Raw genomic sequence first — 57,101 nt, 5'->3', positions numbered from 1 at the left:
GCCATGGCCGACACCACCGTAACCGGCGAAGCCGCAGAGCCCGAGCCGGCCGGCTCGGGCAACCCGGACGAGGCCCGGCCCCCGGTCACCCGACGGTCAGTCATTGGCTGGACCGGCGCGGGTGTCGTGCTCGGCGCGGCGGCGGCGGGCGGGGCGGTCGCCGCTCTCAGGACCGGGAGCGACGTGCAGTCGGCGGCGTCGGCGGGGGCGGCCGTCGAGTTCCACGGCACGCACCAGGCGGGCATTGTGACGCCCGTCCAGGACCGGCTGCACTTCGCGGCGTTCGACATCACGACCGACGACCGCGACGAGTTGGTCCAGCTGCTCAAGGACTGGACGGACGCGGCGGCGATGATGGCCAAGGGACAGCCGGTCGGCGACGGAGCAGTCGGCGGCCTCGCCGAGGCGCCGCCGGATGACACCGGAGAGGCGCTGGGCCTGCAGCCGTCCCGGCTGACGCTGACCGTGGGCTTCGGCGCCGGGCTGTTCGAGAAGGACGGCAAGGACCGCTTCGGCCTGAAGAAGCACCGGCCCGAGGCGCTGGTCGGCCTGCCGAAGTTCGCCGGCGACGCCCTGGACACCCGGCGCAGTGGCGGCGACCTGTGCGTGCAGGCCTGCGCGGACGACCCGCAGGTCGCCGTCCACGCGATCCGCAACCTCGCCCGCATCGGCTTCGGCAAGGTCGCCATCCGCTGGTCGCAGCTCGGCTTCGGCAAGACCTCCTCGACCACCCCCGACGAGCAGACCCCGCGCAATCTGATGGGCTTCAAGGACGGCACGCACAATGCCGCCGGCTCCGACAGGGCCGCGCAGACCAAGCACGTCTGGGTCTCCGAGTCGGACGGCCCGGCCTGGCTGGCCGGAGGCTCGTATCTGGTCGCCCGCCGGATCCGGATGCACATCGAGACCTGGGACCGCACCTCGCTCGGCGAGCAGGAGGACGTCTTCGGCCGTACGAAGGGCGAGGGCGCCCCGATCGGCAAGAGGAACGAGCGCGACGCCCCCAACTTCAAGGCCATGAAGCCCGACGCGCACGTCCGGCTCGCTCACCCCGACAACAGTGGCGTGACGATCCTGCGCCGCGGCTACTCCTTCACGGACGGCACGGACGGTCTGGGCCGCCTGGAGGCGGGGCTGTTCTTCCTCGCGTACCAGCGTGACGTGCGCTCGGGCTTCATCCCGCTGCAGAAGCAGCTGGCGCAGCACGACGCGCTCAACGAGTACATCCAGCACGTGGGTTCGGCGGTCTTCGTCGTACCGCCGGGCGTCCGGAAGGGCGGCGACTGGTGGGGCCGGACCTTGTTCGAATCCTCTGAAGGGAAGTGACCGACCGTGTTCGGCAACTATCTGATCGGGCTCCGTGAGGGTCTGGAAGCCAGCCTGATCGTCTGCATCCTCATCGCCTACCTGGTCAAGACACAGCGCAAGGACAAGCTGCCGCCGGTCTGGCTCGGCGTCGGCCTCGCCGTCGCCCTCAGCCTCGGCTTCGGCGCGGCGCTGCAGTTCGGCTCCCAGGAGCTGACTTTCGAGGCGCAGGAGGCGCTCGGCGGATCGTTGTCGGTCATCGCGGTCGGCCTGGTGACCTGGATGGTCTTCTGGATGCGGCGTACCGCGCGGCATCTCAAGGCCGAGCTGCACGGCAAGCTGGACGCCGCGATCGCCATGGGCACCACCGCGCTGGTGATCACCGCCTTCCTCGCCGTGGGGCGCGAAGGCCTGGAGACCTCCCTGTTCATCTGGACCGCCGTCCAGGCGACGAACGACGGCGTACGTCCCCTGGTGGGCGCCACGCTGGGGCTGCTGACCGCGGTCGTGCTCGGCTGGCTCTTCTACCGGGGCGCGCTGCGCATCAACCTGGCGAAGTTCTTCACCTGGACCGGCGCCATGCTGGTGGTCGTCGCGGCGGGCGTCCTCGCGTACGGATTCCACGATCTGCAGGAGGCCGGCTGGCTGACCGGGCTGGGGTCGAGGGCCTTCGACATCAGCGAGCAGATCCCGGTCGACAGCTGGTACGGGACGCTGCTCAAGGGCGTGTTCAACTTCCAGCCGGACCCGACCTGGCTGCAGGTCACGGTCTGGGCGCTGTATCTCGTCCCGACGATGTTCCTCTTCCTGGCCCCCGGTAGGGTTGCCGCGCCGAGTGCCGCCGCAGTCCCGAAGGAGCCCACGTCCGATGACCCGCAGGCCGCGCTTCCTGCCAGCTCTCGCCCTGCTGACACTGATGGCGTCGGCCATGACCGGGTGCGTAACGGTGCACGGGGAGCAGGCACTCGTACCGTCGGTGAGGAAGGCTGAGGCCGCCAAGGTTCTGGCCGACTTCACCAGCACGAACAACAAGGCCAACAAGAACTTCGACCCGAAGCTCATGGCCACCATCGAGACCGGCCCGCTCGGCGCCTCGGACGTGGCCGGTCTCCAGGCGAAGCACGCCAACAACCCCGGCGGCAACCCCTCGTACGTCCCCATCGAGCTCACCGACCCGAGCTTCCTGATCCCGCGTCAGCGTGGCTGGCCCAAGTGGTTCGTCGCCGACGCGGTCAGCAACAAGACCAAGAACGGCCGCTGGCTGCTGGTCTTCCAGCGCAACAGCTCCGCCGAGCCCTGGAAGGCCTCCCACCTCGGCGTCTACGGCGACTCCACCAAGCTCGCGTTCGCCCGCGACAGGCAGGGCTACGTCGAGCCGGTCTCCTCTTCCGGGTCCGGGCTGCTGGTCCAGCCGGGCGACCTGAGCACGGCGTACACGGACTACCTCCAGAAGGGTTCGGCGGGCTCCGCCGTCTTCGCGGCCGGCCCCGCCACCTCGCAGCTGCGGACCTGGCGTGCCGCCAACTCCCGTACGGCGACGCTCGCCACGCAGTACGCCGACCAGCCCGCCAAGGCCGGTGAGTACCCGCCGATCGCGCTCCGTACGAAGGACGGCGGCGCGCTCGTCTTCTTCGCCTCGCACCACACCGCGAAGGACACCTCGCTCCGGGCCGGGGTCGTCCCGCCGACCAACGCCGATACGCGGGCCCTGATGACCGGCACCGCGAAGACCTCCGTGACGTATCTGCGGCTCGCCGAGCAGGCCGCGACGGTGCCGCCGAATGCGGCCGGCGGCAAGGTGGTCGTCCTGAGCCGTGTGGTCGGCCTCATCTCCGCCAAGGGCGAGTGACGGGGGCTGTTTTCGCCCGTCAGAGCCAGCCCGCCGTTTCCGGTTCGTGCTCGATCTGGGCGCAGGCGTCCGTGAGGACCTCGAGCAGGGGCAGCGGGTCGGGCAGGTCGCAGTCGGGGCCTCGGCCGGGGAGCCATGCGACGGTCTCGCCGGAAGGAAGGTGGGACGGCGGGACGAGGACGTAGCTGCCGCGGCAGTGCCAGCGCAGGCCGGGGTGTTCGTCGAGGGTCTCGGGGTGGCAGTCGAGCTCGCAGGGCCACCACTCGTCCTCGTCCTCCACGGCGCCACGGGTGGCGGTGAAGAAGAGGAGCCGGTCGGCACCGTAGGAGGCCACGGGCCCGAGCGCCGCGCCCTCCGCGGCGAGGCGGTCGAGGGCAATACGGCCGGCCTCGGCGGGGACGTCGAGGACGTCATGCGTACTGCCGGTGGCCGCGATGAAGTTGGCGAGGGGCTGGGTACGCATCCACTGGTCGAGCTTCTCGGGGTCAGTGGTGGCCTGGGTGTGCCAGGCGAAGGACACCGGGTGCATGCCGGGCGTGGGGCAGCCGATGCGGTCACACGAGCATCGGAAGCCGGAGACCCCGGAGGGGTGTGCGGCGGGAGCGAGCGGCAGGCCGGCGGCGGCTGCGGCGCGCAGCAGCTCCTCGCGGCGCAGGTCGTCCCGGCTGCGGACGGCTGACCTCCGGACCGACCCCCGGGCCCCCGCCCCGTCGTCGCTGTCGCGGTCTGCCGAACGGCGGCGCAGCCAGTCGGACATCCTGCTCTTGCCTGCCATCGAGCCCCTTCCCTCGCCCGTGGTTACCCATGCTCCACAGTACGTAACGCCGCGAAGGGCGTAAGCGGAATTCACGGATGATGGACCCCATCCTGCTCCTTGTCAGGATCCTGTGCGCACCCGGGGTGCCCTCCGTTCAGCCGCGCTGCGACTGCGGATCACCACCCGTACACCTAGCGTCACAAACGTGATGAAGCGCGCACTCCTCGTTTTCTCCGTCGTGGCCCTGCTCACCACGCCGGCCGCGGCGGCACCTCACCGGATCACGTACATCGCCTACCGGGGCGGCGCCCTGGAAGTGCCGGAGAACACCATGGAGGGCCTGGTGCGGCTCGGCTGCGACGGGGTCGTGACGGATGCGCCAGGGGCTGCGGGTGGAGGAGTAAATTGGTTTTCCGACAGATTGTCGGTAACTCGTTGACTGAGGGACTGAGCGGGAATGATTGCCTCATGACGCCTTTTTCCACCGCGATCCGCACGGCCAGCCACGAGCAGCACATGCAGGCCGAGAACTCGACCTTCATGAGCGACCTCCTCGGCGGCCGCCTCGGCGTCGACGCCTACGCCCGCTACACCGAGCAGCTCTGGTTCGTCTACCGCGCCCTGGAGGACCCCTCCCACTCCGCCCGACTCGCCGCCGATCCCGTCTCCGGCCCCTTCCTCCGCCCCGAACTCCTCCGCGTCCCCGCCCTCGAACGCGACCTCGACCACCTCCTCGGACCCACCTGGCGCCCCCACGCCACCCCCCTGCCCGGCACCCGCGACTACGCCGCCCGCATCACCCAAACCGCCCACACCTGGCCCGCCGGCTACCTCGCCCACCACTACACCCGCTACCTCGGCGACCTCTCCGGCGGCCAAATCATCCGCGGCATCGCCGAAAAAACGTGGGGTTTCCCCCGCAAAGGCGACGGCGTCCGCTTCTACGTCTTCGACGGCATCCGCAACCCGGCCGCCTTCAAACGCGACTACCGGGCCTCGCTGGACGCGGTGCCGCTGGACGACCTCGAAAAGCAGCGCGTCGTGGAGGAATGCCGGGGCGCATTCGCGCTCAACACCGCCCTCTTCGCCGGCCTCGGCCGGGAATTCCCGCTCAGCGCCTGACCGCCTTCGGCCCAACCCCGGCCGTGAGGGGCGGCAGAGAAAGGCCGCTCAGCGCGTGGCGGACCAGCCGTCGGGGTCGTAGGGGGTGCGGGTGAAGATGAAGGTGCCGAGGTCGAGGTGGGTGAGGGTGCCGGAGGGGTCGTGGACGGGGCGGAGGGATTCGCCGGCGTAGTAGGCGTCGAGGCCGGTCCAGGTGCCGTCGGGTTGGGCGCGGAGGCGGGAACCGCGGCCGCGGCCGGAGGCGGGGATGAGCTCGAGGTCGCGGTTGGCGCGGAGGTGGAGGGTGAAGGGGGCGGTGCCCCAGAACCAGGTGCCGGTGAGGGCGAGGAGGGCGGGGTCGTCGTCGGAGCGGGGCTGCCAGGACGGGGGGAAGGCGGGCTCGCGGTCGGCCACGATGCGTACGAGATCGGCGGCGATGGTGCCGGCCGGGGTGCCGGAGGTGGCGTTGGCGAGGGCGATGCCGGCGAGGCGGTCGTCGGGGCTGAGCCAGAGGCCGGCCACGAAGCCGGGCATGGAACCGGTGTGGCCGGCGAGGCTGCGGCCGTCCGTACGCATGAGTTGCAGGCCGAGGCCGTACTCGCCCTCGGGGTCGCGGGCTCACGCATTTCGGCGAGCGTGTCGGGGCTGAGGACATCGGGGTCGCCGAACCCGCCGAGGAAGGCCGCCCAGCGGCACAGATCGGCGGCCGTGGACCACAACTGCCCGGCCGGGGCCATGATTCCGGTGTCGACCACGACCTCGGGCCGCATGACGTCCGCGTACGGGTGCACGGCGAAGCCGCCCGCGTGCGGGGCCTGCGGGAGCAGCGTCGTACGGAGCATGCCGAGCGGCTCCAGGACCTCGCGGCGCAGCACCTCGTACCAGGGCGCGTTGTGATGCCGCTCGGCGATCGCGCCGAGGAGGGCGTAGCCGGGGTTGGAGTAGTGGTGCCGCCGCCCGGCGGGGTGCACGCGGCCTCCCAGCACGTCGGCGAGCTCCGGCCGCAGTGAGCCCGGCGTGCGCTCCCACCAGGGGCCGGGGGTCTCAGAAGCCAGGCCCGAGGTGTGGGCGAGGAGCTGGGCGATGGTCAGGCCGTCCGCCGCCGTCGGCCCGAGGTGCTTGTCGACGGGGTCGGCCAGATCCAGCTGCCCAACGTCGCGCAGCCGCATCACCAGCACGGCCGCGAAGGTCTTGGTGATCGACCCGATCCGGTACTGCGTGTCGGCGTCCGGCGCGTGTCCGTCCACGCAGGAGCGGGACCCGTTCCACACCGGCTTTCCGTCACGTACGACCGCGCCCGCGAGCGACGGCGTACGGCCTTCGGCCTGGCCGACCGCGATCCGGTGCAGCAGCGCGCGGCGGGTCTCCGGGAGCAGCTCCCGGAACTCTTCGAAGTCTTCGTCAGGCGTTGGCATGGCGTCACCTTATGTGCGGGTGACGGGTCCACCATGTGATTTATGAGCCAGCGCACGCCCCGGCGGTATCTGATGTGCCCGCCGACGTACTTCCGGGTGACGTACTCGATCAACCCGTGGATGGATCCCGCCAAGCCGGTCGACCCGGCGCTCGCCCTGCTCCAGTGGGAAGACCTGCGCGACCGCTACCGCGCCCTCGGGCACACCGTGGAGATCCTCCAGCCCCTCCCCGGCCTCCCCGACATGGTCTTCGCCGCCAACGGCGCCACCGTCGTCGACGGCCGCGTCCTCGGCGCCCGCTTCGCCAACGCCGAGCGCACGGCCGAGGCCCCGGCCCACCGCGAGTGGTTCCTCGGCCGGGGCTTCGCCGAGGTCCACGACCCCGTGCACATCAACGAGGGCGAGGGCGACTTCGTCGTCACCGCTTCCTGGCTGCTGGCCGGCCGGGGCTTCCGCAGCAGCCCGCTGTCGCATGCCGAGGCCCAGGAGTTCTTCGGGCGCCCCGTCATCGGGCTGGAGCTGGTCGACCCGCGCTTCTACCACCTCGACACGGCGCTGGCCGTGCTGTCCGGCGACGACATCATGTACTACCCCGAAGCCTTCTCCCCCGGCAGCCGGGCCGTCCTCGCCCACCTCTTCCCCACCGCGCTCACCGCCACGGCGGACGACGCCGCTGCGCTCGGCCTCAACGCGGTGAGTGACGGCCTGCACGTCCTGCTGCCCGCAGGTGCCGGCGGGCTCTTCCGGCCGCTGCACGACCGGGGCTACGAGCCGGTCGGCGTCGACATGTCCGAGCTTCACAAGGCCGGCGGCAGCGTCAAATGCTGCACGCTCGAGCTCCGCGACTAGCGGTTGCTTCCCCCACCCCGCCCTTTCCCGAAACCGGGGCGCCGCCCCGGCCCCCGCCGGGGGCTGCGCCCCCAGACCCCTCGCCCCCAGACCCCTCGCCCCCGGGCGCTTCGCGCCGGGTGCGCTTCCAACCCGGCGCGATCCGCACCCGGCGACGACGCCTCAGGCCACGGGCCAGGTCCGTCGGGGTGCGCACCGTTGCGGGCGCGGGTGGGCTGGGCCCAGCCTCCCCCACAGCTTCGCGTGGGGGGGACCTCCACCTCGCTTCGCTCGCCGCAGCGGGACGACTGCCCCCAACCCACCAGGAGGGCGCGGGGCCCGGGGCGGTAGCCCCGCAAGAGCTCGGCCGTGGTACGAAGGGGCGCATGCCCCTACGTAGCGCGTATGACGCAGTCATCGTTGGCGGAGGCCACAATGGCCTGGTCGCTGCCGCTTATCTTGCCCGGGCGGGCAGGTCGGTCCTGGTGTTGGAGAGGCTGGAACATACCGGCGGGGCGGCGGTGTCGACGCGGGCGTTCGCGGGGGTGGATGCGCGGTTGTCGCGGTATTCGTATTTGGTGAGCCTGCTGCCGCGGCAGATCGTGGAGGAGCTGGGCCTGAAGTTCGCGACGCGGCGGCGCCGGATCTCGTCGTACACCCCGAAGGGGGAGGGCGGGCTGCTGGTGGATTCGGGGTCGGCGTCGCGTACGCGGGAGAGCTTTGAGCGGGTGACGGGGTCGGACCGGGACTTCGAGTCGTGGCAGCGCTTCTACGGGATGACGCACCGGGTCGCGCAGCGCATCTTCCCGACGCTGACCGGGCCGCTGCCTTCCCGGGCCGAGCTGGAGCGGATCGTGGACGACTTGGAGGCGTGGTCGGCGCTGTTCGAGCGGCCGCTGGGGGAGACGGTGGAGGCGGAGTTCGCGGACGACCTGGTGCGGGGGGTGGTGCTGACGGACGCGCTGATCGGGACGTTCACGTACGCCCATGACCCGTCACTGCTGCAGAACCGCTGTTTTCTCTATCACGTGATCGGCGGCGGCACCGGCGACTGGGATGTGCCGGTCGGCGGCATGGGCGCGCTCACGGACGCGCTGGCGGACGCGGCCCGGGCGGCGGGGGCGGAGATCGTCACGGGGGCGGAGGTGACGGGGATCGAGACGGACGGCGAGCAGGCCGAAGTGACGTACGCCGGCGGCCGGGTGGGGGCGAAGCACGTGCTGGTGAACGCGTCGCCGCACACGCTGGCGGGGCTGCTGGGCGAGCCGGCGCCGCCGAAGCCGGAGGGGGCGCAGCTCAAGGTCAACATGCTGTTGCGCAGGCTGCCGCGGCTGCGGGACAGGGCTGTGGACCCGAGGGAGGCCTTCGCGGGGACGTTCCATATCGCTGAGTCGTACGGGCAGTTGCAGACCGCGTACGAGGAGGCGGCGGCCGGGGCGGTGCCCACCGCACCGCCGTCGGAGATCTACTGCCACAGCCTGACGGACCCGTCGATCCTCTCCCCCGAGCTGGCCGCGCAGGGCACGCACACGCTCACCCTCTTCGGCCTGCATGCCCCGGCGCGGCTGTCCTCGGCCAAGGACGCCCTGCTCAAGGCGACGCTGGCCCAGCTGGACGCCGTCCTCGCCGAACCGCTCACGGACTGCCTGGCGCTGGACGCCGACGGCCGCCCGTGCATCGAGGCGAAGACCCCCGCCGACCTGGAACGGGAGGTCGGGCTGCCCGGCGGTCACATCTTCCACCGGGACCTCTCCTTCCCGTACGCGGGGGAGAACACCGGCCGGTGGGGAGTCGAAACGTCCCGCCCGAACGTCCTGCTCTGTGGCGCGGGCGCCGTCCGCGGTGGCGGGGTCAGTGGCATTCCCGGGCACAATGCTGCGATGGCCGTGCTCGAACGGGAGGGTGACGCATGACGGACAGCGCGACGGCAGGACGACGGCAGTGGATGCCGGTGGTGCGCCGCCGGCGAGCCGCTGGCGCGTCCGGCGCCACGGACGGGCCGCCCCCGCCCCGCAAGTGCACCGATGACGTGGTCGTGGACTGCGCCGTGTACGAGGACGGCATACGGCAGGCGACGCTGCCGCTGCGCGAGGCCAAGAAGGCCGCCCGCGAACGGCCCGGAAGCTTCGCCTGGATCGGCCTCTACCAGCCTGACGCCGAGCATCTGGCCGAGGTCGCCGAGGCCTTCGAGCTGCACCCGCTCGCCGTCGAGGACGCCGTGCACGCCCACCAGCGGCCGAAGCTGGAGCAGTACGGCGAGACGCTCTTCCTCGTCCTGAAGACCATCGTCTTCGTCGAGCACGAGCAGCTGACGGCGACCAGCGAGGTCGTCGACACCGGCGAGATCATGATGTTCATCGGCAAGGACTTCATCGTGGTCGTCCGGCACGGCAGCGCGCCCGGCCTCGGCCGCGTACGGCGCTCCCTGGAGGGCCGGCCGGAGGTGCTCGCGCAGGGCCCGGCCGCTGTCATGCACGCCATAGCCGACCAGGTCGTCGACGACTACCTCGATGTCGCCGACGCCGTCGAGCTGGACGTCGAGCAGCTGGAGGCCGACGTCTTCTCGGCCGGACACGGCGACGACGCGGAGCGCATCTACCAGCTCAAACGCGAGCTCATCGAGTTCAAGCGGGCCGTCCAGCCCATGGCCCGCCCCCTGCAACGCCTCGCCGAGGAGCCCTTCCCCTGCATCGGCCCCGAGGCCGGCCGCTACCTCCGTGACGTCCACGACCACCTCACCCAGGTCCGCGAACGCCTCGCCGGCTACAGCGAACTCGTCGACGGCCTCCTCGCGGCCAACCTCAGTCAGCTCGCCGTCCAGCAGAACGTCGACATGCGCCGCATCAGCGCCGGCGCCGCCATCCTGGCCATCCCGACGATGATCGCCGGCTTCTACGGCATGAACTTCCAGCACATGCCCGAGCTGGGCTGGCTCTACGGCTACCCGCTGATGATGGTCGTCACGGCGACGCTGTCCTACACCGCGTACCGGGCCTTCCGCCGGGTCGGCTGGCTGTAGGGCCAACGGCCGGTCCTGTGCTCGTTGGGTACCGAGCGCTTGGGCGCACCGGATCGGCCATTCGGCCGACCCGCCGGACAGCTTGCATCGCATAGCCTCGCCGCGTGGAGAACGCGCACAACCCGCCGACCGCGGACCCCGCGGATACCAACCCCCTCCCCCGGCCCGTACAGAGGCTCCTCGCCTCCGCGCTGTACGCGGTGCTCACCCTGGTGTGGCTGCTCGACCTGGAGTCCACCGAGGGGTTGCGCACCGCGCAGTACGACTGGCTGCCTCCCCTGGTGGCCCAGCCGGTGGCCGCCGTGCTGCTGTTCGTGCCCGACCGGTGGCTGTCCCTTGAGCGGCGCGCCTGGGCGGCGGCGTGTGGTTCGCTGGCGGTGACGGGCGGGATGCTGCTCGCCTGGCGGGACGGCGGCGGCCACTGGGGCCTGCTGGAGACGGTGTGCCTGCTGATCATGCTGGCGCGGACCTGCCGGTGGGTCAGGCGTCCGTTCGTCGCCGTCGCGCTCGGGGCCGCGGTGTGGACTGCCGCGTGACGAAGGTGCCGCGGGCCGGCTCGGCGTTGGAACGCCGGCTCCACGCTGCGATGGCCGAGGCCTACGGCCTTGGCGATCCTGACGCCTCTGATGCGCGCCGGCTCGCCGGGATAAGCAACCACTGGGCGCCGTTCCGCAGTTGGGTCGCGCTACTGCTCCGTACCCGCCGCGAGGAGAACGCCGGGCCGGCAGCCCGCGGTCGCTCGGTGCGGTAGTGCCCGCGGCGGTCAAGGCCGCCGGCGCTGCAACCGCCACAGCGAAGCGGTCAAAGGTCGGTTCAGCCTGATCCCCGCGCTGGATCGCCACCGCCTCCAGCTAAGTCAAGAGCGTTCCAGTCACCGATTGGCATCGGTTCCTCTGGATCGGCCATTGCCAGAGGCAGGCGGGAAAATTGACGCAGATGTTAGGCGACGGTGTCGTTGAAGTTTCAGAAAGAAGCGCGGTAGTCTCCGGGCAGTTGGCTCAGTGATCGACACAATGCGGTCGGTCGGTCTGTCTTGATCCGCTTCGTTCCGGAATCAGTCTCAAACGGATACCAAGTGCCTGGTCAAGAATGTCGGCGGTGTCCCCCTTCGGCCGGTTCACAGCTTCCGGTCGGCCCGTTCGGCTGCCGGGGCGTCCTGATGCCGAGGAGAAGCAACACAGGAGGGCTTGGTGTCCGTGGACGAGGTGAACGGGCCCGCGCGGCTGGACCCGGCGCAGCGCGACCGGCGCGGCTGGCGGGGCATAACCGACCGATGGCCGTTCCGGCTCAAGCTCAACGTGCTGGTCGGCGTGCCGCTGGTGGTGATCTGCCTGCTGATGGCCGATGTGATCAGCGGCCTGGTGGGGCAGGCCCAGGACGCCGCCGCGGACGCCCAGTTGGTCCGCGACAGCCGGCCGGTCGCCGAGCTCGTCGACCGGCTGCAGAGCGAGCATCAGCAGGCGCTGCTGCTGTCAGTGCGGTACGAGGCCGGCACCTCCGGCGAGCGCCCCTCGCTCACGGCCTACCAGAAGGCCCAGGCCGCAGTGGACACCCAAGTCGTCACGGTCCGTGAGAGCTTCGGCACCAGCCTGTCCACCAACGAGGCGCTGGCCCTCAAGCAGGTCGGCGGCCTGAGCAGCCTGCGGGCCACCGTCGAGCGGAGCTACCTGCCCACCGCCAAGATCGACCAGGCGTACCTCCCGCCCGTGGACGGCCTGATCAATGGCCTCGGCCTCGTCCACAACATGCACGACACCATCACCGCCATCCAGCTGGACTCGCTGCTGCAGGCAGCAACCTCCTACCGATCCTTCGAGACCGCGGTGTTCTCCGCGCAGACCGGCGACGCCAACGCGCTGACCGAGTTCATCAACGCGGTCGGCGACAACAAGCTCTTCACCTACCAGGCCGCCCGCTTCGGCCGGTTCTCCACCGAAGCGCAGAGCACCGAACTCGCCAGGGTCCAGCAGACCCCTGTGTGGAACACCATCCTGTCGCAGTACGCGGGGCTGCAGGTCGACCCCAGCGCTCTGCGGGTCCAGGGGCCGGAACAGATTCAGAAGGCGTTCACCAAGGCCCTGCGGTCGTACCCGGACTACCAGACACAGGCGCAGAACCGGCTGGTAATCACCGGCTCACTGATCGGCCAGATCGCCGACCACGTCGACCAGGCGTCCAGCAACGCATGGTGGCGGGCCGCCTGGCTGCTCGTCAGCGTGCTGCTGGCGTTCGCCCTCTGGCTGGCCTTCTCGGTGGTCATCCGCCGCTCGGTGGTCCGCCCGGTGCAGGCCCTCACCGCCGCCGCCACCCAGGTGGCCGAGGTCGCCGGCGAGGAACTCGCCAGGGTGGCCGACGACGACACCGACGACGCGAGCCCGCCCCGACTGCGCAAGGTGCCGGTCACGGCGCGCGACGAGATCGGTGACCTGGCGGACGCCTTCAACCGGGTTCAGACCGCCGCCGCCGCGCTGCTCGAACGCCAGGTGCTCAGCCGCCGCAACGTGGCCGAGATGTTCGGCAACGTCGGCCGCCGGGTGAGCAATCTGACCGCCCGCCAGCTCACCCTGATCGACGCCGTCGAGCGCGGCGAGACCAACCCCGACCTGCTCAACCGCCTCTACCGCATCGACCACCTCGCGGTACGCCTGCAGCGCAACGCGGACAGCCTGATGCTGCTGGCCGGCGTCCGCGAAACAGGCCTGGACGCCGGGCCCACCGCGCTCACCAACGTCGTACGGGCCGCGCTCGGGCAGATCGAGGGCTACCAGCGGGTCTCCCTGGACGGCGACAGGGATGTCACGGTGGCTCCCGACATCATCGCTGACCTGACCTTGATGATCGCCGAGCTCCTGGAGAATGCGGTGGCGTTCTCCCCGGCCCACAGCCCCGTCGAGGTGGTGGTGAGCAGCGGGGCCGAGGGCGCCCTGATCGAAATCAGCGACCACGGGCTGGGCATGAGCGAGGAACGGCTCGCCGAGGAGAACTCCCGGCTGATCCGCCGCGAACGCCTCGATCTGGCGCCCACCAAGGTGCTCGGCCTGTTCGTCGTCGGCAGCCTGGCCCGCCGCTGGGGTGTCCGCGTCACCCTGAGCCGTACACCGGGCGGCGGTGTCACCAGCCGGGTGGCGATCCCCTCGGCGCTGCTGCTCCTGATGAGCCCCTTCGCGGAGGACATCGGCCCGGCACACGACACCGACCGCCCCGGCGCTCGGGACGCCGACGCCAGGGCCGCGCTGCCGCAGCTGTCCTCGGCGGACCGCCGTCCGCAGGCGCCCGCGCTCCTCGCGGCGGCGCTCCCGCAACCTCGCGCCGCGCTGCCGCCCGCCGACGCCGACGACCACCGGCGTCCTGAAACGGCTCCGCTGCCGCAGCGCGTCCCCCAGCGGCAACATCCCTCGGCTGACCCCGCGGCCGGTGCCTCCCAGCCCACGGCCCGGCAACCCGCGGCCGCCGAACCTGCCGCCCAGCACTCCGCCGGTGAACCGGAGGACGGCGGGTCACGTCCGCTGCACCGCCGGGTGCGTGGAGCCACGCTCCACGCGACGCTGGGCGAGACCCGGGGACGCGGGGCACGCGAGGCGCCTCGCATCGTCGATGCGGAGGCGGTCCGCTCGGAACTCGACGAGTTCGAAGCTGCTGTGGCACGCGCGCACCGCGACAGCGCCGACGCCACGGCCCCCAGCACCGCCCAGCAGCAAGCAGGGCTTCCGGAAGGAGCGGAGCAGTGACAACGCCGACAAGTGACACCTCGACCGAGCAGGCCACGCCCGGCGATCTGCGGGCCGCCGCAGCCGACTTCACCTGGCTGCTGAGCCGTTTCGCCACCGAGACCGCGGGGGTGGTGGACGCTATCGCCGTATCCTCCGACGGACTGTTGATCGCGGTCTCGCAGCTACGTGACAGCTCGGACTCCGACCGGCTCGCCGCCATCGTCTCCGGCATGACCAGCCTGGCGGCCGGCGTCGCGGGCAACTACGGTCTCGGTGGCCTCAACAAGGTGATCATCGATCTGGAGGAGGGACATGTCCTGGTCTCCGCGATCGGCAGCGGCGCCGTGCTCGGTGTGGTCACCTCCAAGGAGGCCAAGCTGGGGAACATCGCGTACGAGATGACCGTCTTCGCCAACCGGGCAGGCGCCGCGCTGAGCCCGCAGCTCGTCCTCGAACTGAAGAACAACGTCGGTTCCAGATCCGCCGGGTGACCGGTACCGGGGAGGGATCCGGGGTTAGGGGAAGGAGGGCCCATGACGGCCGGCGACACGCAAGCCGACGGGGACGCCGTCTCGGGCCTGGCCGCAGACCCGGTCGGGCGCGCCCCCGCCGTGCGGCCGTTCCTGGTCACCGCGGGCCGGGTGGCGAGCACCAGGGCCGGCACGCCGATGCCCCTGGAGACCCAGGTCGTATCGACCGCGGCGGGCATCGTGGGCATGGAGCGCCTGGCCTTCGAGCGGCGCGACATTGTCGCGCTGTGCCGGCAGCCGCAGTCGCTCGCGGAGGTCGCGGCCCGGCTGCGGCTGCATCTGAACGTGGTTCGCGTCCTGGCCGAGGACCTGGAGTCCACCGGCGACCTGTCGGTGTACGTACCCAGGTCCGAGGCCGCCAACGACCTCTCCATACTGCGCAGGGTTATCGATGGTCTGCGGACCATCCCCGACTTCCGGGAGACAACTCCGTGACACCAACCGAGACCGCTGCCCGCGGCCGCGCCCAGCAGACCGCCGACCGGCCGCCGCTGCCGGTCAAGCTGGTCATCGCGGGCGGCTTCGGGGTGGGCAAGACCACGACCGTCGGCTCCATCTCCGAGATCGCCCCGCTGACCACCGAAGCGGCCATCACCGAGGTCGCGGCGGGCGTGGACGACCTCAGCCACACGCCGCGCAAGACGACCACCACGGTCGCCATGGACTTCGGCTGCATCACCATCGACCCGACCCTGAAGCTCTACCTGTTCGGCACCCCCGGCCAGGAGCGGTTCGGCTTCATGTGGGACGACTTGGTCGAGGGGGCGCTCGGCGGGCTCGTCATCGTCGACACCCGGCGGCTGGACGACTGCTACGCCGCGGTCGACTACTTCGAGCACAAGCAGATCCCGTTTGTCGTCGCGGTCAACGCCTTCGACGGCAAGGTCGAGCACGACCTGGACCAGGTCCGCTGGGCGCTCGACGTCGCCGACCAGGTCCCCCTGGTCACCTTCGACGCCCGCCGGCGCGGCTCGGTACGTGACGCGCTGCTGGCCGTCCTGGAACTGGCGCTGGAGCGTGCCGAGGGCTGACGACTGCCGCAGACCGAGAACCGAGGACCGAGAACCGAGGAAAACACTTTCGGAAAGCCACCAAACCCAAACGCCCACTTGGGGGCCTTAGCGGTCCGGCTGTTCCCAGGCGTCGCCCCAGTCCGCGTCGCGCGCGGCGCGGTACGCGTCGCCGTGCCGCTTGGTGACCGTCTTGCGGCGCAGGCCATCCTCCACGGTGCACAGGTCGAGCAGGACCTGCCCCTTGCGGATCTGGGGGTGCCGGACGACCCGCGCGGGGGCGGGAGTCGCGGGGAAGCGGGCGGCGGCGACGTAGCTGAACTTCTCGTCCTCGTAGGGGAGGGAGCCGCCCTTGACCTGGCGGTGGAGCGAGGAGCGGGTGACGCGGACGGCGAAGTGGCACCAGTCGGGTGCCTGGACCGGGCAGGCCGCGTTGTGCGGGCAGGGGGCGAGGACGGTGTAGCCGGCGGCGATGAGCTGGTCCCGGGCGGCGAGGACGCGGGCGTAGCCGTCGGGGGTGCCGGGCTCGACGACGAGGACGGCACCCTTGGCGGCGCGGGCGGCTTCGGCGATCACGGCCGCGCGGTCGGGGTCGGCCAGCTCTCCGATGACGTACGAGACCGTGATGAGGTCGGCCTCCGGGAGGCGTGCTGCGGAGGCGCCGCCGAGCGGGGCCCTGCGCCACTGGGCTTCCCGTACGGAAGCCCATTCGGCGCCGGCGGCCAGCTCGCGGCCGAGGTCGAGTGCCGCCTGCGACCAGTCCAGGACGGTGCTGGTGTGCGCGGCTTCGGCGTCCGCCCAGGCGTCGGCGACCGCCCAGGTCGCGGCGCCGGTGCCGCCGCCGACGTCCAGGTGGGTCGCGGGGGTCCACTCCCCCGCCCGGGCGCGGAATTCGCCGAGCGCGGCCCGTACGGCGGCGTGGGTGGCGGGCATCCGGTAGGCCGCGTAGGCAGCGACGTCGGAGCGGTCGCGGAGGATGGGCGTCTTGCCGGCCGTACGCCCCCGGTAGGTGGCGATCAGCCGGTCGACGGCCTGGGCGGCGCGGCCCGGCGGCATTCCGTCGAGGAGGTCCGCGAGGGCGGCTTGCAGAGTGGACACAAGCGTCAAGGGTAAGGGGCGGGCGCCAATGGCACCCGCCCCTTACCGATCAGCCCCGGAGGGCGAAGCTCAGCTCACGGCCGGCTGCTCGTCGGCGACGGGCGGGACAGGCGGGACCGCCGCGTCAGCGGCGTCGACCGGGTCGGCGTGGTCGAAGTGGCCCAGGGCCTCGTACTGAGCCGAGGCCTCGCGTGACGAAGGTGTAGAAGACGCCGGCGGAGGTCACCCGGCGGCTCATCGCGATGTATCCAACGGAGAAGATCGTCAGCGCAAGGGTGGCCAGCAGGAACGCGGCGGGCGCGCTGTATCCCGAACCCATCACGGCGACGGGGACGTTGAAGAGCATCGCCGTCATGGGCGCCGCGCCCGTGACGATGCAGAAGATGACGCCCGGCAGCCCCAGCGCGCCGGAGGCGAGTCGGTGGGACGCCTCGGTCGTCTCCGGTGCCGCAGGGGCTACGCCTTCTTGTACTGCCATCGAGTGGCCCCTCTCCGCGTTTCGCTGCATGTTGTCTGTTGCGTCCTGCGAACCGCATGGTGACAGCCCAAATGCATCGTTCTGCTGGTCAGCGCGTTAACTCCGCGTCAACTACGGGCAGGAAAGGAACGTCTGTGTTAACTCTCCGTCGCCGCGTGGACCGGCGGCCCGGGCCCTCCTACCGTCGGCCCTGGGACAGAAACGAACGGAGCACCACACAGATGAGCGGTTACACCGCCACGCTCGGCGGTCGCCAGTACCGCTTCGCAGGCCTCGGGCCGCTGCTGGCCGCCGCGAGCCCGGAGCGTTCCGGCGACCGGCTGGCCGGGCTCGCCGCCGAGTCGGCGCAACAGCGGGTCGCCGCGCGACTGGCGCTGGCAGAAGTGCCGTTGGAGCGCTTCCTGGCCGAGCCGGTGATTCCGTACGAGGACGATGACGTGACCCGGCTCATCCTCGACAGCCACGACGCCGCCGCCTTCGCGCCGGTGGCGGGGCTGACGGTCGGCGAGTTCCGCGACTGGCTGTTGTCGGAGGCCGCCGACGCGATCGCGCTGGCCGCCGTCGCGCCCGGCATCACGCCGGAGATGGCGGCCGCCGTCTCCAAACTCATGGGCAACGCCGACCTCGTCGCCGTCGCCCGCAAGGTGCGGGTCGTGACCGCCTTCCGCTCGACAATCGGCCTGCCCGGCCGGATCTCGACCCGCCTCCAGCCCAACCACCCCACCGACGACCCGGCGGGCGTGGCGGCGGCACTGCTCGACGGTCTGCTGCTGGGCTCCGGCGACGCCGTCATCGGCATCAACCCGGCGACCGACAGCCCGAAGGCCGTACGCGATCTGCTGGAGTTGCTGGACGGGGTGATCGAGCGGTACGCCATCCCGACCCAGTCCTGCGTCCTGTCCCACGTCACCACCAGCATCGGCCTCATGGAGCGCGGCGCGCCCGTCGACCTGGTCTTCCAGTCCATCGCCGGCACCCAGGCCGCCAACGCCTCCTTCGGCGTCACGCTGGGCCTGCTGGACGAGGCTTACGAAGCGGTGAGCGCCCTCGGGCGGGGCACGGTGGGCCAGAACGCGCTGTACTTCGAGACCGGGCAGGGCAGCGCGCTGTCCGCCGACGCGCATCACGGGGTGGACCAGCAGACGGTGGAGGCACGGGCCTACGCGGTGGCCCGGCGCTACGATCCGCTGCTGGTCAACACGGTGGTCGGCTTTATCGGCCCGGAGTATCTCTACGACGGCCGGCAGATCCTGCGGGCGGCCCTGGAGGACCACTTCTGCGGCAAGCTGCTCGGGCTGCCGATGGGCCTGGACATCTGCTACACCAACCACGCGGACGCGGATGACGACGACATCGCGACGATGCTGACCATGCTGGGCGTGGCGGGGGCATCGTTCGTGATCTGCACGCCGGGCGGCGACGACATCATGCTCAACTACCAGTCGGCCTCGTACCACGACGCGTTGTATCTGCGGGAGGTGCTGGGGCTGCGCCCCGCGCCGGAGTTCGAGGCCTGGCTGGACCGGATCGGGCTGCTCGACGAGCGCGGCGGCATACGCGACGTCACCGGCACCGCCCACCCGCTGAAGGAGCTGGCCGCATGACCGACCTCGTCGCCCAGGCCACGGACGCCACGATGTGGGCCGCCCTTCGCCGCCACACCCAGGCCCGTATCGGGCTCGGGCGGGCGGGTTCTGGGCTGCCCACCCAGCACCGGCTCGCGCTCCAGGCCGCGCACGCCGCCGCCCGGGACGCCGTCCACTCCCCCTTCGACGCCGATGCGGTGGCCGGCGCGCTGACCGGGGTGCCGACGCTGCGGGTGCGCAGCGCCGCCCCCGACCGGCTCACCTACCTCCAACGGCCCGACCTGGGCCGGCGGCTGGACCCCGCCGACCGCGCCCGGCTGCCGCGCGGCGACTGGGACCTGGTCTTCGTCATCGCCGACGGCCTCTCCAGCCGCGCCGTCCACGACCACGCCGCCCCCGTCCTCCGCGCCACCGCCGCCCTCCTCCCCGGCCCCGGCTGGCGCACCGCCCCCGTCGTCCTCGCCGAACAGGCCCGCGTCGCCCTCGGCGACGACATCGCCCACGCCCTCGGCGCCACCATGGTCGTCGTCCTCATCGGCGAACGCCCCGGCATGTCAGCCGCCGACTCCCTCGGCGCGTACCTCACCTACCGCCCCCGCCCGGGTGCCACCACCGACGCCGACCGCAACTGCCTCTCCAACATCCGGCCCCCGCTGGGTCTTTCCCACTCCGACGCCGCGACGAAGCTCGCCGCCCTCATGCGCCGGGCCCGAGAGCTGGAGCTCACGGGCGTGGCGTTGAAGGACGAGTCCGACGAAGCGGCGCCTCTGGCCCCGTAGAACCAACCGGGTTGGGGTAGGCCGTCCGCCTGAGGCGGGACGGGCTGGCCGACCCGGCCGCGCCGGCGACGGGGCTCACCCCGGCGGTGGGTGGCCGGGGGTGCGTCGACTGCCGACGGCCCATGGCCGGGTTGTGCCAGCCCGTTCCTCCCCCAGACTTCGTCCGGGGGTACCCCCAGCGCCTTGCGATGCACCGCACCAGGGGGTCCCCCCGGCCGAAGGCTGGGGGAGCCGCGGCACCCGACCCTGATCCGCCGGACAGGCCCTAATGCGAGCGGCCCTGCTGCCCTACGCGTCGCGGTGAACGGAACCCCTCCTCGCGTCCCCGGCGCCGCTCACAGCGGCGCCGGGGACGTGGCGCCGGAGATCAGCAGGTGAGGGGAACCGCTGCCGTCGGCGGGCACGCTCCACAGGTCGCTGCTGCCGACCTTGCCGTCGGAGGGTCGGGCGTAGGCAATGGTGTGGTCATCGAGCCAGGTGGCCTGGTCGTCGACGCTGTGCTGTTCGGCGAGCGGTGTCGCGTGGAGGGTGCTCAGGTCGAGGACGTACTCGTGCCAGAGGGCCGCGCCGGGCAGGGTCCGCTTCTTGAAGGCGATGCGCTTGCCGTCCGGGGACAGCGAGGGACATTCGACGTTCTGGACCAGGGTGGTGACGGTACGCCGGGAAAGGGATCCCCGGACGAGGTAGGTGCGGTTGGAGGTGCTGAGGGTGGCGTAGAAGGTGTCGTCGTCGGCCGCGAAGGTGACACCCCAGAAGTTGATGTCCGAGGCGTGGTAGGGCTTGCCGTCCAGGAGTACGGAGTACGTCTCCAGGCTCGGCGTGAGTCGCATGGTGCGCGTGTCCAGGATCGAGGTCCGGGTGGAGAAGAAGGCGGAGCTGTAGGACTCGCCGGACACGAAGACTGTCCAGGTGACGAAGTTGCCGCTGGGCGAGACCCGGGCCCGGCTGGGGGTGCCCGCGAGCGGGAAGCTGCGCAGGGTGTGCAGGTTGGCGTCCAGGAGCAGGGCCCGGTTGCTCTGCTTGAGCACGCCGGGGACGGACTGGAGGCAGATGCCGGTGCCCGCGGCGGCGTAGAAGCGCTGGCACTTCAGGCTCGAGGCGGTCCGCCCGGCCGCGGGGTCGGCGGCCGGGACCGAGGCGAGTGCGGCGCGGTGCGGGCCTGAGGCCGCGTTGAGGAAGGCCAGGCGCCCTGTCTGCTTCAGCGTCACCTTGCCCGCGCTGACCGAGGGTCCGCCCGCCTGGGGCTGGTTCTCCCGGGCCGCGCGGGAGGCCGCGTGCAGAACCACTCCGGTTCCCAGGCCCGCGAGGAGCAGCACCGCCGTGACGAGTATGAGCAGACGGCGTAGCGGCGTCATCGGGATCCTTGCGGGCGTCGGAGCGGAAGTGCGGGTGCGGGTGGGTGTGGAGGTCATCGGTGTCCGCCCGTCGGCCGCAGCACGACGCCGGCGACGGCCGCGCAGCAGAGCAGGCCGACTGCGGAGCCGGCCAGCGCCCGGCCGTCCCCCCAGACGGTCCAGGCCGCGCCGAAGGCCAGCGAGCAGCAGAAGCGGGCCAGCGCCTGGCCGGTGCCGACGATGGCGAGGCCGCTGGCGCGCAGTTCCTCGGGCACGATGTCGGCGACCGCGGCCGGCAGGACGCCGTCGGTGGCCGCGTAGAACGTGCCGTGCAGGGCCAGTACGAGGTAGGGCAGGGCAGGCGTGGCCGGGGCCCACAGCAGCAGGGCGTAGCCGATGAGCAGCCCCCCATGTCCGGCGAGGAATACGCCACGTCGCCCGACCCGGTCGGCCAGGGCGCCGACGGGCACGGCCAGCAGCAGGAACACGGCGGCGGTGCCCAGCGGCAGCAGCGGGAACCACTGCTCGCCAATGCCGCCGCGTCGTTGCAGCAGCAAATAGACGAAGGCGTCGCTGACTGTGGTCAGGCCGAGCAGTGCGGCGCAGCCGGCGAGCGCCCGCAGGCGCGGCAAGCGCAGCAGCGCCAGCGCTTCGCGAACGCGGACGGGTCGCCGGTCCGCGGCCTCACCACCGTCAGCGTCGCCTTCTGCGCCGCCCTCGGCAGCCTGTGTACCGCGCGGCTTCCCCGGCACGAACAGCACCAGCACCAGCACGCCGAGTGCGGCGACGCAGGCGCTCACCCCGAAGACGGCGTCGTAGCCGTCGACCGTCGCGCGCAGGATCAGGAAGGCCGCGAGAGGTCCGAGCATCGCGCCGGTGGTGTCCATCGCCCGGTGTACGCCGAAGGCCCGGCCCTGGTTCTCCCGTGGTGTGGACAGGGAGATCATCGCGTCGCGCGGGGCGGTGCGCAGGCCCTTGCCGGTACGCTCCAGGGCGAGCACCGTCCCCAGCGACCCGAGGCCGCTGGCGAGCAGCAGCAGCGGTTTGCACAGTGCGGACAGGCCATAGCCGAATCCGGCTATCAGCTTGTGGTTCCGCACCCGGTCGGAGAGGTGACCGCCGGCCAGCTGTACCAGTGCGCTGACGCCGTTGTACACGCCGTCGAGGGTGCCGAAGCCCAGTGGACTGAAGCCGAGCCTCGTGACGAGGTAGAGCGGCAGCACGGCGGTGACCATCTCCGAGGAGATGTCGGTGATCAGACTGACCGCGCCCAGCGCGAACACGATCGGGGCGACCTTCGGTATCAGGCCGCGGGTGCGGACCGACGCGGTGTTCACCCCGCCGGGGGTGGATGAGCGGTCGGCGAGATACATGACCAGGAACTCCAGGTGCAGTGCGGTGCGGCAGTGCGGTGCCGGTGATGCCTTGTTCCGCGATCTTGTTCCGTAATCAGTCCTGCCGGCTGCTCTCGTCCCGCAGCCACGTGCCGAAGTCCTGCGCCCGGATGGCTTTCCTGGCCCCCCGCCGGGCGATGACCGCCGCCGCGACGAAGACGACGACGCCCGCGAACAGCCTCGGCTGCTTACGCAACATCGCGCGGAGGTCCGCCTTGCTCGTTCGAGCCGAGGCCACCGCCGGCCCTGCCTCCGGCCGCTGGTGGCCCTCCAGTTGGGCGGTGGAGACGGCTGCCCGGATCCGTCGCCTGATCAGGTCGGACCATGTACGTGGCGGCTGGATGACGACGGCCGCCGTGCCGACCACGAGCCGCTCGTCCGGTGCGAAGGCCAGGGATGCGGCCAGGTCGTCCGCCATCAGCGGCGGCAGTGCGGCGATTCGGGCGTGCCCCGCCTCCGACACCGCGATGACGCCTCTGCCGAACAGCCCGTCACGTACTGCCGGCAGCCGCTGCCACACCTGGTAGTAGACACGCACCCGCCACGCGCAGGCGGCCAGCGGGAGCTCCCTTTCGGGGGCTGTGGCGAGGATGGCCGGGGAATCCTTCGGGGACGCAGTCAACAAGGGATCGGTCAGTGCCCGCACGTCCGCGCCCGCGATCACGACATCGGCGTCCACGTACAGGCGCGGGAAGCCGCGCGCGTGCTCATCGCCCGCCCGCAGCGCCGCATGCTTCGAGGGTATGGGGGTCTCGACCACCCTGACCCGGGCGCCGCGAGCGCCCGCGACCTGCGCGGTTTCATCCGTACAGCCGTTGCACACGACCACGATGTCGATCTCGTCATCGGAGGAGTCGGCCAGAAGCGAGTCGAGGAGCCGGCCGATGACTCGTGCCTCGTTGTGGGCCGGGATCACGATGCTCGTCACTGGGGCAGTATGCCGTCATACGTAACGTGGCGCTGCGCGTTTCGCCCAACCGTTCCCGTTACTGAGGCCCGTGGTCTAGATTGAGCGTCGGCGGGCCGGTTTGGGCAGAGCGAGTGCCTCTGAACTGACCGCTAGGGCAGTGTGTTTTGCCATGAGTAGAAAAATCTGCCGTGACCAACGACAGGTGAGCTCAGGTGGTTGGGAACCGCCAAGGCTCTGAGGCTCCACTCTTTTCAAGTGCCGCTGTGCGGACGACGCATCGGTGCTGATTCAACACGGACTACGTCTTGCGGCCGTATGTCCGAACTCGTTCGGTCTCAGGGGTAACCGAGCATGTGGTGGGGGGGGCATGACCATTGAGCACGTCACGCATGAGCTACGGGTTGTGGAACACAGGAGTCCGGAAGCTCGCCGAAGACGTTGGGAGCGGAAGTACCGAATAGTCCTGCTGGTGGCGGACGGCCTTGCGGCTGCGGTCGCCGCCTTAGTGATCCACGGGACTTATGGCCGCTGGGCCGTGGCCCTGGTGCTGCCCCCGACGTGGATCGTCGCCATGTGCGTCCACCGGTCCTACGACCGCAGCGCCCTGGGCCTCGGGACCGAGGAGTATCGGCGCGTATTACGCGGTGCCGTCGCGTTGCCGGCACTGGCCGCAGGCGCCTACTGGTTGTTCGCTTACGACTCGGGGCTCATGCACGACATCATGATGGCGACGGCTCCGGCCGCCGTGATCGCCCTGCTGGGCAGATATGTGCTCCGCCGCCGGCTGCACAGACGCTGGGCACGGGGCCACGACCGGAGCACCACGCTCCTGGTCGGACCGTCGCGTGGCGTGGCGGAGCTGGTCACCGTGCTGCGGCGCAGCGGAGTGCAGGAACTGCAGGTCGCCGGGGTGTGCCTGACCGACCCCGAGAACGCGTCGGCGATCCGGAAGCTGGAGCTCCCCGTCTGTGGCGGCGTCGGCGACATGTCCGAGGTCATCCGGGCCACGGGCAGCAGCACCGTGGTGGTACTGCCGGCGCCCGACTTCGACGCCACCGTCCTGCGCCGGATGTCCTGGACCGCGGCCGTGCAGGGCGCCGATTTCCTGCTGGCCCCCATGCTGGCCGACGTGGCCGCCTCCCGGCTGGCGGCCCGGCCCACCAACGGGGTGCCGCTGCTGTACATACAGGCGCCGACCCTGTCCCGGATCGCCCGGCTGCCCAAGGAGCTGCTGGACCGGACGCTGGCCGCGGCGCTCCTGCTGGTCCTCGCGCCGATCATGCTGCTGATCGTGCTGATCGTCCGCCTGGACAGCTCCGGACCCGCGCTGTTCAGACAGCGGCGGGTGGGCCGGTACGGCGATCACTTCACCATGCTGAAGTTCCGCACGATGCGGCACGACGCGGAGGAGCGCCGGGCGGACCTCGCGCACCTCAACCAGAACAGTGACGGCCTGCTGTTCAAGGTGAAGCAGGACCCACGGATCACCCGGGTGGGTATGGCTCTGCGCCAGTACTCACTCGACGAACTGCCGCAGCTGATCAACGTGGTCACCGGCCATATGTCGCTGGTCGGCCCCCGCCCCCCGCTGCCCGAGGAGGTGGACGAGTACACGCCGGAGGTCAAGCGCCGGCTCCTCGTGAAGCCCGGCCTCACCGGCCTGTGGCAGGTGAGCGGCCGCTCGGACCTGCCGTGGGACGAGGCGGTCCGGCTCGACCTCGGATACGTGGACAACTGGTCGGTGAGCCTTGACCTGTTGATCCTGCTGCGCACCGGTTCGGCCGTGGTCCGGGGCACGGGGGCCTACTGATGACCAAAGGGGAGAGAAACACTGTGACGAAGACCAGCGCGCCCGGGCGGCGACCGGCGGAACCGTTGGGAGTCGCGGTCGTCGGCGCCGGCTACTGGGGCCCCAACCTCGTCCGCAACTTCCAGTCCAGTCCGCAGTTCCGGCTGCGGTGGCTGTGCGACCTCGACGTGGACCGGGCCCAGCGGGTGCTCGGCGGTTACTCGACGGTCCAGGCGACCTCGGACTACGCGGCGGTCCTCGCCGACCCGTCGGTGGACGCCGTCGCCGTGGCCACACCCGCCGGGACCCACCTCGACATCGCGCTGGCGGCGCTTCGCGCGGGCAAGCACGTACTCGTGGAGAAGCCGCTGGCGGCGACGTACGCAGACGGGGTGCGCCTGGTGGCCGAGGCGGAGGAACGCGGGCTCACCCTGATGTGCGATCACACCTACTGCTACACGCCCGCGGTAGGCCGCATCCGGGAGATGGTCCGCTCCGGGGAACTCGGTGAGATCCACTTCATCGACTCCGTCCGGATCAACCTTGGGCTGGTCCAGAAGGACATCGACGTCATGTGGGATCTGGCCCCGCACGACCTGTCGATCCTGGACTTCATTCTCCCCGACCACGTCGAGCCGGTCGCCGTCGCCGCGCACGGAGCCGACCCGATCGGCGCGGGGCAGGCCTGCGTGGCCTATCTGACGCTGCAGCTCAACACGGGGGCCATCGCCCACGTGCACGTCAACTGGCTGTCGCCGACCAAGGTTCGCACCACCATGGTGGGCGGCGCCAAACGCACCCTGATCTGGGACGACCTCAACCCGGCGCAGCGCGTGGCGGTCTTCGACCGCGGGGTGGACCTGGCGGCGCCACAGGAGATCGGCGTGGACGAGCGCCGGGACATGCTCATCTCGTACCGCTCCGGGGACATGGTCGCGCCCGCGATCGGGGAGAAGGAAGCACTGCGCAGCATGGTCGACGAGTTCGCCGAGGCGGTCAGGGAGCGCCGGGCGCCGCTGACCGACGGACGGGCGGGCCTGCGGGTGCTGGACATTCTTGAGGCGGCGTCCCGGAGTCTGGAATTCCGCGGCGCCGTCGTCGGCCTGCGTGCGGGCCGTTGACGGTTCCGATGAACGCGATGAACGCGATGAACGCGATGACACCATGACCGATTCAGTGAGGGAACTTCAGTTGAGCAGCGTACGAGGCAAGAAGATCCTGGTCACCGGAGGGGCCGGCACCATCGGCTCCAACCTCGTGGACCTCCTGGCGGAGGGCGGCGCCCGCGAGATCGTGGTGCTCGACAACTTCGTGCGCGGGCGGACGGCCAACCTCGCCAAGGCGCTGCGCAGCGGTGTCGTGGAGATCGTCGAGGGCGACATCCGGGACGCGGCCACCGTGCGGAAGGTCACCGAGGGTGCCGACCTGGTGTTCCACCTCGCCGCTATCCGTATCACCCAGTGCGCGGAGGAGCCCCGGCTGGCGAACGAGGTCATGGTCGACGGCACCTTCAACGTGCTGGAGGCGGCGGCCCAGGCCGGCGCGGGAAAGGTGATCGCCTCGTCCTCGGCATCCGTCTACGGCCTGGCCGAGACCTTCCCGACGACCGAGCGCCACCACGCTTACAACAACGACACGTTCTACGGCGCGGCGAAGGCCTTCAACGAGGGAATGCTGCGCAGCTTCCACGCCATGTACGGCCTGGACTATGTGGCGTTGCGCTACTTCAACGTGTACGGCCCCCGGATGGACATCCACGGCCTGTATACCGAAGTGCTCATCCGCTGGATGGAGCGGATCGAGGCGGGCGAGCCGCCGCTGATCCTCGGCGACGGCACGCAGACCATGGACTTCGTCGACGTCAGGGACATCGCCAGGGCCAATCTGCTGGCCGCCGAATCCGACCTCACCGACGAGGTGTTCAACGTCGCGAGCGGTACGGAGACGAGCCTGCGCGAACTCGCCCTCGGCCTGCTCGACGCGATGGGGGCGACGGACCTGGAGCCGGTGCACGGGCCCGCCCGCGCGGTGAACGGGGTGACCCGGCGCCTCGCGGACACGACGCAGGCCGCCGAACGCCTCGGATTCACGGCGGAGATCGACCTGCGGACGGGGCTGCGGGACCTGGTGGACTGGTGGCGCGCGGAGCGCAGCAGCGACGCCGCCGGCACGGCCGTCGAGGCCGGGCGATGAGCGCTCAGGTGGAGACCCCGGCTCGTATCCCGGTGATGATTCCGTGGCTCGGCGAGGAGGAGGCTCAGGCGGCGGCCGACGCGGTGCTGTCCGGGTGGGTCGCCCAGGGTCCTCGGGTCGCCGAGTTCGAGCGCGTCTTCGCCGAGCGGGTGGGCGCCGAGCACGGCATCGCGGTCAGTTCCTGCACCACGGCGCTGCACCTGGCCCTCGTCGCGCTCGATCTGGGGCCCGGCGACGAGGTCGTCGTCCCTTCGCTGTCGTTCATCGCCACCGCCAACGCCGTGCGCTACGTCGGGGCCGAGCCGGTATTCGCAGACGTCGAACCCGCCACCGGCAACCTGACGACGCTCACCGTCGACGCGGTCCGTACGGCCCGTACGAAGGCGGTCATCGTGGTCCACCAGGGCGGCGTGCCCGCGGACGTGGACGCTCTGCGCGCCGCCTGCGCGGACTGGGATATCGCACTGGTCGAGGACGCGGCCTGTGCGATCGGCTCGACCGTGGGCGGCAAGTCCGTCGGTCACGGCGCGCTGCTCGCGGCGTGGTCCTTCCACCCCCGCAAGGTGATCACCACGGGCGAGGGCGGCATGGTGACCACCGACAACGCGCAGTGGGCGCAGCGGCTCCGCCGGCTGCGCGAGCACGGGATGAACGCGTCAGCGGCGCAGCGGCATGCGAGCAGCAAGCCGATCCTGGAGAGCTACCTCGAAGTCGGCTACAACTACCGGATGACGGACGTCCAGGCCGCGATCGGCCTGGTCCAGCTCGGGAAACTCGACGAGATGGTGGTCCGCCGCCGCGCCCTGGCAGCCCGCTACGACGATCTGCTGCGGGACGTCCCCGGTCTCAGCCCGGTCCGCGACCCCGCGTACGGGCAGGGCAACTTCCAGTCGTACTGGGTGCTGCCGGCCGAGGACTTCCCGGTGAGCCGGGACGATCTGCTCGCCGCGCTCGCCGAGGCCGGGATCTCCGCCCGGCGCGGGATCATGGCCTCGCACCTCGAACCCGCCTACGCGGGGCACCCGTTCGCGCCGCTGCCGGTCACCGAGCGGATCAGCCGGGACTCGCTGATCCTGCCGCTGTTCCACACAATGACGTACGACCAGCAGGACCGCGTGGTGGCGGTGGTGCGCGACCAGGCGCGGCGATGACCGGGCTGCTGATCGTCGGCGCGGGCGGGTTCGCGCGGGAGACCGCGCAGGCTGTCCGGGATGCCGGGGCGTGGAGCCTGCTCGGGCATCTGGACGACAACGCCGGGCTGCACGGCACCGAGGTGGACGGTGTGCCCGTGCTGGGCGGCTGCGACCTGGTGCACGACATTCCCCGGGCGCAGGTCGTGATCTGCGTCGGCAACCCCCGGGACTACGCGGCCCGGGCCCGCCTGGTCCGCAGGCTCGACCTGCCTCAGGACCGCTACGCCACAGTGATCCACCCGACGGCGGCGGTGTCGGCGACCTCGGAGGTGGGCCCCGGCTCGGTCCTGCTCGCGCACTGCGACCTGACGGCCGCCGTGCGGGTGGGCGCGCATGTCGCGGTGATGCCGCAGGTCGTCCTGACCCATGACGACGTGGTCGAGGACTTCGCCACGATCGCCTCCGGTGCCCGGCTCGGCGGAGGCGCGCGGCTGGAGCAGGGCGCCTATATGGGTTCGGGGGCCCTGCTGCGGGAGGGCACGGCGGTCGGCGCGTGGTCGCTGATCGGGATGGGGAGCACCGTACTCGGCGATGTGCCACCGGGCGAGATCTGGGCCGGCAGTCCGGCCCGGCGGCTGCGTGAGGCAGCCGCCCCGGCTCTCGACGAACTCGGGACGGAAAGAATGGGGAGACCGGTCAGATGAACATTCCGCTTGTGGACCTGAAGGCGGCCCACGAGGAAGTCGCCGATGAGGTGCGGGCCGGATTCGAGCGCGTCCTGGCCGCCACCGCGTTCATCGGCGGCGACGAGGTCCGCCTGTTCGAGCGCGAGTACGCGGACTTCGGCGGCGTCGCGCACTGCGTGGGTGTCGCCAACGGCACCGACGCCCTCGAACTGGCCCTGCGTGCCGGCGGGGTCGGGGCCGGCGACGAGGTGGTGCTGCCCGCCAACACCTTCATCGCGACGGCGGGCGCGGTGGCCAGGACCGGCGCCAGGCCGGTGCTGGTGGACTGCCTGCCCGACAACTTTCTGATGGACCATCAGGCTGCTGCGGACGCGGTCGGCCCGGCCACCCGCGCGGTGGTGCCGGTGCATTTGTACGGGCAGTGCGCCGCCGTGGCGGAGCTGGCCGCGGGGCTTCCGGAACGCGTACGGGTCGTCGAGGACGCGGCGCAGAGCCAGGGCGCGACCCGCGACGGCCGGTCGCCGGGCAGCGGCGGAATCGCCGCCACCAGCTTCTATCCGGGCAAGAACCTGGGCGCCTACGGTGACGCGGGCGCGGTGCTGACGGACAACGAGGAGCTGGCCGCCCGCGTGCGCGCGACGGCGAACCACGGCGGCGTCGCCAAGTACCGCCACGACGTACCCGGATTCAACAGCCGCCTGGACGGGCTGCAGGCCGTCGTCCTGCGGGCGAAGCTGGCCCGGCTCGCCGACGGCAACGCGGCACGCCGGGCGGCGGCGGCACGCTACGACGCGCTGCTCGCGGACCTGGCGGCGGCCGGCCGGGTCGTGCTGCCGTCGACGGCCGCCGGCAACGTGCACGTGTGGCACCTGTACGTCGTCCGGATCGCCGGGGCGGACCGCGACGACGTCGTGGGCAAGCTCAACGCGGAGGGCATCGGGGCAGGGGTGCACTATCCGGCCCCGGTCCACCTCACGCCGGCGTACCGCCACCTCGGCCACCGCCGCGGCGATTTCCCGAACGCCGAGGAAGCCGCGGACCGGATCCTGTCGCTTCCGCTCTACCCGCAGATCACCGCCGACCAACAGCAGCGGGTCGTGGACGCGCTCGCCGACGCCCTCCTCTGAGACGTTCGGCCGCGACCGTGTGATCGGACATCGCTTCTTGCAATACCCCGACTTCACCGAGCCGGGTCTCTGTATCACAGCACCGCTGAGAGGTACACATGCGCAGATGGAGCAGACGGATCCGAGGCGGCCGCCTCGCCCTGGTAGTAGCGTTGGTATGGGCGGTGCTCCCGCAGGCCGTGGTCGCCCAAGCGGCGTCCGATCCCTGTGGATCGGGTAAGAACCCCATCGTCTGTGAGAACTCCAAGCCGGGCACGCCGATGTCCGACTGGTTCTCGCCAAATGCCTACGGTGACATCCAGGGATTCTCCACGAAGGAGAGCGTCCAGGCGGGCGAAACCGTCCAGTTCAAGGTCCAGTCCCGGGTCTCGTACAACGTCCAGATCTACCGTCTCGGCTACTACGGCGGTGACGGGGCGCGCCTGATGTCCACCGCGGCCCAGGCGGCGGTGACCTATCCCGCCAACTACACCTCGACTCCGAAGAGCTGCACGTCCGGCAGCGGCACCGGCCTGGTCGACTGCGGCAACTGGCCGGTGACCGTGAGCTGGACGGTGCCCAGCGACGCCGTGTCCGGCCTGTACATCGCGAACCTGGCCCAGACGGACGGCGACGGCCTGATGCCGTACCCGTTCGTCGTCCGGAACGAGTCCAGCACCTCCGACATCGTCGTGCAGACCAGCGACCAGACCTGGCAGGCCTACAACAACTACGGCGGCCAGGACCTCTACGGAGGAACCGGGCCCGCGCCGGACGGACGCGCCTACCAGGTCAGCTACAACCGGCCGCTGGACATCGGCGGTGACAACGGCATCTACGGATCCGAGTTCCAGATGCTGTCCTGGCTGGAACGCAACGGATACGACGTCAGTTATCTGTCCGGCGTGGACGTCTCGACCAAGGGATCCCTGCTGCTGAACCACAAGGTGTACATGTCGTCGGGCCATGACGAGTACTGGACCCAGGACCAGTACTCCAATGTCCTGGCGGCCCGTAAAGCCGGTGTTCGCCAGGCCTTCTTCAGCGGCAACGAGGTCTTCTGGAAGACCCGGCTCGCCCCGAGCATCGACGGCACCAGTACGGCGAACCGAACGCTGGTCTGCTACAAGATGACCAAGATGGCGCAGTCCAACGGCATCGCCGACCCCAGCGGCACCTGGACCGGGACCTGGATGGACCCGACGAGCACCGACTACGGAACGGCCTACCAGCCACCGAACGTCCTCACCGGTTCGATGTTCCAGGTCAACGGCTATCGCAGCGACGCGATCACCGTGCCCGGCTCGTACGGCAAGCTGAGGCTGTGGCGCAACACGTCGGTCGCGAGCCTGACCTCGAGCCAGACGGCCACCTTCCCGACCGGGACGCTCGGCTACGAGTGGGACAGCGACCTGGAGAACAGCACCAGGCCGGCCGGTCAGATCGACCTGTCGTCCACCACGGTGGACGTCACCGACGGCAAGTACCGCCTGGACGCGGGCAACACGTACGGCAACGGCACCGCGACGCACAACCTCGTCGAGTTCCGCGACCAGACCTCGGGCGCCCTGGTGTTCGGGGCCGGAACCGTGCAGTGGTCGTGGGGTCTGACCAACGTGCCGACGTACAACCCGGCCGACGAGGTGGTCACCGAGGACGCCCGCATGCAGCAGGCCACGGCGAACATCCTCGCCGACATGGGCGTCCAGCCGCAGACCCTGCAGAGCGGCCTCGTCCAGGCGACGGCCTCCACGGACACCACGGGTCCGACCGTCACCGTGACGAGCCCGGCCGCCAACGTCACCGTCCCGGCGCTCAAGCCGGTCACCATCACCGGCACCGCCGCCGACTCCGGAGCCGGCGTGGTGGCCCGCGTGGAGGTGTCCACGGACGGCGGAACGACCTGGCACGCCGCCACCGGCCTGACGTCCTGGAGCTACAGCTGGACGCCGACGACCCCGGGCTCGGCGTCCGTCAAGGTCCGCGCGGTGGACGACAGCGTCAACATCGGAGCTGTCACCACCGTTCCGCTAACGGTCGGCCCGCAGGCCTGCCCCTGCACCATATGGCCTGCCTCGGCCGTGCCGGGGACCGTCAACGGCGGCGACGGCAGCGCGCTGGAACTCGGTGTGAAGATCCGCACCACGGTGGCCGGATCGATCACCGGCGTCCGCTTCTACAAGTCCCCCGCCAACACCGGAACCCACACCGGCAGCCTGTGGAGCGCCTCCGGCACCCGCCTGGCCACCGGCACCTTCACCAACGAGACGGCGTCCGGCTGGCAGCAGCTGAACTTCGCCACACCTGTGTCGGTCAAGGCCAACACCACGTACGTCGCCTCCTACTTCGCCCCGAACGGCGGTTACTCCTACGACGGCGGCTACTTCTCCAGCAGCGCCGCCGGTCTGGCCCCGCTCACGGCGCTGCAGTCCGGCACCGACGGCGGCAACGGCGTGTACCACTACGGCTCGTCGAGTGGCTTCCCGTCCTCGCCGTCGTCGGGCAGCAACTACTGGGTGGACGCGGTGCTGGACACATCGTCGGCCAGTACGACCCCGCCCACGGTCACCTCGACCTCGCCGAAGTCGGCGGCGACGGGCGTGTCGATCACCTCACCGGTGTCGGCCGTCTTCAGCCAGGCCGTCGACGCCGACACGCTCGTGTTCACCGTCAAGGACCCGGACGGGAACACCGTTCCGGGGACCAAGGTGCTGAGTGCGTCGAACAGCGCGACCTTCACGCCGTCCACGGAACTGGCGCTGAACACCACGTACACCGCTTCCGTCCAGGCCTCCGATCTGTGGGGCAACGAGATGGCCAACCCGACCACGTGGACCTTCACCACCAGTTCCACGCCCCCCGCGGTCACCTGCCCCTGCACGCTGTGGAACGCCAACACCGTGCCGGCCACGACGGACATGACCGGCGACGCCAACTCCCTTGAACTGGGCACCCGGTTCCAGTCCTCGGCGAGCGGCTACGTCACCGGCGTCACCTTCTACAAGGGCACGGGCAACACCGGCACCCACACCGGCAGCCTGTGGTCCGCCGACGGCACGCTCCTCGCCACCGGCACCTTCACCGGCGAGACGGCGTCCGGATGGCAGCAGCTGTCCTTCATCACCCCGGTGGCCATCACCGCCGACACCCCGTACGTCGTCTCCTACCACGCGCCGAACGGGAACTACGCGGTCGACGGGGGCTACTTCACGGCGGCGCACCAGTCCTATCCGCTGACCGCGCCCGCCGACACCACCGCGGGCCACAACGGGCTCTACCGGTACGGCACTGATTCGGCCTTCCCCAACGGCTCCTACGGATCCGCGAACTACTGGGTCGGCCCGATCTTCACCGCTGACGATCCGACGGCGTCCCTGACGAGCACCACCGCCTCGGAGGTGACCGCGTCCGCCGTGACGCACACCGCCGACGCGGCGCATCCCCTCGTCACGACGCTGCCCAGTAAGACCAAGCTGTCGTCCGTGAAGGCAACCGTCACCGTCCTGTCGGGCACCAAGGCCGCCAGGAAGGCCCACGTCACCGCCGTCCTCTCCTACAACCGGGCCACCCACGAGGTGTCCGTCCACCTGTCCGCCCCGCTGCCGGACGGCACGCGGTTCAAGGTCACGATCACGGCCCGGGACGACCGTCACCACGCGCTGAAGTCCCGCAACTGGACCCTGACGAGCAAGACCGTCCGCAAGACCAACAAGAGCGACTAGGGCCTGTCCGGCGGATCTCCGTGGGAGAAGGAGCGGGGTCTGGCGCCTGCGATCGCAAGGCGGTGGGGACACTCTCCCCCAGACTCCGTCCGGTGGGGGTGCCCCCGGCGAAGCCAGGGGGAGGACCCCCACCCGCCGCCAGGCTGGGGGAGGCACGCGACGCCGCGGAGATCCGCCGGACAGGCCCTAGCAGTCCGGCCGTACATCTCAACCCGTACCCACCGGTGGTGGCCTCCCCGAGGCCACCACCGGGGATTGGCTTCTCACCGATGAGCACCGTCAGTGTTGTGATTCCCTGCTACAAGTACGGCCATTTCCTCGCCGACTGCGTGCGCAGTGTCCTGGACGAGCAGGACGGTGTGGACGTCCGGGTACTGATCATCGACGACGCCTCGCCGGACGACTCGGCGGAGACCGCGCTCAAGCTGGCGGCCGCCGACCCCCGGATCGAGGTCCGCGTCCACGAACGCAACAAGGGGCACATCGCCACGTACAACGAGGGCCTGCTGGAGTGGGCCGACGGCGACTACGTCGCGCTGCTCTCCGCGGACGACCGGCTGGTCCCGGGGGCGCTGGTGCGCGCCGCCGCGCTCCTCGACGCCCACCCGGAGGCGGGGTTCGCTTACGGCCGTCCGCTGCGCTTCCAGCACGGCGGGCCTCTGCCGCAGGCCCGTACCCGCAGCACCGGCTCAGTCGTGTATCCCGGACAGTGGTGGCTCGAACGGCGCTTCCGCGAGGCCACCGGGTGCATCACCTCGCCCGAGGTCGTCGTACGGACCAGCCTGCAGCGCGCAGTGGGTGGTTACGACCCGGCGCTCCCCCACGCCGGCGACATCGAGATGTGGATGCGGCTGGCGGCCCACGCCGACGTCGGCTATGTGCGCGGCGCGGACCAGGCGTTCTACCGCGTGCACGGCAACAACATGTCCACGACGGACTTCGGCGGTCAGCTCGACGACCTGCGGCAACGCCTCGTGGCCTTCGACTCGGTGCTCGACAAGTGCGCCGACCGGCTCCCGCAGGCCGACCGGCTGGCCGGCGCGGTGCACACCCGGCTCGCCCGCTTCGCGCTGCGCCGGGCCTACCGGGCGTACGACCGGGGGCGCACCGGCGTCGTTCCGGTCGACGAGTGCGTGGCGTTCGCCGAGGAGTGCCTGCCGGGCTACGCGGCCCTTCCCGAGTACCGCGCGCTGCGTCTGCGGCAGCGGATCGGCCCGAAGGCGATGCCGTATCTTCAGCCGCTGGTGCTGTCGGCCGTGGCCGAGCGCGGGCGGGAGTGGCTGTGGTGGGAGTCCTGGAAGCGCCGCGGCATCTGATGGCCGGTCCTATACATCCCATACGCCCTATACGTCATTTGCGTTCAGCCGGGCACGGTAACCGCACCGCCGTGGCGGCGATGGGGCCCCGGGAAGCCCATCCGTCGGCGCAGCGCGTACCGGTCGAACCACAGCGCGGACAGGATTCCGGCGGCCCCGCCCAGCAGGGCCGCACCGGCCAGCCCGCGGCTCTTGGTGCCCTGCACCTCCGCCGCGCTCGGCGCCACCAGGACGGACGCGATGATCTGCGACCCGGAAGGGACCTTCAGGTTCTGTTGCAGGTCCCCGACGTGCTTGGTGTAGACCTCGATGATCCGCCGGACATCCGTTTCGGCCGCGACGGGGTCGGACCGCTGCGACTGCACCTGCAACGAGGGGATCAGGTAGTGAGGTGTCGCGCTGGTGCCACTGTTGCGCGGGATCAGTTGGTAGGTCCCGTGGACTCCGGCAGCGCTCAACTCCCTGCCCCCGGCGGGCGATTCCAACTGCTGGATGACCGAGTAGGAGACCAGGGCGAGCGGCGGCTGCAGATTCGTGAGCTGGTTCGGCTGGTTCTGCGTCACCGGCGGCTTGAGCACGACCACCGCCGAGCCGAGGTACTGGGGGGCGGGGCGCAGCACGTGGTACGACCCTGCGGCCGTCACCAGCAGCGCGACCACCACGACGTACCAGCGACGGAGCAGCGCATCGGCGACCTCGCCAGGCGACACAGGACTTCCTTCCGTCAGCACCGTTACTGGCGATACTGGCAGGGTGCGGGGCAGGCCGCCACCGGATCACGGCAGGTCCTAAGCTTGCCCTCAGTTCGGACAGGCTCTGGGTCCCGCGCACCGGGCCGGGGGGAGGGTTTGTGAGCCTTGGCGAGATCTGGGCGATTCTGCGCAGGCGTTGGTACTTCATGGTGCCCTTCACCCTGCTCAGTCTGCTCGCCGGCGGTTATCTGTACGCGACGGTGCCCGATTCCTACCAGTCGCAGAGCTCGGTGGCGCTGCTCGACTCCACGGCCGTCGCCCGGCTGGCCCCCACGTTCGGCAATCCCATATCGAACGCGGGCGGTTCGCTGGTCGTCACGGCCGATGTGCTGATCAGGACCCTCGAATCGGGCGACGCCGCCAAAGAGTTGCGCGGCCGTGGTGTCACCGACCGGTACACGGCCGGCTTCGCGTCGAACAGCGACAGCCCGCTGCTCTCCCTCAGCGTCACCGGAACCGACCGGGCGAAGGTGCTCCGGGAGACCAACACCCTGACCGCCTTCGCCGGCGAGCAGCTCAAGGCCCTGCAGGCCGCCTCCAAGGTCCCGTCTGTGTACTTCGTCCAGACCGCGCCCGTCGTCCTGCCGCAGACTCCGGTGTCGAAGTCGAAGAGCCGCTACCAGGACATCGCAGCGGTCGTCATCCTCGGCGTCGTCAGCGCGTTCCTGCTGTCGATCCTGATGGAAGGCGTCGCGGTGGTCCGCCGCCGGGGCCGCGCCGGGACGAGCGTCGTCCTCCGGCCCCGCGACAGCCTGCCTGCCCCGCCGGAGCGCAGGGGCCTGCTGAGCCGGCGGGTCGACGCCACCGCTGTCCTCACCGTCTACCTGGTGCTGGCCTTCTTCATTCCCTCGAACCTCGCCCTGCCTGCCCTGGGCGGCGTCGGCACCCCGGCCAACGTCTTCGCCCTGCTCGGACTCCTGTGGTATCTCGCGACCTGGCTCGGCGGCCGCATCCTTCCGGCGCCGGGGACCAGGCTCGCCCGGGTGGCGATGTGCGTGCTGGGCGCGGCCGTACTGCTGGCGTACATCGCTGACGCGTCCCGCGAGAGCTCGCACGAGGAGGTCCTCGGGGCCGACCGGGGACTCATCGGGTTCATGGTGTGGGTGTCGCTGGTGGTCCTGACCTCGGCCGGCATCCAGGACCGGGGCCGCCTCGACGTGCTGATGCGCCGGGTCGTCGTGATGGGGACGGTCGTGGCCGCGATCGGCTACTACGACTTCTTCTCGGCCACCAACATCGCCGACTCCATCCACATCCCCGGTCTCCAGACCAGCGTTGCCCAGGTCACAGCCATGGACCGCGGCTCGTTCACCCGGCCGCGGTCCACCACCGCCCAGCCGCTGGAGTTCGGCGGGATGCTGGCGATCCTGGTGCCGTTCGCCATCCAGCAGGCCTTCGATCCGGTACGCCGGCACCTCCACGTCCTGCGCCGCTGGGGACCCGTCGCGATCATGGCCGGGGCGCTTCCGCTGACGGTGTCGAGGACGTCCATCATCGGCATCCTGCTGATCGCCCTGGTGATGGTGCCCCGCTGGAAGCCGCAACGGCGCTGGACCGCGCTCGGCGTGATGACAGGTTCCGTGGGCGGCTTCAAGGTGATCATTCCCGGGCTGATCGGCACGATCACCACGCTGTTCGCGACCTTCCTGTCCAACTCGGACAGCAGCACCCAGGCCCGTACGGTCAAGTACAGCGCGATCACCCCCTACCTCAGGGAACACCCGCTGTTCGGGCGCGGATTCGGCACCTTCACGCCCGACCTGTACTTCTTCACCGACAACCAGTACATGCTGACCCTGGCCGAGATGGGCGCCCTGGGGATGATCGCGCTCCTCGCCCTGTTCATCACCGGCATCCACCACGGCGGTGCCGTCCGGCGGCTGGCCCGCACCGAGTCCGACCGTGAGCTGGGGCAGGCGTTCTTCGCCTCGTCGCTGGTCGCTCTGGTCATCAGCGCCACCTTCGACTCGCTCAGCTTCCCGATGTTCGCCGGAATGTTCTTCCTGACGCTCGGGGCCGGGGGCAGCTACCTGGGCTTCATCCGGCGTGAGGCCGCCGACGCCCCTGCCACCGCCATCCCTGCCACCTCAATGGCCGAGTCGGCCGCCCCCCCTAAAGCCGAATCCCAACTCGTGGAGTCCTGATGTCCCAGCAAAGCGCGGGCACCGGCCCCATCGCCGTCCTCGTCGTCACCTGGAACAGTGCCGCCGTGCTCCCGGAGTTCCTCGAATCGCTGCCCGAGGGCATGGCCGGGCTCGACTGGCGGCTCGTCGTCGCCGACAACGACTCGGCCGACGACACCGTCGGCGTGGTCAAGGCCCTCGCCCCCGACGCCACGCTCGTCCAGACCGGCCGCAACGCCGGATACGCCGCCGGGGTCAACGCGGCCCTGGGCGCCGCCGCCGAGTGGGACGGCGGCTACCGGGCGGTCCTGGTGTGCAACCCCGACATCCGCATGCGGCCGGGCTGCGCCAGGACCCTTGTGGAGGCGCTCGGCGCCCCGCTGCCCGACGGTGCCCGGGTCGGGATCAGCGTTCCGCTGCTGTACGAGGTGGACCGGCGCACCCTGGTCCACTCGCTGCGCCGCGAGCCGAGCGTGACCAGGGCATTCGGCGAAGCGGTCCTGGGCAACCGCCGGGCCGGCCGCTTCCCGCGCTGGAGCGAACTGGTCACCGACCCTGGCGCATACACCCGTGCCACGCGTGCGGACTGGGCCACCGGGGCGCTGATGGCGCTGTCAAGGGAGTGCATCGAGGTCTGCGGCGCCTGGGACGAGTCCTTCTTCCTCTACTCGGAGGAGACCGAGTACTGCCTGCGGGCCGGCGACCGCGGCCACGCCACCTGCCTGGAGCCCGCCGCGAGCGCCGTCCACATCGGCGGTGACTCGAGGGTCTCACCGGGTCTGTGGACGCTGCTGACGCTCAACCGGGTCCGCCTGCATCACCGCAGGCACGGCGCATGGGCCACCACTGCCTTCTGGGCGGCGGTTCTGCTGCGGGAGACCTCCCGGGCGGCCCTCGGCAAGGCGCCCAGCAGGGCGGCCGCGGCGGCCCTGCTCAGCCCGTGGCGGCTGCGCCGGAGGCCGGGCCCTGTTCCGCGCGCACAGCTATGAGCGACTTCGTGACACCGAGCACCCGCTCGCTGAGGAGCGCCGATCCCGGGAACAGGTAGCGCATCTCGGCGCGGGTCAGCAACTCGATGTTGATCACCGCGTTCATCCCCTCCTCCGGGCTGCCGGGACGGCTGTGGACGAGCGGCCAGCGTCGTACGAGGCGGGCGCGGGCGGCCAGCGGCAAGAACTGGAAGCCGGGCGCGACAAAGTGCGGCTCCACCGGAAAGTAGCGGTAGGGCGTCTGTATCCAGTGCAGCGGTGCGAGTGACTCGACGGCCGCGACGAACCGCCGGCGTTGGTTGTGGCCACCCACGTGCTCGATGGTCGAGTTGGAGAAGACCAGGTCGTAGCTGCCGAGAGCGGCGGCGACCGCCGGATCGGTCACATCGGCGACCTCTGCGGTGATCCAGTCGGGCAGCTCGGCGGGGTGCTCCTCCAGGTTGATCAGGTGGACGTGCTTGGCGCGCAGCGGTGCCCGCAGCCACATATCCGCGGTTCCGCCCAGGTCCACGACGCTCATCTGCTCGATGCCGGGAAAGCAGCGCCGGAAGCGCTCCCAGCGGGCGACGCGGAGTCGTTCGCCGAGCGAGCCGGGCGCGTCGACGAATCTGTTGCGGAGGGCGCGGGAGTTGGGCATCGGGTCAACCACCTGGAGTTCGGTACGGATGAGTACGGCGGATGTAACGATAAGTGGGGGCGGCCCGCTTTCGCATGGTTGTTACCACTCTGTGTAGAAGCTCGCCGGGTTCACCAGATATCGGACGGTGGCATGCGGCACATGCAGCACCCGGTGCCTGCGGCCGTACCGGTGGATGAGCTCCCAGTCCTCGCGGGGAAGCACCTCCGGTGTCCGGCGCAGACGGCTGAAGTACAGGGAGCGATTGCGCCGGGCAACGAAGGCGTTGGTGTCCAGGAACGACTCGCGCGCGGCCCGGCGCCGGTCGTAGGGCACCGAGAGGACGTCCCGTTCGCTTCCGTCGGGCAGGACGCGGCGCAGCGCCGTGTACACGCCGTCGGGGGCCCCTTGCGACTCGAGCACGGCCAGCGCCCGGGCGAGGTGATCCGGCTCCCACAGATTGTCGTCGTCCAGGAACGCCACGTACCGGGACCGGGTGAGCCGGATGCCGACGTTGCGGACGACCCCGGCGGTACCGGTGTTGTGCGCCAAGGAGACGGCGAACAGCCGTGGGTCGTCAGGCAGCTCGGGGAGTCCGGCGCCGTCGTCGACGACCATGACGACCTGGTCCCGGACGCTCTGTGCAAGGGCCGAGCGCACGGCGGCGCGCAGCGCCTCGGGGCGCCGGTGCGTGGCGATCACCGTGGCGACCAGGGCGGAGGGGACCGAGGGCAGGATGGCCCGGAGCCGTCGTGTCTCGGTGTCCTCCAGGCGGCGCAGCTTTCGGGCGGAGGGGGCCAGCAGGACCTTGTTCCTGAGCTCGAAGAGCACCAGCCACCCGAACGCCCACTTCAGCAGGGCCCAGGGGATCCGGGCGATACGACGCATCATGTCCCCTCCTGGGAGAGCGCCCCGCCCATCAGGAGGCCTCGGGGGCGATCGACGTACCGTCCGACATCCGGTTGTCCGTCCACACGTTGCCGGCGCCGGTGGCGTTCCAGGCGGCTACCACTCCGTATCCACCCGAAGCCGGGTGGTACTGCCGTGAGAAGACATTGCCGGTGACCTGGATGCCGGTGGCTCCTTCGCCACCGCCGTACAGCGCGTAGGCGCCGCCGGCCAGCCAGTTGTGGTCCACGGTGGCGTTCTTGACGACTCCGGTGTCCGCGAACAGGCCGATGCTCGCCGAGGCCCCCTGGCTGACGCCCGTCGGGTTGAGCAGCGTGTTGTGACGGATGATCAGGTGTCCGCTGTTGCCGCCGTTGCTGATCACGGCGTTGGTGTGCTGCCACTCGCCGCCCAGATTCCGGAATGGCCTGATGTCGTGGACGTAGTTGTCATGCAGATTGCCCTGTCCCATGGACAGCGCGTCGCCGTACACCGAGACGTCGCACCAGCCGACCTCGACGGAGCTGCTCCCCATGTTCGACACCGCGTAGTCCACGCCGCCGTTGTCGGGCCCCTTGCCCGGCACGGCGGTGATGACGGTGTGGAGGATCCGCAGGCCGTGGAAGCCGGAGCGCAGGTTGATGCCCCACCAGTTGGCCGAGGTGATCCTGCTGTCGATGACGGTGACGTCGTTCGCGTAGACGTCGAGGGAGCCGGTGATGTCCCAGCCGCGGATGACCTGCCCGTCGGTGCGGATGCTCATGGCCCCGACGTCGTGGCGCGTCATGGGGATGCGCGGGCCCGTGGTACTGGCGTCGGGGAAGCCGCAGTCACTCGGGGAGGCGCAGGCGCCGGCCGCCCGCTGCTTCGTGGAGGCGCCGCTGGGACCGGCCGTCGCGGCGGGCCCCGTCGTGCCGGACGAAGAGGTGGCGGGACTTCCAGTTGTGGCCTGACCGGTCGTGGTCCCGCCGGCCGACGGGCCCGCGGCGGTCGGGGACGCCGTGCTGGGACCGCAGGTCAGTGCGGTGTCCGGGCACTTCGATGCCCGGTCATCGTCCCCGCCGCCCGCGGAGCAGGACGTGACGAGCGCCAGTAGGGCCGCCAGCAGCGCCCCCGCGAGTGCGGTCCGGCCGCGGTCGCGCGACGTCGGGCTCATGTCGTGTCCCCCTGGGTGTGCCGGGCCGGTGCGGACGTCCGGCGCCGGCCGCGGCGGACCTCCGTCCCGAGCAGTCTGTTGCGGCTGGGCAGTACGCACACGGTGTAGCCGGCCATGGCGGTCGCGCCGATGGCGAGGAGCGCGGGCCCGCTCTCGCCGAGGTGCCGCTCCAGGCCGAGGATGATCGCGGCCATCACGGCTCCGCCGAGGGCGGGCCACCCGCAGGCCCCGGCGATCCAGCCGACGCCGATCCCTCCCCGGCTCAGGGCGAAGAGGAAGGCGGGCACGACGATGCCGACGGCGACCAGGACATGGCCCTGCGAGACGCCGACGATGCCGTTGGCGCGGGCGGCGACGATCAGAACGGGCACGAGCGCGACCAGCCACAGGCCCTGCACCAGGAAAAGCGACCGGCGTTGTCCGGTGGCGACCAGGCAGTCGTAGGCCAGCTCGCAGCCGATCCGCACCAGGCCGAGGGCCATCAGCCAGGGCAGCGCCTTGGCGGCGGGCAGCCACTGGCTCCCGTAGACGAGCCCGACGACCGGGCCGGCGAGACCCGCCAGCAGGACGCACAGGGGCACGGTGCCGGTGATCAGGACGCCCAGGGCGCGGCTGAACCCCTGGGCGAGCGCCTGCGGCGAGCCGGCCAGGCGGGAGAAGCCGGCGAAGGAGACCCGGCGTGCGGCCTCGGAGATGACCCGCACGGGCCAGCCGGACATGTTGAACGCCAGCACGTAGAAGCCCAGCGACACCTGGCCCAGGGTCGAGCCCACGACCATGGTGTCCACGTTGACCACCGCGAGCGCCAGCAGGCTCGCGCCCGCCAGCGGAAGCCCGAACTTCAGCAGTGCCCGGGCCTGTTCCCGGTCCCAGCCGAACTTCAGGGTTCCCGGAGCGGCCACGGCGCAGCCGATCAGGGCGGCGACATTGCCCGCCACCGCTCCCCAGGCGAAGCTCATCGCGCCCCAGCCCGCGAAGGCCAGCACCACGGTCACCGACGTACTGAGTACGAAGTTGAGCGCGTCGATGACCATCCGTTTGCCTTGGGCGAACTCCCGGGTGAGGAAGCCGGCGGGCACCTGGGCCACCCCGTCGAGCACCACGCACAGGCACATCACGCGCAGCACGCCCGAGGCATCCGGCGACCCCAGCAGCCCGGCCACCGTCGGTGCCGCCGCGAAGATCCCCGCATACAGCAGGCCACTGGACAGGGCACCGAGGGACAGTACGGTCGGCGCGAACCGCCGTGGGTCGCCGTCCCAGCGCACGATGGCCAGCCCGACGCCCAGTTCGTTCGCGGACAGCAGGACCAGCAGCACGGTCTGGGCGATCCCGTAGACGCCCCACTCCGCCGGCCCCAGGGCGAAACGCGCCAGCAGGATGCCGGTCGCGAAGTTGCCGAGGCGCATGACGACGGTGTTGATCAGGCTCCAGCGGGCCGCCGAACGGACCTTCCGGCCCAGCGATGCCGGGGCGGCGTCGGTTGCCGGGGCGGGGGTGTCGCTCGTCTCACCGGTCTCGCTGCCCGGTGCGCGGGCGGTATCCATGAGACGACTCCTCGTCGAGCGGCTCGGCGGACGCGACGGTCACCACGGACCGCTGCGCCTCGGGCTCTGCCGCGGCGGGCTCGGTCTCGGTGGACCGCGACCATCGGGGCGGCGGCCGGAGAGCGAGCGTCTGTTCCCCGACCGATTCCTCGGTCTTCCGCCTGGGGGCGGTCGTTGGTGCCCCCGCCGCGGCGGGCTGGGCCGGGCGGTCGAGCTGCGGAAGCTTCCCCGTCCTCTTGCGCGCCTCCACGTAGAAGGTGGCGACCATGCTGAGGACGAACCCCAGCAGCCCGGCCATGATCAGGTACTCGATCCGGGTCTTGGTCTGCGCGACCGGGTTCTGCGGGGGCACGATGGTCGTCATGCGGATCATGGCCTTCGAGGCGACCGATTGCTTCGCCTGGAACTCCTTCAGCCGCCCGGCGGCGTAGGTGGTCAGGAGTCGGTCCGACGCCAGGACGGCGGCCTTGTCGGTGCCGGTGACGGTGAGCCACATGAGGGGCCCCTGGGCGTTGTCGGCCAATTTGGCCTCGTAAGTCCCGGTTGCGCCCTGGGCCTTGAGTTCTCGGATGGAGGCGTCGGAGTTGAGGTTGCGGGCGAGGCTGTCGGCCATTCCGGTAAGCGAGGTCTGAGTGCTCAGGAAGGGGTTGCCGTCGTAGGCGACCGTGGCCTTCTGGGAGTTGAGGAGGACCACCGTACTCTGCGACTGGTAGGTGACCGGGACCATCAGGGCGACGGCGACCGTCAGACCCGCGGTCAGCAGCAGTCCGGGCAGCAGGACGTACCAGCGCCTGCGCATGACCCGGAAGATCTCAGCGAGATCCATGATGGTTCCCCCTCGCGACCCGATGCGTGAGTGGCGCGCTGCTGGTGCCGCGGCGCTGCCGTTCGTCGAGCATATGTTGCAACCGGATCATACGAACGAAGTTTGGTCGGTGGGTCTCGGCCGGCTGTCCGCGGTGCCTCCCTCCAGGAGCACGTCGGCGATACGGTCGCTCGCGTGGCCGTCCCACAGTTCGGGCCGGCGCGGTGGGGGCGGGCTGTCCAGCACCCGGGTCACCGTTGACACGATGCGTACCGGATCCCGGCCGGCCAGTACATTGGTCCCCTGCTCGACGGTGATGGGGCGCTCCGTGTTGTCCCGCAGCGTCACACACGGCACGCCGAGCGCGGTGGTCTCCTCCTGCACGCCGCCCGAGTCGGTCAGCACGAGGCGGGCGGAATCCTGCAGGGCGATGAAGTCGAGGTATCCGGCGGGCGGTACGAGCCGGATTCCGCCGGGCACCCCGATGTCGGCCAGCCGCCCGGCTGCCCGGGGGTGCACGGGCAGCAGGAGCGGACAGCGGTCGGCGATCTCGCCCAGGGCCTTCAACAGTGCGGTGAGGACCTCGGGATCGTCCACGTTGGCCGGCCGGTGCAGCGTGACCAGACCGTACTCGCCCCGGCTGAGCCCGTACCGGTCCAGGACGTCCGACTGCCTCGCCCGTTCCAGGTTGGCCAGCAGCGTGTCGATCATGACGTTGCCGACGAGGTGGACCTGGTCGTCCCGGTACCCTTCCACGCGCAGGTTCTCGACCGCGTCGGGCGAGGGGGCCAGCAGGTAGTCGCTGACCCGGTCGGTGGCGACGCGGTTGACCTCCTCCGGCATGCTCCAGTCGCGGCTGCGCAGGCCGGCCTCGACGTGGGCCAGCAACGGTCCGGCCTTCGCGGTGACCAGCGCGCAGGCCAGGGTGGAGTTGATGTCACCGACCACGACGACCACGTCCGGCGACACCTCGTCGAGCAGTGGCTCGAACGCGGTCATCACGCGTCCGGTCTGCTCGGCGTGGGTGCCGGAGCCGACCCCAAGGAAGCGGTCGGGTGGACGGATGCCGAGGTCCTGGAAGAACACGTCGTTCATGGCCGGGTCGTAATGCTGCCCGGTGTGGACGAGGACCACCTCGGCGCCCCGGCGCTCCAGCGCGTCCATCACCGGCTTGATCTTCATGTAGTTGGGTCGCGCCCCGGCGACGCAGACGACTCGCAGCACGGTTCAGAGCACCTCGATCGTGGGTCCGGACAGTCGCCGACGGCAGTCGAGGACGAAGGGGGCGTGCTCCGCAACGAGTTCGTAGTCGAAGGAGTCGTGGTCGGTGAGCAGGACGACCACATCGGCGGCCGCCAGCTCCTCCGGCGTGGGTTCGACCCGCACCAGCCGCGCGTCCACCGGCAGGCTCTCGACGACATGCGGGTCCGCCGCCCTGACCTGGGCCCCCATGTCCAGGAGCAATTGGGAGATGCGCAGCGCCGGCGACTCACGAGCGTCGCCCGTGTTCTTCTTGTAGGCCAGCCCGAGCAGCAGGACGCGCGAGCCGTTCACCGAGCGGCGCCTTTGGTTGAACGCGTCGATGATGCGGCGGGTCACGTACTCGGGCATGTGGTTGTTGATGTCGTTGGCCAGCTCCACGAAGCGGAAGCTCTGGCCGAGTTCGCGCTGCACCCGCCACGACAGGTACGACGGGTCGATCGGCAGGCAGTGGCCGCCGACGCCCGGTCCCGGCGTGAACTTCATGAAACCGAACGGCTTGCTCGACGCGGCCTCGATGGCCTGCCAGACGTCGATGTCGAGGTGGTGCGCGAACATCGCGATCTCGTTGACGAGTGCGATGTTCACATGCCGGAAGGTGTTCTCCAGCAGCTTGGCGAGTTCAGCCTCCTTCGGCGAGCTCACCGGCACGGTGGTGTCGACGAGATCCGCGTAGAAAGCCTGCACGACCTTCAACGACCCCGCGTTGACGCCGGATACGACCTTCGGCGTCTCCTTGAAGCCCCAGACGGCGTTCCCCGGGTCGATGCGCTCCGGGCTGTAGCCGAGGTGGAAGTCGGTTCCTGCGGTCAGTCCCGAGCCGTCCTCCAGGATCGGCGCGAACAGCTCCTGGGTGGTGCCGGGATACGTGGTCGACTCCAGGACGACCGTCGCTCCGGGGCGCAGATAGCGGGCCAGCGTACGCGCCGACTCCTCGATGTAGCGAAGGTCGGGGGTGCCCTCGTGCAGCGGGGTCGGTACGGTCACCACGGCGACATCGAAGCCGCCGCAGTCGCGGGCCGATTCACTCGGGCGGTAGGCACCGCGGTCCATCGCCTCACGGAGCCGTTCGGAGGAGACGTCCTCGACGAAGGACTCCCCGGCGGCAAGGCTCTTGACCCGCCGCGGATCGACGTCGTAGCCGATCACCTCGTGTCCGACCTCCGCGGCACGAATGGCCAGGGGCAGTCCGACGTATCCCTGTCCAACCACGACGACGCGCATCAGTGTCTCCTGTTCGCGGGACCGGTCGACGGGGTGAGACGGATCAGCTCTCGCGCCGTCATGAGGAGGAAGGCCGCGTTGGTGGTGAGATAGCGCCGGCCCAGGCGTCGCGGTTCCTGCAGGGCGCGGTAGAGCCATTCGGCTCCCATCCGCTGCCAGGATTCAGGGGCCCGTCGGGTGACGCCGGCCAGGATGTCGAAGGAGCCGCCGACGCCGTGCACCACGCGGGTCCCGGTGCGTTCCCCGTAACCGGCGGTGAAGATCTCCTTCTTGGGCGAGGTCATGCCGAGGAACAGCATCTGTGCGCCGCTGTCGGCAATCGCACCGGCGACGTTTTCCTGCTCGGAGTCGTCGAAGTAGCCGTTGCGGCTGCCGGCCACCTTCAGGCCCGGGAAACGGTCGGCGACCCGGCGCAGCATCTGTTCCAGTACGACTTCTTTGGCGCCGAGGAAGTAGACGGACATGCCCGCCGACTCGGCCTCGGCCAGCAGCCGCATGAACAGGTCGATGCCGGCCACCCGCTCCGGCAGCGGTGCGCGCAGGACCCGGCTCGCCCAGACCACGGCCTGCCCGTCGGCGAGGACGAGGTCGCAGCCGGTCACCGCCTGGGCGAGCCGGGGGTCGCGCCGCATGTTCACCAGTTTCGCGGCGTTGACCACGCCGATCTCCAGCTGCTCGCCGTCCCGGACCGCGTCGAGGCAGCGCGTTACGGTCTCGTCCATGGTCAGCGCGTCCAGCTCGACCCCGAACAGACTCTGACGCTTCGTCATATTCGCTCACCCCCGAGCCAGGCGAAGAGCATCCAGCCGAACTCGTACGGACGGCACTCGCGGTCCACCGAGGTGGGACGGAACACCCGGTCGAGGGACTTCAACCGCAGGTTCGGCGCCACCCGGGTGCCGAGCCCGCGGGCGGCGCGGACGGCCTTCTTCGAATCACCGCGGTAAACCTTGCGCCAGGTGACCCCGAGCTCGTCGAGGATCATCGGCTCCGGGTTGCCGGCCAGTTCGGGCACGTCCGCCATCCAGCGCAGGCCCTTGCGGATCGACGCGCCGAAGTCGGTGCCGCCGGCGTCGGCGAGATCGAACAGGGCGGTCGGCGCCATCGCGTGCTGGTGGACGCTGTAGACCGGGTAGCCCTCCACGACGGTGCCGCGGCGCGCGTCGTAGTGCCACCACCACTGGCCGCCGTCATCCTGCAGTTCGCAGATGCGTGCGGCGCACGCCTCGGACGCGGCCAGCGCCTCCGGATCGCCGCCACCACTGGCGTGCGCGCGGGCCAGGGCCTGGAGTGGATACGTCTGGTCGGCGAAGCAGCTCACATGCGCCCGGTACCAGGGCACCAGGCCGGGCTCGGTGGCGTGCGGGAACAGCGGGCTGTCCCCGATCCGGGCCCGCAGCAGACGGTCACGGGCGACGGTTAAACGATTCTCCACATCTACCGTGCCCCGGGCCGCGGCAAGGGCCGACAGCACCCACGCCGCCTCGACCGTGTACTGCGGCCGGCCGTCATCATCCAGGGCGGCGAGCCGCGCGAGGGCGTCGGACAGCTTGGGGTGCCCGGTCTCGGCGGCGGTCCACGCGATGAGCGCCGCGTCACCGAGATTGGTTACCGCAGGCAGCGACTCGATCAGCAGTCCGGTGAACTCCTCGGCGGTGTGCCCCCCGAGCACGGCGCGCTGCCGGTCCTCGGGGAGGAATCGGGCTCCCAGCGCGGTGATGGCCGCGTACCGGGTGCTGGTTCCCCTCCGCTCCAGGCTCCAGGTCCCCTCGGGCGCCGCTTGTCCGGCCATGGTGAAGGCGAAGTTCTCGCCCCCGGGAAGGAGCATCGCGGGCAGTCCCGACTCGGCCACCGCGAGCAGCCGTTGGGCGAGCGCGAGCAGCTTCGGTTCCTCACGGCCGAGCGCCGTCAGACGTGTGGTGGTCATGTTTTGGGCACACCAACCCCCCTGTGGGTCGTTTTGATCAGACTTGAGTTCGTCGCCGCACGGCTGACCGCGCCGCGAACCAATCCGATGACGCGCCGCCCGCGCTCCCCCCAACGGTGAGTCGGCCGCGGGCGTGCACAGGCATAGACAGACGCCAGGCGTCGGAGCTGTTCTCGCTCCACGCTTCAGGCACAGGTGCCCCCACCCGGTAACCCCCCACTGCGCACTACTGACCTGTGTGCTCGATGTGCTCAGTCTGCACGTTTCGTACACACGATATGCCTCTGGATGTTCGAGGATTGGCGTTTTGGGGAAATGAGGGCGTCACGCGCGCTCGACGAGTTCGCCGTCCTTCTCGTCGTACAGCGCGCCGGTGGCGGGGCACTCCCATCCGCCCGGCTCTCCGTCCCGTTCCACCAGCCGCACACCGGCCCGGCCGACCCAGCCGATCCGGCGCGCCGGTACGCCCGCCACGAGAGCGAAGTCCGGTACATCCCGGATCACCACGGCACCCGCCGCGACCAGCGCCCAACGGCCGATGCGCACCGGCGCGACGCACACCGAACGGGCCCCCAGCGACGCCCCCTCGGCAACCAGTACGGCGACGGCCTCCCAGTCACCACCGCGCTTCTGCCGGCCCTCGGCGTCCACCGAACGCGGATAGTAGTCGTTGGTGAGCACCACAGCCGGGCCGACGAACACCCCGTCGCCGAGCTCGGCGGGCTCGTATACCAACGCATAGTTCTGCAGCTTCACATTGTCGCCGATCCGCACCCCCGGGCCGACATACGCTCCCCGGCCCACGATGCAGCTGCGGCCGAGGCGGGCCTGCTCGCGGATCTGCGCCAGGTCCCAGATCGTGGTCCCGTCACCGATCTCGGCCGTCTTGTCGACCTGGGCGGTGGGCTGAATCCTGACGCTGACGCTCACAGGGCTGGACCTTTCCGGGGAGGATCACGGGCAGTGCGGCGCGCACATCATGGCAGGCACCGGTCCCCCTGGGCGTCCGTTTCCGCTCTATTCGCCCGAGCCAGAACGTTCAGGGCCGTTCGGACTTGAGCAGAGCCGGAAACGCCGCCCGGAGCGCTTCGCGCCACGGGCGGATCGGTCGATCCGGCCCAGGTCGTCTCACCGCTGCTGGTGCCGTTGCAGACCCCGGCGGGGGCGGCGCCGGCGCCGTACTCGCGGCACGCCTCGGCGAGGTTGCGCGGGCCGTCGCCGTTTCGTGGTCATGAAGAGATCTGCACCTTGCTGTGGTCGCCGAGGACGAACAGGTCGAGGAGGGTGCCGTTCACGGTGCCGTCGCTGATCGTGTCCAGGCAGAGGCCGGACAGGTTACGGCATGAGCACGTCAATAAGCCCATGGAGTGAAGGTACTGAGTGGGCGTCACCCGACTACCCCTCACCCCTGAGCAAAAGCCCTATTAATGAATAAGATGGACAGCGTGTCCATGACCCGCCGCACTGTCCTCCAGGCCGCCGCACTCGCTGCCGCCGCCGGGGCCGCCGCACTCGCCTCCGGCTGCGGCACCTCCGGGCGTCATTCCGCCGTCGGTGCGAGATCGGCCGCGCCGGCGACGACGCCGGGCGCCGCCTCGCCCACGACTGCCTCGTCCACGACCGCCTCGTCCACCACTGCCTCGCCCACCGCCGCGATTCCTCAGCTGCCCGCGCAGATCACGCACGGCCCGCTCACCCGCCCCCAGGTCGCGCTCACCTTCCACGGCCAGGGCGAGCCCGCCCTCGCCACCGCCCTGCTGGCCGAGGCCGAGCGAGCGGGGGCGCGGCTGACCGTGATGGCTGTCGGCACCTGGCTGGACGCGTATCCGCAGCTCGCCCGCCGGATCCTCGACGGCGGCCACGAGCTGGGCAACCACACCCAGACCCACGGCAATATCGACGCCATGAGCGCGGCCGGCGCCTACGCCGAGATCGCCGGCTGCGCCGACCGGCTGCGCCGCCTCACCGGCTCCCCGGGCCGCTGGTTCCGGCCCTCCCAGACCCGCCTCGCCACCCCCACCGTCCAGCGGGCGGCGCTGCGCGCCGGGTACCCGCACTGCCTCTCGTACGACGTCGACTCCCTGGACTACACCGACCCGGGCGAGTACGCCGTACGCGACAACGTGCTGCGCCAGGTCCGCGCCGGGTCCGTCGTCAGCCTGCACCTCGGCCACCCCGGCACGGTGGCCGCCCTCCCCGCCATCCTCGACGGTCTGCGCAGGCGCGGCCTGCGTGCCGTCACCACCACGGAGCTTCTGACGTGATGCGCCGCCGCCTCGCCCTGCTGCTCACCGCCTGCGCCCTCACCGCCTGCGCCCCGTTCAGCGGACAGCGGCACACCGCCCCGTCCCATGCCGCCTCCCCGTCGCCTTCGGCTGCCGCGAGCCCCGTCGCCGCCAGGATGCTCCCGGGCATGCCGCCCCTCCTGGACCCCAACGACCTCTACGCCGCCGACCGCCCGGGCAACCTCTCCCCCGTCGTCCGCGACTTCCCCTCCCGGGTCTACGTCCCGAACACCAACTCCGACACGGTCTCCGTCATCGACCCGGCCACGTACAAGGTCATCGACACCCTCCGAGTCGGCCGCCAGCCCCAGCACGTCGTCCCCTCCTGGGACCTCAAAACCCTCTGGGTCAACGACGATCTCGGCAACACCCTCACCCCGATCGACCCCGCCACGGGCCGCATCGCCGGGCCTCGCGTCCCGGTCCACGACCCGTACAACCTCTACTTCACCCCGAACGGCCGATACGCCGTCGTCATGGCCTCCGCCGACCGGCAGCTGGTCTTCCGCGACGCCCACACCATGGCCGTCAGGAAGGTCGTGCCGGTCAGCTGCTACGGCGTGAACCACGCTGACTTCTCCCCCGACGGGCGGTACTTCATCGTCTCCTGCGAGTTCTCGGGCGAGCTGCTGAAGGTCGACACCGAGGAGATGGCGGTCGTGGCCAAGGAACGGCTCCCCATGCGGGGCGCCATGCCCCAGGACGTCAAGATCTCGCCGGACGGGCACACCTGGTACGTCGCCGACATGATGGCCGACGGCATGTGGGTCCTAAACGGTGACACCTTCGGCCCGCCACGTCTGCTGCACACCGGCAAGGGCTGCCACGGCCTCTACGTCAGCCGCGACTCCAAGTACATGTACATCTCCAACCGCGGTGAAGGCAGCGTCTCGGTCCTCGACTTCGCCTCCGGCAGGCTCGTCCACAAGTGGCACATCCCCGGCGGGGGCAGCCCCGACATGGGCGGCGTCTCGGCCGACGGCAAGGTGCTCTGGCTCTCCGGCCGGTACAACTCCGAGGTCTACGCCATCGACACCACCGACGGCCACACCATCGCCAAGATCCCGGTCGGCTCAGGCCCGCACGGCCTGGCCGTCTACCCGCAGCCCGGCCGCTACTCGCTCGGGCACACCGGCATCTTCCGCTGAGAGCCTGTCGGGTGACCTTCGATCGGAGAGCGGACGCGGTCTGGTGCGTGCGATTCCAAGGCGCTGGGGGAGGATGCCCTCGATGGGGGTCCCCCCTGCTCGAGCGAAGCCGAGAGCTTGGGGGTGGGGGTACCTCCCGGCCGAAGGCTGGGGGAGAGCTACTAGGGCATGTCGGCAACGCGGGAAGCGTGCGTGCCTGGGGGTACCCCCACCCAGCCGCCAGGCTGGGTGGGGCGTGGCCGCCCGATCAGAGGTCACCCGACAGGCTCTGAGCCCGCGCCAGCCGTGTCGCGGCGCCCGCCCGGATCGCGCTGCCGTCACGCCAAGTGCGACAGGGGTGCACCGAATTGGCGAGCAGCACCAGGAAGGAGTCCGTCGCCGGGTCCAGGACGAGGCTGGTGCCGGTGAAACCCGAATGGCCGACGGCGCCGCGCCCCGCCAGCTCGCCCATGAACCAGGGCTGGTCGCGCTCGAAGCCGAGGAAGCCGTTACGGGCGCCGTACGCCCCGTCCAGCAGTGCCCGGCAGAAGAGGGCCAGGTCCCAGGCGGTGGAGAAGAGCCCGGCGTGGCCGGCGACGCCGCCCATGGCGTAGGCGTTCTCGTCGTGTACGACGCCGCGCAGCAGGCCCCGGTCGAGGCGGCCCCAGGGGCGGCGCTGGTCCTCGGTGGCGGCGATCCGGGGCAGCCAGGAGGCGGGCGGGTTGAAGCGGGTGTCGTACATGCCGAGCGGATCCGTGATGTGCTCGCGGACCAGGGCGTCGAGGGCCTCGCCGGTGGCCCGCTCCAGGACGTGCTGGAGAGCGATGAGGTTGAGGTCGGAGTAGATCCGGACCGTGCCGGGTTCGGCGACGGGCGCCTCGGACCACAGGAGCCGCGCGCGGGCGGCCGCGTCGGGGCAGTCGTAGAAGGGCAGCTCCGGGCGGAGCCCCGAGGTGTGGTCGAGGAGCTGCCGTACGGTGATGCCGCGCTTGCCGGCCGCGCCGAATTCGGGGACGTACGAGACGACCGGCTCGTCCGGCCCGACGGCGTCGACCGAGGCGGTCACCGCCGCCGTGAACAGCTTGGTCAGCGAGGCCAGGTCGAAGACCGTGTCGGGGCGCATCGGCACCCACCGGTCGCGGGGCAGCTCGCTGTCGTACGAGGCGTAGCGGACCGCCCAGCCGACGGCCTGGTGGAGGGCGACCGTGTGCCCGCGGCCGGCGAGGACGACGGCGCCCGCGCACCACGGGTGGGGGCGCGCGGGAGCCGGGGAAAGATATGTCGTGAGATCCGCGACGAGCGCGCTCAGCTCGTCGGCTCGCAGCCCGGCCCGGCCGGGACCGCTGTCAGGGGAGGTACCTTTCGACAGCCGCGGCGCCATGCTCCTCCAGGTCCTTGCGGGCCTTCTCGATCCGCGCGGGGGTGGGCTCGCGCCCTGAGGCCAGCACCAGATCCTCGGGATCGATCGGGTGTTCGGATCCGGTGTGAAGAAGGCTGTCCGCCGTCTTCCAGGCCCAATTCTGCTCGTCGATCGGCTCCGACATTTCTGCCTCCTGACGCCACACACGCTACGCCTTACGGCCTACGGTGCATCCACAGTACGCCGCCACGGACGGCAGAGCCCGACGAAACAGGCGCCGGCGGCCAGCACGCTCACCAGCTGCACCACCGCCATCGGCACCGCCGTGTGCTCCCCCGCGATGCCGACCAGCGGCGAGGCGACCGCGCCGATCAGGAACGAGCACGTACCGAGCAGGGCGGACGCGGATCCGGCGGCGCCGGGAGTGCGCGTACGCATCAGGGCCAGCGCATTGGCGTTGGGCAGCACCAGGCTCATCGCGGCCATCAGCACGAAGAGCCCGGCGGCGACCGGCACCAGCCCGACCGGGCCCAGCGTGCCGGAGGCCATCAGCAGCAGCGCGGCGGCGGCGAGCGTGATGACCGCCAGGCCCAGGCCCAGCACGCGGTCCATGCGGACCCGGCCGACCAGCACCTTGCCGTTGAGCTGGCCCAGGGCGACCAGGCCGACGGAGTTGACCCCGAAGAGCAGGCTGTACGTCTGCGGCGAGGCCCGGTAGATCTCCTGCACGACGAAGGACGAGGCCGAGACGTACGCGAAGAGCGCGGCGAAGGTCAGACCGCCGACCAGCATGTAGCCGGTGAACCGGCGGTCGGCGAGCAGCCCGCGCATCGTGTGGAGCGTGTCACCCAGGCCGCCGCTCTGCCGGCGCGCGGGCGGGAGCGTCTCGTGCAACCAGCGCCACACGACGAGGGTGAGCAGGCCGCCGACCACGGTCAGGACGGCGAAGACGCCGCGCCAGTCGGTAACCCGCAGCACCTGGCCGCCGATCACCGGCGCGATGATCGGAGCGACCCCGGAGATCAGCATCAGGGTGGAGAAGAAGCGGGCCATGTCCATGCCGTCGTACATGTCGCGCACCACCGCACGGGCGATCACGATCCCGGCCGCGCCCGCCAGGCCCTGCAGCAGCCGGAAGGCCACCAGCAGCTCGGCGGTCGGCGCGAAGGCGCACACGGCGGTGGCCAGTACGTAGATCACCATGCCGGCCAGCAACGGTCTGCGCCGCCCCCAGCGGTCGCTCATCGGCCCGACCACCAGCTGGCCCAGCGCCATCCCGGCCAGGCAGGCGGTGAGGGTGAGCTGCACGGTGGCGGCCGGGCTGTGCAGCGCCCGGGTCACGGCGGGCAGCGCCGGCAGATACATGTCCATGGAGAGCGGCGGAAGGGCTGTGAGCCCGCCGAGGACCAGGGTGACGAGGATGCTCGTACGCCGGGCCCGCGTGACGGGCGCCTCGGCGTGGTGCCCGGCGGGCCCCTCGGCGCGTCCTACCGGAGTTGACCCGTCCAGTGTGAATATCTGGTCGGGCGGGATCGGGCCTGCTTCCGGCATGCGGGTCTCCATGGTCGTTGAATCGTTCTCTATGCTCTCAGGATTTACGGAGTGGTCGAGACCAGATGGTGGGGCGGGACATGGAACAGTCGCGGAAGATTCGGTGGGGCATCCTGGCGACCGGCGGGATCGCCGCGGCCTTCACGGCGGACCTGCTGGAGCTGAAGGACGCGGAGGTGGTGGCGGTCGCCTCGCGCAGCACGGCCTCCGCCGAGGCCTTCGCCGAGCGGTTCGGGATCCCCCGTGCGTACGGGAGTTGGACCGCGCTGGCGGACGACGCCGACGTCGACGTGGTGTACGTCGCCACCCCGCACTCCGCCCACCGGGCCGCCGCCGGCCTCTGCCTCCAGGCGGGGCGGGCGGTGCTCTGCGAAAAGGCCTTCACCGTGAACGCGGTCGAGGCGCGCGAGCTGGTCGAGCTTGCCCGAGGGCGCGGGGCCTTCCTGATGGAGGCCATGTGGATGTACTGCAACCCCGTCATCCGGCACCTCTCCGAACTCGTCCGGGACGGCGCCATCGGCGAAGTCCGCGCCGTCCACGCCGACTTCGGCCTCGCCGGGCCCTTCGCCCCCAACCACCGCCTGCGCGACCCCGCCCAGGGCGGCGGCGCCCTGCTCGACCTCGGCGTCTACCCCGTCTCCTTCGCCCACCTCCTCCTCGGCGAGCCCGACGAGGTCCAGGCCTGGGCCCGGCTCAGCGAGGAAGGCGTCGACGCCAACACCGGCATCCTCCTCGGCTACGACAGCGGTGCCCTGGCGGTACTGAGCTGCTCCATCACCGCCGGCACGGCCACCACGGCATCCGTCACGGGCACGACGGGCCGCATCGAGCTCCCCACCGGCTTCTTCTCCGCCGACCGCTTCGTCCTCCACCGCGACGGCAGGGCCCCGGAGGAGTTCACCGCCCCGCCGGGCGACCTCCACGGCCTCCAGCACGAAGCCGCCGAAGTCATGCGCTGCCTACGCACCGGCGCCCTCGAGTCCCCCCTCGTCCCCCTCGACGGCACCCTCGCCGTCATGCGCACCCTCGACACGGTCCGCGACCGCATCGGCGTCCGCTACCCCGGCGAGGCCTAGGCTTCCGTCCCATGAGCGACAGCGACAACGTGGCAGTGGTGACCGGCGCCGGTTCGGGAATCGGGCGGGCCGTGGCGCTCGCCCTGGCCGGGGCCGGGTGGCGCGTCGCCCTGGCCGGCCGCCGGGAGGACGCCCTGCGGCGGACCGCCGCTGCGGCTCCCGACGGGGCGACCGCCGTCGTACCGACCGACGTCACCCTGCCCGCCGACGTCACCGCCCTCTTCGACACCGCCCGCACCCATTTCGGCCGTATCGACCTGCTCTTCAACAACGCCGGAACCAGCGCACCCCCCGTCCCCCTCGAAGACCTCACCTACGACCAATGGCGCACCGTCGTCGACGTCAACCTCACCGGCGCCTTCCTCTGCGCCCAAGCCGCCTTCCGCGCCATGAAGTCCCAGAACCCCCGAGGCGGCCGCATCATCAACAACGGCTCCGTCTCCGCCCACGTCCCCCGCCCCGACAGCATCGCCTACACCGCCACCAAGCACGCCGTTACCGGCCTCACCAAATCCCTCTCTTTGGACGGCCGCCCCCACCGCATCGCCTGCGGCCAAATCGACATCGGCAACGCCGCCACCGACATGACCGCCCGCATGTCCGCAGGCATCAAACAACCCAACGGCACCGTGATGCCCGAACCCGTCATGGACGCAGCCGACATCGCCCGCACCGTCGTCCACATGGCATCCCTGCCACTCGAAGCGAACGTGCAGTTCGCCACCGTCATGGCCACCACCATGCCGTACATCGGCCGAGGCTGAGGCGATCATCTTTCGTACGGAAACGGTCAAGTCCGAAATACAGCCCATAGGACCGGTTCCGGCACGTTACGTTGCGGCATGCTCACCAGGCACCACGACACAGCCGTAACAGCCGTAACTCCCATAGACGCAGATGTATGGGCCGAACCCCAATCCGAACCCGGGCCCGAAGCGGAGCTGATACCGCTGTCGGGGCCGGTGTTTGTGGACAGCAGTGGGAGACGGGCGCGGAGGGTGCGCCGGGTGGGGTGGATTGTGGGGGCGGCCTGCGGGGTGTACACGGTGGGGTTGGTGTTGAGCCTGACGGGGGCGACGCCGATCGCGCCGCGGACGCTGTTGCCGCTGCCGGGGGTGCCGAGTTCGGCGCCGGGGGACGGGGAGGCGGAGGCGGGGACGGTGGAGTTGCCGTCGGAGCCGTCGCCGGCGACGACGGCGGGCGTGGGGTACGGGCGTACGCCCGGGTACGCCAAGGCGAACACGGCCGGCCGGACGGCACCGGCGACGCCCCGGGCCACCACGTCGGCCCGGGCGACCGCGTCCGCGTCGCCCCGGGCGACGGGCACCGCGGGGGGCGCAACGGCAACGCCGTCGGCCGGTGTGGGC

The 57,101-nt window shown here is 70.9% G+C and carries 50 protein-coding genes and 2 pseudogenes; 29 read left to right on the top strand and 23 right to left on the bottom strand.

Going from position 1 to position 57,101, the window contains the following annotated elements; translation table 11 throughout:
- Positions 1-3 precede the first annotated feature (3 nt).
- From efeB to EFK10_RS53580, 3 genes are read left to right on the top strand one after another with little or no spacing between them, the layout of a single operon-like run.
- On the top strand, positions 4-1,326 hold the full coding sequence (efeB, locus tag EFK10_RS37535) for an iron uptake transporter deferrochelatase/peroxidase subunit (RefSeq protein WP_127360124.1): 1,323 nt from the start codon (positions 4-6) through the stop codon (positions 1,324-1,326).
- A gap of 6 nt (positions 1,327-1,332) precedes the next feature.
- Positions 1,333-2,295, top strand: coding sequence for an iron uptake transporter permease EfeU (gene efeU, locus EFK10_RS37530; protein WP_127360123.1), 963 nt, complete (start codon positions 1,333-1,335; stop codon positions 2,293-2,295).
- Positions 2,222-3,154 carry a hypothetical protein gene (locus EFK10_RS53580; RefSeq protein WP_407647228.1) on the top strand — a complete coding sequence of 311 codons (933 nt, stop codon included), beginning with the start codon at positions 2,222-2,224 and terminating at the stop codon, positions 3,152-3,154. The genes efeU and EFK10_RS53580 overlap by 74 nt, the downstream gene beginning before the upstream one ends.
- Before the next feature lie 19 nt (positions 3,155-3,173).
- Here EFK10_RS53580 and EFK10_RS37520 read toward each other — a convergent pair whose 3' ends face one another.
- Positions 3,174-3,929 (bottom strand): bifunctional DNA primase/polymerase, encoded by a 756-nt coding sequence (locus EFK10_RS37520; RefSeq protein WP_127360121.1) that lies wholly within the window; start codon positions 3,927-3,929, stop codon positions 3,174-3,176.
- Between the two features lie 190 nt (positions 3,930-4,119).
- On the opposite strand from EFK10_RS37520, the gene EFK10_RS37515 reads away from it, so the two are divergent.
- Positions 4,120-4,350 (top strand): hypothetical protein, encoded by a 231-nt coding sequence (locus EFK10_RS37515; RefSeq protein WP_127360120.1) that lies wholly within the window; start codon positions 4,120-4,122, stop codon positions 4,348-4,350.
- 29 nt (positions 4,351-4,379) lie between these two features.
- Positions 4,380-5,033, top strand: a complete 654-nt coding sequence (locus EFK10_RS37510; RefSeq protein WP_127360119.1) for a biliverdin-producing heme oxygenase — start codon at positions 4,380-4,382, stop codon at positions 5,031-5,033.
- A 48-nt stretch (positions 5,034-5,081) separates the two neighbouring features.
- Here EFK10_RS37510 and EFK10_RS37505 read toward each other — a convergent pair.
- Positions 5,082-6,427 (bottom strand): annotated as a pseudogene (locus EFK10_RS37505) (serine hydrolase domain-containing protein).
- A gap of 42 nt (positions 6,428-6,469) precedes the next feature.
- Between EFK10_RS37505 and ddaH the strand changes: the two are divergent.
- From ddaH to EFK10_RS37465, 8 genes are all read left to right on the top strand, one after another.
- A complete protein-coding gene (gene ddaH, locus EFK10_RS37500; RefSeq protein ID WP_127360118.1) occupies positions 6,470-7,276 on the top strand; it encodes a dimethylargininase in 807 nt (268 codons plus the stop codon).
- A 365-nt stretch (positions 7,277-7,641) separates the two neighbouring features.
- The gene (locus EFK10_RS37495) at positions 7,642-9,168 is read left to right on the top strand and encodes a phytoene desaturase family protein (RefSeq protein WP_127360117.1); all 1,527 of its coding nucleotides are present in this window, start codon (positions 7,642-7,644) and stop codon (positions 9,166-9,168) included.
- Complete coding sequence (locus EFK10_RS37490; protein ID WP_127360116.1) at positions 9,165-10,274, top strand: magnesium and cobalt transport protein CorA; 1,110 nt, start codon at positions 9,165-9,167, stop codon at positions 10,272-10,274. Before EFK10_RS37495 ends, EFK10_RS37490 begins: the two co-directional genes overlap by 4 nt.
- Positions 10,275-10,378: 104 nt before the next feature.
- Entirely contained in the window at positions 10,379-10,810 is a 432-nt protein-coding gene (locus EFK10_RS37485; protein WP_127360115.1) for a hypothetical protein, read from the top strand.
- A gap of 654 nt (positions 10,811-11,464) precedes the next feature.
- Positions 11,465-14,002, top strand: a complete 2,538-nt coding sequence (locus EFK10_RS37480; RefSeq protein WP_127360114.1) for an ATP-binding protein — start codon at positions 11,465-11,467, stop codon at positions 14,000-14,002.
- A complete protein-coding gene (locus tag EFK10_RS37475; RefSeq protein ID WP_127360113.1) occupies positions 13,999-14,475 on the top strand; it encodes a roadblock/LC7 domain-containing protein in 477 nt (158 codons plus the stop codon). Before EFK10_RS37480 ends, EFK10_RS37475 begins: the two co-directional genes overlap by 4 nt.
- A gap of 42 nt (positions 14,476-14,517) precedes the next feature.
- The gene (locus tag EFK10_RS37470) at positions 14,518-14,949 is read left to right on the top strand and encodes a DUF742 domain-containing protein (protein ID WP_127360112.1); all 432 of its coding nucleotides are present in this window, start codon (positions 14,518-14,520) and stop codon (positions 14,947-14,949) included.
- The gene (locus tag EFK10_RS37465; protein ID WP_127360111.1) at positions 14,946-15,545 is read left to right on the top strand and encodes a GTP-binding protein; all 600 of its coding nucleotides are present in this window, start codon (positions 14,946-14,948) and stop codon (positions 15,543-15,545) included. The genes EFK10_RS37470 and EFK10_RS37465 overlap by 4 nt, the downstream gene beginning before the upstream one ends.
- An 87-nt stretch (positions 15,546-15,632) precedes the next feature.
- Here the strand turns inward: EFK10_RS37465 and EFK10_RS37460 are convergent, their stop codons facing one another.
- Both EFK10_RS37460 and EFK10_RS37455 read right to left on the bottom strand, forming a co-directional pair.
- Positions 15,633-16,580, bottom strand: a complete 948-nt coding sequence (locus EFK10_RS37460; protein WP_127360187.1) for a small ribosomal subunit Rsm22 family protein — start codon at positions 16,578-16,580, stop codon at positions 15,633-15,635.
- A gap of 166 nt (positions 16,581-16,746) precedes the next feature.
- Positions 16,747-17,100 carry a hypothetical protein gene (locus tag EFK10_RS37455; protein ID WP_127360110.1) on the bottom strand — a complete coding sequence of 118 codons (354 nt, stop codon included), beginning with the start codon at positions 17,098-17,100 and terminating at the stop codon, positions 16,747-16,749.
- 221 nt (positions 17,101-17,321) lie between these two features.
- Here EFK10_RS37455 and EFK10_RS37450 point away from each other — a divergent pair, with 221 nt between their 5' ends.
- On the top strand, positions 17,322-18,704 hold the full coding sequence (locus tag EFK10_RS37450) for an ethanolamine ammonia-lyase subunit EutB (protein ID WP_127360109.1): 1,383 nt from the start codon (positions 17,322-17,324) through the stop codon (positions 18,702-18,704).
- Positions 18,701-19,465 carry an ethanolamine ammonia-lyase subunit EutC gene (gene eutC / locus EFK10_RS37445; RefSeq protein ID WP_127360108.1) on the top strand — a complete coding sequence of 255 codons (765 nt, stop codon included), beginning with the start codon at positions 18,701-18,703 and terminating at the stop codon, positions 19,463-19,465. Before EFK10_RS37450 ends, eutC begins: the two co-directional genes overlap by 4 nt.
- A 335-nt stretch (positions 19,466-19,800) precedes the next feature.
- Here eutC and EFK10_RS37440 read toward each other — a convergent pair whose 3' ends face one another.
- The 3 genes from EFK10_RS37440 to EFK10_RS37430 form a co-directional block, all read right to left on the bottom strand.
- Positions 19,801-20,820 carry a TolB-like translocation protein gene (locus tag EFK10_RS37440; RefSeq protein ID WP_127360107.1) on the bottom strand — a complete coding sequence of 340 codons (1,020 nt, stop codon included), beginning with the start codon at positions 20,818-20,820 and terminating at the stop codon, positions 19,801-19,803.
- Positions 20,821-20,873: 53 nt separating this feature from the next.
- Entirely contained in the window at positions 20,874-22,172 is a 1,299-nt protein-coding gene (locus EFK10_RS37435; protein ID WP_206305743.1) for an MFS transporter, read from the bottom strand.
- Positions 22,173-22,248: 76 nt separating this feature from the next.
- Positions 22,249-23,121, bottom strand: coding sequence for a glycosyltransferase (locus EFK10_RS37430; protein WP_127360106.1), 873 nt, complete (start codon positions 23,119-23,121; stop codon positions 22,249-22,251).
- 451 nt (positions 23,122-23,572) lie between these two features.
- Here EFK10_RS37430 and EFK10_RS37425 point away from each other — a divergent pair, with 451 nt between their 5' ends.
- From EFK10_RS37425 to EFK10_RS37390, 8 genes are all read left to right on the top strand, one after another.
- Positions 23,573-24,913, top strand: coding sequence for a sugar transferase (locus EFK10_RS37425; RefSeq protein WP_240677712.1), 1,341 nt, complete (start codon positions 23,573-23,575; stop codon positions 24,911-24,913).
- 23 nt (positions 24,914-24,936) lie between these two features.
- Complete coding sequence (locus tag EFK10_RS37420; RefSeq protein WP_240677711.1) at positions 24,937-26,013, top strand: Gfo/Idh/MocA family protein; 1,077 nt, start codon at positions 24,937-24,939, stop codon at positions 26,011-26,013.
- A gap of 70 nt (positions 26,014-26,083) precedes the next feature.
- Positions 26,084-27,085, top strand: a complete 1,002-nt coding sequence (locus tag EFK10_RS37415; RefSeq protein WP_240677710.1) for an NAD-dependent epimerase/dehydratase family protein — start codon at positions 26,084-26,086, stop codon at positions 27,083-27,085.
- Positions 27,082-28,236 carry a DegT/DnrJ/EryC1/StrS family aminotransferase gene (locus EFK10_RS37410; protein ID WP_206305742.1) on the top strand — a complete coding sequence of 385 codons (1,155 nt, stop codon included), beginning with the start codon at positions 27,082-27,084 and terminating at the stop codon, positions 28,234-28,236. The genes EFK10_RS37415 and EFK10_RS37410 overlap by 4 nt, the downstream gene beginning before the upstream one ends.
- On the top strand, positions 28,233-28,922 hold the full coding sequence (locus tag EFK10_RS37405; RefSeq protein WP_127360102.1) for an acetyltransferase: 690 nt from the start codon (positions 28,233-28,235) through the stop codon (positions 28,920-28,922). The genes EFK10_RS37410 and EFK10_RS37405 overlap by 4 nt, the downstream gene beginning before the upstream one ends.
- Complete coding sequence (locus EFK10_RS37400; protein WP_127360101.1) at positions 28,919-30,031, top strand: DegT/DnrJ/EryC1/StrS family aminotransferase; 1,113 nt, start codon at positions 28,919-28,921, stop codon at positions 30,029-30,031. Before EFK10_RS37405 ends, EFK10_RS37400 begins: the two co-directional genes overlap by 4 nt.
- A 98-nt stretch (positions 30,032-30,129) precedes the next feature.
- Complete coding sequence (locus tag EFK10_RS37395; RefSeq protein WP_127360100.1) at positions 30,130-33,732, top strand: DUF4082 domain-containing protein; 3,603 nt, start codon at positions 30,130-30,132, stop codon at positions 33,730-33,732.
- Between the two features lie 269 nt (positions 33,733-34,001).
- Positions 34,002-35,048, top strand: coding sequence for a glycosyltransferase family 2 protein (locus tag EFK10_RS37390; RefSeq protein WP_127360099.1), 1,047 nt, complete (start codon positions 34,002-34,004; stop codon positions 35,046-35,048).
- Positions 35,049-35,092: 44 nt separating this feature from the next.
- Here the strand turns inward: EFK10_RS37390 and EFK10_RS37385 are convergent, their stop codons facing one another.
- Complete coding sequence (locus EFK10_RS37385; RefSeq protein ID WP_127360098.1) at positions 35,093-35,758, bottom strand: hypothetical protein; 666 nt, start codon at positions 35,756-35,758, stop codon at positions 35,093-35,095.
- 140 nt (positions 35,759-35,898) lie between these two features.
- Here EFK10_RS37385 and EFK10_RS37380 point away from each other — a divergent pair, with 140 nt between their 5' ends.
- Together EFK10_RS37380 and EFK10_RS37375 are read left to right on the top strand one after the other, a co-directional pair.
- Positions 35,899-37,944: an O-antigen ligase family protein gene (locus EFK10_RS37380; protein WP_127360097.1), complete on the top strand. Its 2,046-nt coding sequence runs from the start codon at positions 35,899-35,901 to the stop codon at positions 37,942-37,944.
- Positions 37,944-38,912: a glycosyltransferase gene (locus EFK10_RS37375; RefSeq protein ID WP_127360096.1), complete on the top strand. Its 969-nt coding sequence runs from the start codon at positions 37,944-37,946 to the stop codon at positions 38,910-38,912. The genes EFK10_RS37380 and EFK10_RS37375 overlap by 1 nt, the downstream gene beginning before the upstream one ends.
- Here the strand turns inward: EFK10_RS37375 and EFK10_RS37370 are convergent.
- The 11 genes from EFK10_RS37370 to EFK10_RS52365 all read right to left on the bottom strand — a co-directional run bounded on the left by EFK10_RS37370 (position 38,857) and on the right by EFK10_RS52365 (position 49,699).
- Positions 38,857-39,549: a class I SAM-dependent methyltransferase gene (locus EFK10_RS37370; RefSeq protein ID WP_127360095.1), complete on the bottom strand. Its 693-nt coding sequence runs from the start codon at positions 39,547-39,549 to the stop codon at positions 38,857-38,859. The genes EFK10_RS37375 and EFK10_RS37370 overlap by 56 nt on opposite strands.
- A gap of 81 nt (positions 39,550-39,630) precedes the next feature.
- Positions 39,631-40,419 (bottom strand): glycosyltransferase family 2 protein, encoded by a 789-nt coding sequence (locus EFK10_RS37365; protein WP_240677709.1) that lies wholly within the window; start codon positions 40,417-40,419, stop codon positions 39,631-39,633.
- 28 nt (positions 40,420-40,447) lie between these two features.
- Positions 40,448-41,572: a right-handed parallel beta-helix repeat-containing protein gene (locus EFK10_RS37360; protein ID WP_127360094.1), complete on the bottom strand. Its 1,125-nt coding sequence runs from the start codon at positions 41,570-41,572 to the stop codon at positions 40,448-40,450.
- Positions 41,569-43,119, bottom strand: a complete 1,551-nt coding sequence (locus EFK10_RS37355; RefSeq protein WP_127360093.1) for an oligosaccharide flippase family protein — start codon at positions 43,117-43,119, stop codon at positions 41,569-41,571. The genes EFK10_RS37360 and EFK10_RS37355 overlap by 4 nt, the downstream gene beginning before the upstream one ends.
- A complete protein-coding gene (locus tag EFK10_RS37350; protein WP_127360092.1) occupies positions 43,082-43,945 on the bottom strand; it encodes a Wzz/FepE/Etk N-terminal domain-containing protein in 864 nt (287 codons plus the stop codon). The genes EFK10_RS37355 and EFK10_RS37350 overlap by 38 nt, the downstream gene beginning before the upstream one ends.
- Positions 43,946-44,032: 87 nt before the next feature.
- A complete protein-coding gene (gene wecB, locus EFK10_RS37345; protein ID WP_127360091.1) occupies positions 44,033-45,148 on the bottom strand; it encodes a non-hydrolyzing UDP-N-acetylglucosamine 2-epimerase in 1,116 nt (371 codons plus the stop codon).
- Between the two features lie 3 nt (positions 45,149-45,151).
- On the bottom strand, positions 45,152-46,408 hold the full coding sequence (locus tag EFK10_RS37340; protein ID WP_127360090.1) for a nucleotide sugar dehydrogenase: 1,257 nt from the start codon (positions 46,406-46,408) through the stop codon (positions 45,152-45,154).
- On the bottom strand, positions 46,408-47,178 hold the full coding sequence (locus EFK10_RS37335; protein ID WP_127360089.1) for a WecB/TagA/CpsF family glycosyltransferase: 771 nt from the start codon (positions 47,176-47,178) through the stop codon (positions 46,408-46,410). Before EFK10_RS37335 ends, EFK10_RS37340 begins: the two co-directional genes overlap by 1 nt.
- Positions 47,175-48,335, bottom strand: coding sequence for a hypothetical protein (locus tag EFK10_RS37330; RefSeq protein WP_127360088.1), 1,161 nt, complete (start codon positions 48,333-48,335; stop codon positions 47,175-47,177). The genes EFK10_RS37335 and EFK10_RS37330 overlap by 4 nt, the downstream gene beginning before the upstream one ends.
- Before the next feature lie 324 nt (positions 48,336-48,659).
- Positions 48,660-49,265: an acyltransferase gene (locus EFK10_RS37325; protein WP_127360087.1), complete on the bottom strand. Its 606-nt coding sequence runs from the start codon at positions 49,263-49,265 to the stop codon at positions 48,660-48,662.
- Positions 49,266-49,564: 299 nt separating this feature from the next.
- Positions 49,565-49,699 carry a hypothetical protein gene (locus tag EFK10_RS52365; protein WP_265737587.1) on the bottom strand — a complete coding sequence of 45 codons (135 nt, stop codon included), beginning with the start codon at positions 49,697-49,699 and terminating at the stop codon, positions 49,565-49,567.
- An 87-nt stretch (positions 49,700-49,786) separates the two neighbouring features.
- Between EFK10_RS52365 and EFK10_RS37320 the strand changes: the two genes are divergently transcribed.
- A complete protein-coding gene (locus EFK10_RS37320; protein ID WP_127360183.1) occupies positions 49,787-50,599 on the top strand; it encodes a polysaccharide deacetylase family protein in 813 nt (270 codons plus the stop codon).
- Positions 50,599-51,768 (top strand): YncE family protein, encoded by a 1,170-nt coding sequence (locus tag EFK10_RS37315; RefSeq protein ID WP_127360182.1) that lies wholly within the window; start codon positions 50,599-50,601, stop codon positions 51,766-51,768. The genes EFK10_RS37320 and EFK10_RS37315 overlap by 1 nt, the downstream gene beginning before the upstream one ends.
- 247 nt (positions 51,769-52,015) lie before the next feature.
- Here EFK10_RS37315 and EFK10_RS37310 read toward each other — a convergent pair whose 3' ends face one another.
- The 3 genes from EFK10_RS37310 to EFK10_RS37300 are packed head-to-tail and all read right to left on the bottom strand — an operon-like array spanning position 52,016 to position 54,658.
- On the bottom strand, positions 52,016-53,128 hold the full coding sequence (locus tag EFK10_RS37310) for a serine hydrolase domain-containing protein (RefSeq protein WP_127360086.1): 1,113 nt from the start codon (positions 53,126-53,128) through the stop codon (positions 52,016-52,018).
- Positions 53,094-53,291, bottom strand: a complete 198-nt coding sequence (locus tag EFK10_RS37305) for a hypothetical protein (RefSeq protein ID WP_127360085.1) — start codon at positions 53,289-53,291, stop codon at positions 53,094-53,096. The genes EFK10_RS37310 and EFK10_RS37305 overlap by 35 nt, the downstream gene beginning before the upstream one ends.
- A 38-nt stretch (positions 53,292-53,329) precedes the next feature.
- Positions 53,330-54,658, bottom strand: a complete 1,329-nt coding sequence (locus EFK10_RS37300) for a multidrug effflux MFS transporter (RefSeq protein WP_127360084.1) — start codon at positions 54,656-54,658, stop codon at positions 53,330-53,332.
- Positions 54,659-54,738: 80 nt separating this feature from the next.
- Between EFK10_RS37300 and EFK10_RS37295 the strand changes: the two genes are divergently transcribed.
- Positions 54,739-55,734, top strand: a complete 996-nt coding sequence (locus tag EFK10_RS37295; protein ID WP_127360083.1) for a Gfo/Idh/MocA family protein — start codon at positions 54,739-54,741, stop codon at positions 55,732-55,734.
- An 11-nt stretch (positions 55,735-55,745) separates the two neighbouring features.
- Positions 55,746-56,498 carry an SDR family oxidoreductase gene (locus tag EFK10_RS37290; protein ID WP_127360082.1) on the top strand — a complete coding sequence of 251 codons (753 nt, stop codon included), beginning with the start codon at positions 55,746-55,748 and terminating at the stop codon, positions 56,496-56,498.
- A gap of 26 nt (positions 56,499-56,524) precedes the next feature.
- Here the strand turns inward: EFK10_RS37290 and EFK10_RS37285 are convergent.
- A pseudogene (locus EFK10_RS37285) lies at positions 56,525-57,101 on the bottom strand (hypothetical protein); the annotation flags it as partial.

The sequence above is a fragment of the Streptomyces soli genome (genome assembly GCF_003999195.1).
In the GTDB taxonomy this organism is placed as follows: Bacteria; Actinomycetota; Actinomycetes; order Streptomycetales; family Streptomycetaceae; genus Actinacidiphila; species Actinacidiphila soli.
Note: the sequence above shows the minus strand (reverse complement) of the source record. Positions and strands in the feature narration are given on the sequence as shown.

Excerpts from the sequence above, each read along its gene's own strand:
- efeB (WP_127360124.1), top strand. The coding sequence starts at position 4 with ATGGCCGACACCACCGTAACCGGCGAAGCCGCAGAGCCCGAGCCGGCC.
- EFK10_RS37335 (WP_127360089.1), bottom strand. The coding sequence starts at position 47,178 with ATGACGAAGCGTCAGAGTCTGTTCGGGGTCGAGCTGGACGCGCTGACC.
- EFK10_RS37355 (WP_127360093.1), bottom strand. The coding sequence starts at position 43,119 with ATGGATACCGCCCGCGCACCGGGCAGCGAGACCGGTGAGACGAGCGAC.
- EFK10_RS37370 (WP_127360095.1), bottom strand. The coding sequence starts at position 39,549 with ATGCCCAACTCCCGCGCCCTCCGCAACAGATTCGTCGACGCGCCCGGC.
- EFK10_RS37490 (WP_127360116.1), top strand. The coding sequence starts at position 9,165 with ATGACGGACAGCGCGACGGCAGGACGACGGCAGTGGATGCCGGTGGTG.
- EFK10_RS37405 (WP_127360102.1), top strand. The coding sequence starts at position 28,233 with ATGACCGGGCTGCTGATCGTCGGCGCGGGCGGGTTCGCGCGGGAGACC.
- EFK10_RS37360 (WP_127360094.1), bottom strand. The coding sequence starts at position 41,572 with ATGAGCCCGACGTCGCGCGACCGCGGCCGGACCGCACTCGCGGGGGCG.
- EFK10_RS37350 (WP_127360092.1), bottom strand. The coding sequence starts at position 43,945 with ATGGATCTCGCTGAGATCTTCCGGGTCATGCGCAGGCGCTGGTACGTC.
- EFK10_RS37515 (WP_127360120.1), top strand. The coding sequence starts at position 4,120 with ATGAAGCGCGCACTCCTCGTTTTCTCCGTCGTGGCCCTGCTCACCACG.
- EFK10_RS37315 (WP_127360182.1), top strand. The coding sequence starts at position 50,599 with ATGCGCCGCCGCCTCGCCCTGCTGCTCACCGCCTGCGCCCTCACCGCC.
- EFK10_RS37440 (WP_127360107.1), bottom strand. The coding sequence starts at position 20,820 with ATGACGCCGCTACGCCGTCTGCTCATACTCGTCACGGCGGTGCTGCTC.
- EFK10_RS37365 (WP_240677709.1), bottom strand. The coding sequence starts at position 40,419 with ATGATGCGTCGTATCGCCCGGATCCCCTGGGCCCTGCTGAAGTGGGCG.
- EFK10_RS37295 (WP_127360083.1), top strand. The coding sequence starts at position 54,739 with ATGGAACAGTCGCGGAAGATTCGGTGGGGCATCCTGGCGACCGGCGGG.
- EFK10_RS37400 (WP_127360101.1), top strand. The coding sequence starts at position 28,919 with ATGAACATTCCGCTTGTGGACCTGAAGGCGGCCCACGAGGAAGTCGCC.
- EFK10_RS37460 (WP_127360187.1), bottom strand. The coding sequence starts at position 16,580 with ATGCCGCCGGGCCGCGCCGCCCAGGCCGTCGACCGGCTGATCGCCACC.
- EFK10_RS37510 (WP_127360119.1), top strand. The coding sequence starts at position 4,380 with ATGACGCCTTTTTCCACCGCGATCCGCACGGCCAGCCACGAGCAGCAC.
- EFK10_RS52365 (WP_265737587.1), bottom strand. The coding sequence starts at position 49,699 with ATGGGCTTATTGACGTGCTCATGCCGTAACCTGTCCGGCCTCTGCCTG.
- ddaH (WP_127360118.1), top strand. The coding sequence starts at position 6,470 with ATGAGCCAGCGCACGCCCCGGCGGTATCTGATGTGCCCGCCGACGTAC.
- EFK10_RS37330 (WP_127360088.1), bottom strand. The coding sequence starts at position 48,335 with ATGACCACCACACGTCTGACGGCGCTCGGCCGTGAGGAACCGAAGCTG.
- EFK10_RS37290 (WP_127360082.1), top strand. The coding sequence starts at position 55,746 with ATGAGCGACAGCGACAACGTGGCAGTGGTGACCGGCGCCGGTTCGGGA.
- EFK10_RS37340 (WP_127360090.1), bottom strand. The coding sequence starts at position 46,408 with ATGCGCGTCGTCGTGGTTGGACAGGGATACGTCGGACTGCCCCTGGCC.
- EFK10_RS37395 (WP_127360100.1), top strand. The coding sequence starts at position 30,130 with ATGCGCAGATGGAGCAGACGGATCCGAGGCGGCCGCCTCGCCCTGGTA.
- EFK10_RS53580 (WP_407647228.1), top strand. The coding sequence starts at position 2,222 with ATGGCGTCGGCCATGACCGGGTGCGTAACGGTGCACGGGGAGCAGGCA.
- EFK10_RS37410 (WP_206305742.1), top strand. The coding sequence starts at position 27,082 with ATGAGCGCTCAGGTGGAGACCCCGGCTCGTATCCCGGTGATGATTCCG.
- eutC (WP_127360108.1), top strand. The coding sequence starts at position 18,701 with ATGACCGACCTCGTCGCCCAGGCCACGGACGCCACGATGTGGGCCGCC.
- EFK10_RS37520 (WP_127360121.1), bottom strand. The coding sequence starts at position 3,929 with ATGGCAGGCAAGAGCAGGATGTCCGACTGGCTGCGCCGCCGTTCGGCA.
- EFK10_RS37435 (WP_206305743.1), bottom strand. The coding sequence starts at position 22,172 with ATGTATCTCGCCGACCGCTCATCCACCCCCGGCGGGGTGAACACCGCG.
- EFK10_RS37320 (WP_127360183.1), top strand. The coding sequence starts at position 49,787 with ATGACCCGCCGCACTGTCCTCCAGGCCGCCGCACTCGCTGCCGCCGCC.
- EFK10_RS37455 (WP_127360110.1), bottom strand. The coding sequence starts at position 17,100 with ATGGCAGTACAAGAAGGCGTAGCCCCTGCGGCACCGGAGACGACCGAG.
- EFK10_RS37450 (WP_127360109.1), top strand. The coding sequence starts at position 17,322 with ATGAGCGGTTACACCGCCACGCTCGGCGGTCGCCAGTACCGCTTCGCA.
- EFK10_RS37390 (WP_127360099.1), top strand. The coding sequence starts at position 34,002 with ATGAGCACCGTCAGTGTTGTGATTCCCTGCTACAAGTACGGCCATTTC.
- EFK10_RS37495 (WP_127360117.1), top strand. The coding sequence starts at position 7,642 with ATGCCCCTACGTAGCGCGTATGACGCAGTCATCGTTGGCGGAGGCCAC.
- EFK10_RS37375 (WP_127360096.1), top strand. The coding sequence starts at position 37,944 with ATGTCCCAGCAAAGCGCGGGCACCGGCCCCATCGCCGTCCTCGTCGTC.
- EFK10_RS37305 (WP_127360085.1), bottom strand. The coding sequence starts at position 53,291 with ATGTCGGAGCCGATCGACGAGCAGAATTGGGCCTGGAAGACGGCGGAC.
- EFK10_RS37300 (WP_127360084.1), bottom strand. The coding sequence starts at position 54,658 with ATGCCGGAAGCAGGCCCGATCCCGCCCGACCAGATATTCACACTGGAC.
- EFK10_RS37470 (WP_127360112.1), top strand. The coding sequence starts at position 14,518 with ATGACGGCCGGCGACACGCAAGCCGACGGGGACGCCGTCTCGGGCCTG.
- EFK10_RS37310 (WP_127360086.1), bottom strand. The coding sequence starts at position 53,128 with ATGGCGCCGCGGCTGTCGAAAGGTACCTCCCCTGACAGCGGTCCCGGC.